Below are 57,671 nucleotides of genomic sequence, written 5' to 3' on the forward strand. Positions count from 1 at the left end.
GTTGCCTAAAGTGCTTCACCCCGTGGCGGGTGACTCGATGCTCGGCCATGTTATCCACAGTGCCCGTCAGCTCAGTCCTCAGGGGATTCATGTCGTCATTGGTCATGGTGCGGACATCGTGCGGGAACGGCTCGCCGCAGACGATTTGAATTTTGTCCTGCAAGACAAACAACTGGGCACTGGCCACGCCGTTGCTCAGGCGGTGTCTGCTTTGACCGCCGACACGGTATTGATTCTTTACGGCGATGTACCGCTGATTGAAGTCCAAACCTTGCAACGGCTGCTCAAACAGGTGAATGCTGAACAGCTTGGCTTGTTGACCGTGATCCTTGATGACCCCACCGGTTATGGCCGCATCGTTCGCGATGAGCAGGGCCGCGTCAGCGCCATCGTGGAACACAAAGACGCGACAGACGCCCAACGGGCGATCAAGGAAGGCAATACCGGCATTCTCGCTGTCCCTGGCAAGCGCCTTGCAGATTGGCTGGGTCGTCTTTCGAACAACAATGTTCAGGGCGAGTATTACCTGACCGACGTGATTGCCATGGCCGTTGGCGATGGTCTGGTCGTGGCCACCGAGCAGCCTTACGATGCGATGGAGGTGCAGGGTGCCAATGATCGCAAGCAATTGGCCGAGCTGGAGCGACATTATCAGGCGCGGGAGGCACGTCGACTGATGGCGCTGGGTGTGACCCTGCGTGATCCGGCACGGTTTGACGTTCGGGGTGAGGTCAGCGTGGGGCGTGATGTCATGATCGACATCAATGTCATCCTCGAAGGCCGGGTCGTCATCGAAGATGACGTGATCATCGGCCCCAACTGCGTAATCAAGGACAGCACTCTGCGCAAGGGGGCGGTGATCAAAGCTAATAGCCACCTGGAAGGCGCAATCGTGGGCGAGGGCGCTGATGCGGGTCCGTTCGCGCGACTGCGACCGGGTAGCGTGCTGGATGCCCGGGCGCATGTGGGTAACTTTGTCGAACTCAAGAACACGCACTTGGGTGAGGGTGCCAAGGCGGGCCACCTCACCTACCTGGGCGATGCTGTGATTGGCGCAAGGACTAACATCGGCGCAGGCACCATCACCTGTAACTACGACGGCGCCAATAAACACAAGACGGTCATGGGCGAGGATGTGTTCATCGGCTCCAACAACTCGTTGGTCGCGCCTGTGGATATCTCTTCCGGAGCAACCACTGCCGCAGGGTCAACGATTACCCAGGACGTTGAGCCTGAGCAATTGGCAGTTGCTCGCGCCCGTCAACGCAACATCGACGGTTGGAAACGCCCGGTCAAAATCAAGAAAGACTAAAGACGCCTGCGTTCTTGTCGGACGCTGAAGGCTGCGATCACGCGTGTATAGCAGGCGAATCGCATCGCAGCCTTGGCGGCTCGGCAACTCCATAATATCGGACCCCTGTGGATAACTTTTCCACACTCTCAACATTTTTCGGCTTGACTGAAATCTTTCAATAGGTTTTGATTGCCTTCGTTATCTTTCGAAACGAAACTTAAAGCCCTCATGTCGAAACGAAATACACCTCAACGCCGCCACAACATCCTCGCGTTGCTCAATGAGCAGGGCGAAGTCAGTGTGGATGAATTGGCCAAGCGTTTCGAAACCTCGGAAGTGACGGTTCGCAAGGATCTGGCTGCGTTGGAAAGCAACGGCCTGCTGCTGCGTCGATACGGTGGTGCGATTTCCATCCCCCAGGAATTGATCAGCGATGGCATCCAGCCGATTTCCCGATACAAACAGGCTATCGCTCGCGCTGCAGTCGGACGAATCCGCGAGCACGCGCGGATCATTATCGACAGCGGCAGCACGACCGCAGCGATGATTCCCGAGCTAGGCTTGCAGCCAGGTCTGGTGGTAATGACCAACTCGTTGCATGTGGCCAATGCTTTAGGTGAATTGGAACACGAGCCGGTGCTGCTCATGACCGGCGGCACATGGGACCCGCATTCTGAGTCCTTTCAGGGACAGGTCGCCGAACAGGTATTGCGCTCCTATGATTTCGATCAGTTGTTTATCGGCGCCGACGGCATCGATCTGACACGCGGAACCACCACCTTCAACGAACTGCTGGGCTTGAGCCGCGTCATGGCAGAAGTTGCCCGCGAAGTGATTGTGATGGTCGAAGCCGACAAGGTCGGTCGCAAGATTCCCAATCTGGAGCTGCCCTGGAGCAGCATCCATACCCTTATTACCGATGATCGTCTGCCCCAAGCGGCACGCGATCACATTCAGGCCCGCGGCATTACGCTGATATGCGCCGCTGTTTCCTAGGAGAAGACCATGTGTGGAATTGTTGGCGCAGTCGCTGAACGTAATGTCACTGCCATCCTGCTGGAGGGCCTCAAGCGTCTTGAATACCGCGGCTACGACAGCGCCGGTGTGGCGCTTTTCACCAGCGCTGGCGTGCTTGAGCGCTGCCGTCGCGTGGGCAAGGTCAGCGAACTGGAACAAGCGCTGGCGGGCAAGCCGCTGGTGGGCCGCCTCGGTATTGCTCACACCCGTTGGGCCACTCACGGCGCACCGACTGAACGCAATGCACACCCGCACTTCTCCAACGGTGAGGTGGCCGTGGTCCACAACGGCATCATCGAAAATCACGAAGTACTGCGCGAGCGTCTGAAAGGTTTGGGCTATGTGTTCACCTCGGACACAGACACCGAAGTCATTGTCCATTTGCTGCACCACAAACTGCAGGACATACCCGATCTGACCTTGGCCTTGAAGGCTACGGTCAAAGAACTGCACGGCGCTTATGGTTTGGCGGTGATCAGTGCTAAACAGCCCGATCGTTTGCTAGCAGCCCGCAGCGGCAGCCCGCTGGTAGTGGGCTTGGGGTTGGGCGAAAACTTCATCGCCTCCGACCAGTTGGCGCTGCGGCAGGTAACTGACCGCTTTATGTACCTGGAGGAAGGCGACATCGCCGAAATACGCCGTGACAGCGTGCAGATCTGGAACGCCGATGGCTTGTCGGTAGACCGCGAAATCGTGCAGTACCGCGAGGGCGCCGAGGCTGCCGACAAAGGTGAATTCCGTCACTTCATGCTCAAGGAAATCCACGAGCAACCGAAAGTCGTGCAACGCACCCTTGAAGGCCGTCTCGGCGAGCAGCAAGTGTTGGTCCAGGCATTCGGTCCGCAGGCCGCCGAGTTATTCGCCAAGGTGCGTAACGTTCAAATCGTGGCCTGCGGGACCAGCTATCACGCTGGTATGGTCGCGCGCTATTGGCTGGAAGGGCTGGCGGGCATCCCGTGCCAGGTTGAAGTCGCCAGCGAATTCCGCTATCGCAAAGTGGTGGTGCAACCGGACACCTTGTTCGTCTCCATCTCGCAATCGGGTGAAACCGCCGACACGCTTGCGGCGCTGCGCAATGCCAAAGAACTGGGTTTCCTCGCCAGTCTGGCGATTTGCAACGTCAGCATCAGTTCACTGGTGCGTGAATCCGATCTGACCCTGCTGACCCAGGCCGGGCCAGAAATCGGCGTGGCCTCGACCAAAGCGTTTACCACCCAACTGGTGGCCTTGCTGTTGCTGACCTTATCCCTAGGGCAGGTCAAGGGCACGTTGGAGCAAGGCGTTGAAGCGCAACTGGTGGAAGAACTGCGCCGTCTGCCCATCCGTTTGGGTGAGGCATTGGCGATGGACAGCACCATCGAGAAAGTTGCCGAACTGTTCGCCGAGAAAAAACACACGTTGTTCCTCGGCCGTGGTGCGCAATTCCCTGTTGCAATGGAAGGTGCGTTGAAGCTCAAGGAAATCTCCTATATCCACGCCGAAGCCTACCCGGCGGGTGAGTTGAAGCACGGTCCGCTGGCGCTGGTAGACAGTGACATGCCAGTGGTTACCGTTGCGCCGAACAACGAACTGCTGGAAAAACTCAAATCCAACCTGCAAGAAGTCCGCGCTCGTGGCGGGGAACTGATCGTCTTCGCCGATGAACAAGCTGGCCTGCACAATGGCGAAGGCACCCACGTTATTTCCATGCCGCACATCATCGATGCCTTGGCCCCGATCCTCTACACCATCCCGCTGCAATTGCTCTCGTATTACGTTGCAGTCTTGAAAGGCACCGATGTCGATCAACCGCGTAATTTGGCGAAGTCGGTGACTGTGGAATAAGGTATTCGTCGAACAACGGAGTTGGTGAATTTAGAGAATTAAAGCTGTCGCCGGGGAAATTGCTGGGACTGCGCCGATGGAGCGGGTGTTCCGGAGTTTGTAAACTGAATGGATACCGACCTTAGGCTATAGAGCTGCGCAGGAAGCACAGCGCGGCATCAGCCATTTTTTGATACATCGGTACAACTGGATCCGGCCGCATCAGTTTAGCTGTGGGCTGGTGCCAGTTTGGGCCGAGGAAAAACTTAACGTCGTGTCCGGAATTAGTTGACCACTACAATGAGATTACATGAAGGATCAATCTGGCCCTATCCCGCTTGTTATCCTTGACGTTCAAGATGCCATTGATCGCCCGAACTGGGATGGCAAAAATAATCCTGACTATTTGCCGGCCATCCTACGCCTTCTCAATCACTGGCGATCAATCGGTTGGCCGGTTCTTCACGTGAAGCACGATGAGCAAACTCCTACATCCAGCTACTACGTCCATGGCCCATGGAACGGCATTAAGAAAGAAGTTGCTCCGATAAAGGGAGAAACCGTCATCACCAAACAGGAAAACTGCGCGTTCATTGGCACCGAATTAGACTCCATTCTTAAACAGATGCAGGTAAAGCGATTGGTGCTGACGGGTGTTGTCATTCACAACAGCATGGATGCCACAGTCCGTGCGGGAAAAGCACTTGGATACAGCATCATCCTTCCCTCAGACGCCACGACAGCCGTACCCGTCATCGGGGCGCACGGAAAGTCATGGAACGCCACAACCGTCCATGAATTGACCTTGGCTATACTTGGTGGTGAGTATGCCGATGTCATGTCATCGGATGAAGTGGTCGCACAGTTCACCCTATGAAGTTATGTGGTACCCACCGATGCGGCAGCAGTTGATCAATCTCACTGGCACGCTGTGTTGGCAGGCGAGTCAGCACATCTTTGAGATAGGCATATGGATCATGCCCATTCATGCGCGCCGACTGGATCAAGCTCATGATCGCCGCTGCTCGTTTGCCGCTGCGCAGTGAACCGGCGAACAACCAGTTGGAGCGGCCGAGTGCCCACGGCCGTATCTGGTTTTCCACTGGATTATTATCTATGGGTACAGCACCGTCCTCGAGATATCGAGCCAGTGCCGTCCAGCGCCTGAGGCTGTAATCCAGCGCTTTGGCGATAGCCGATCCTTCGGGCACAAGATCGCGCTGGGCCATCATCCAGGTATGTAGTGCGTCGATAATGGGTGCCGCTTTTTCCTGACGTATTCGCCAGCGATCTTCGTCGGTCATTTCCCGCGCTTGCCGTTCGATTTCGTACAAGCCACCAATTGAGTGCAGCGCCTATTCGGCCAGTTGGCTTTTGTTCGTCGCGTGCAGATCGAAGAACTTGCGGCGGGCATGCGCTATGCAGCCGATTTCGGTGATGCCTTGCTGAAAGCTTGCTTTGTAGCCGACGAAATCATCGCACACCAGCTTGCCGTTCCATTGCCCAAGGAAGTTGCGGGCATGCTCACCCGCACGGCTCGGACTGAAGTCGTAAAGCACTGCCTTGAGCGCCGAAAACGGTGTAGTGCAGTAGGCCCAGACATAAGCACGATGGGTTTTCTTCTCACCCGGGGCGAGCATCTGTACCGGGGTTTCGTCTGCGTGGATCACTCCTTGGGCAAGCACGGATGTATTTACACACTCTGGGCCATAAGCAGCCTGTCAAACCACGACCTACAGAGCCGCGGATAGGTGAGGCGCTGCTTTTTACAGTGTCGCCGGTACAAAATCGACACCCTCAACTACATAGCCTCAACCAATATCATGTCGGAATCAGATGGACCCGAACTGAACGCGCCACAACCGGTGTGCTGCGCATCTGCGCATATCTCTCGTATACTTCGGCAAAGTTTTTGAGTGCTTGCCTGTGACACGACCTATTGCAAATCCCTCCGATAAGTTAGCCGAGCTCGCTTATCAAACGCTTCGCCGGATGATCCTGGAAAAGGTGCTTCGTACCGGCGGCCCCGTCGTAGAAGGTCGACTCGTCGAAGAGCTGAACATTTCACGCACGCCGCTTCGTGAAGCCCTGCTGCGCCTGGAAGGCGAAGGGCTGCTGGTGCGCGGGGGCGGGCGCTCATATTCGGTTCGGTACGTCAGCGCGCAGGAATACTTTCAAACCATGAAGGTTCGAGAGCTGCTGGAGATGGAAGCCATCGGGCTAGCGATGGGCAAGATCGACAAACGTCAGATCGAGCAGCTGATCAAAAAACTCAAATCCCTTGGCAAAGGGCAACAGGAACCGGCGCACTGGCAGATCGACGATCAAGTGCACACGATGTATGCACACGCGTCGGGCAATCCGGTACTGGCCCGGCTGATCGAACAGGTGCGCACCCACAGTCGCCTTTTCGAATTGGTCAGCCCGTTTAACCGAATCGAGGAAGATCGGGCTGAGCACCTGGCCATTCTCGAATCCTACCTTGCCGATGATGTCGAGGCGGCCCGCAACAGTGTCCGCAACCACCTGCAAAACCTGCGGTTGTTTGTACTTGACCGGATCAGCTAGGGCGGTTGGCGGAGCCGTGGCCCCGCCAGCGTTGTTTTTTCAGCCCGGCGTCAGCAGATCATTGAGCGTGATCGCGATGGTCTGGGTGGCGATTCGCAAATCTTCCAGCACGATTCGCTCGTCCGCGCGATGCCCATTGGCTTCCAGCAGACTGCGAGGCCCCGCGCCATAAATGACCGTCGGTACGCCCGCCTCGCAGTACAGACGCGCGTCGGTGTACAGCGGCACGCCCTCGGTGGGAATGTCCAGGCCCAGGGTCTGCTTCGCGGCGCGTTGCAACGCAAACGTCAGACGCTCGGCACCGTCGAGCATGTACAGCGGCGAAGTCACCAGTACCTCCCGCACCTCGGCGGTGATGCCCGGCAATCCTTCAACGGCAGACGCGATCAGCGTTTTGAGTTCAAGCAGCACGGTCTGTGCTTTCTCTTCAGGGATGACTCGTCGATCAAGACGCAGGGTCACGCGGTCGGGCACGACGTTGGTATTGATCCCTCCCTCAATCAAGCCCACGACCAGTGTCGGATGATCGATGCCCGGTGTCTGCGAACGGGTGTTCACCAGCGTGTCGCGATACCCGTATAACGCGGTCAGCAACTTGCTCGTGGCCTCCATGGCATCGTGGCCCGTGTCTGGCCGCGCGGCATGGGCCGACTTGCCACGGACAACAATTTCCAGGTGAATCGCGCCGTTGTGGGCCGTGGTGATCGCGTAAGTAAAACCGGCGCAGATGGCGTAGTCGGGTTTGACGATACCGTTCTTCAACAGCCACGCAGGGCCGATCAAACCGCCGGTCTCTTCATCGTAGGTCAGATGCAGTTCGACCGTGCCCGCCAGTGGCGCGCCCGTATCGATCAACGCCTTGAGCGCGAAGGCGTAGGTCGCGAAATCGGACTTGGACACGGCCGCCCCGCGCCCGTACATCATGCCGTCGCGAATCTGCGCGCCGTAGGGATCGGCAGTCCAGCCCTCTCCAGGGGGAACGACGTCACCGTGGGCATTCAGAGCAATGATCGGGCCGTCGCCAAAGCGATGCCGAACGACCAGATTAGTCGCGCTGAGCATCCCGGCGGCCGTCACTTCGTCCTGTGGCACGCGATGGCGTTCCACTGCAAACCCCAGCGCTTCCAGCGCAAGCGCGGTGGTTTCGGCGTGCTCGGCACAGTCGCCTGCCGGGTTGTCGGAAGGACGGCGCACGAGGTCAGCGAGAAATTCGATCTGCGTTGGAAACTGGTCGTCGACTGCGGTGCACAGCAACGTGGATGAAACCGTCTGGCTCATGAAAATGTCCTTGGAAAAATGTTAATGACGCAGGATCTTGCCGACGAATTCCCGGGTGCGTTGTTCGTTGGGCGCGTCGAAAATGAACTGAGGCGAGCCGACCTCGACGACGAGGCCGTCCGCCATGAAAACCACCTTGGAAGAGATTTCCCGCACGAAACTCATTTCATGGGACACGATGAACATGGTCATGCCCTCGCCCGCCAGCTCACGAATGGTGTCCAGCACCTCGTTGACCAGCTCCGGGTCCAGTGCCGCCGTTACTTCGTCTAGCAGCAATACCTTGGGCTTGACGGCCAGCGCACGGGCAATCGCTACGCGCTGCTGCTGACCGCCCGACAACTCATCGGGATAGGCCTTGAGTCGATGCCCCAATCCGACACGGGTCAACAGCCGAATCGCATCGGCCTGCACTTGCTCCCGGGGCCAGCCTTTGATTTTTGTGGGCGTGATCATGACGTTTTCCAGCACCGTCATGTTCTGGAACAGGTTGTACTGCTGAAACACGATGGCAATGTCTGCGCGCAGGGCACGGACGCTACTTTTATTAGCGTAGTCCACGGCCTGTCCATCCAGCCGAACGCTGCCCTGAACCGGGGGCAGCAACCCCATCAGCACCCGCAGCAGTGTGCTTTTGCCTGAGCCTGAAGGGCCGATCAGGCTGACAATCTCGCCCTTCTCGACAGACAAATTGATGTGTTCCAGCACGCTCTGTGCGCCGTATGACGCCTTGAGTTCAACAATTTCGAGTTGCGGCAAGGTTTCTCTCCAGACGCTTACCAAAGCGCGATAACGGGTAAGAGAGCGCGAAGTACAGGACCAATATCGTGCCGTACACGAGCGCCGCGGAAAAGCCTTTGCTGGTCAGCACATTGCTTGCGGACGTCATCTCCATCACGCCGATCTGCGAGGCCAGCGCGGTGTCCTTGATGAACATCACAAAGAAGCTGAACGTCGGTGGAACGATGATCCGCCAGCCCTGGGGCACGATGACGAAGTGCAGCGTTTCGAGGTAATTGAAGTTGAGGGTCTGCGCCGCTTCCCACTGATTGCGGTGCACCGATTCCAGCCCGCTGCGGATGATTTCCCCCAGATAGGCCGCCGCGATCAGGCACACACTGACCAGCGCTACCGAGAACGTCGACAGCCCGAGTTTTGAGGACTGGCTGGCGAAGAACACCAGCATCAAGGTAATCAGGAACGGGATCCGTCGGAACAGAAAACAGTACACGTACGCCAGCGCGCGCAACGGTGCCATGGCTGACGAGCGCGTCAGGCGCACGACAGCGATCACAAACCCGAAGATGAACCCGGCCAGGCATCCCACAACCGACAGCACGAACGTGGCGACCAGACCTTTGAGCAACAACAGCACGTTGTAATAGGAGAACAACTGCACGATTTCGGGGATATGAGCGTCGGACATCAGAAAGCCTTCAACTTGGCACGGAAGACGTAACGCCCCACCGCCGCCAGCAGTAATGTCGCGATCAAGGTAATGACGATGTACAGCACGGCGGCGACCGAGAAGGCTTCCACCGACAGGTACGTCTGCGAACTGAGGTTGAAACTGCGCCCAGTGAGTTCTTCCACGCCAAAGATCGAAGCCATCGACGTCCCGAGGGTCATGACGATGAATTGATTCGATAGCGGTGCAAACATCACTTTCAGGACATGGGGCAGGATGACGTAACGCACGATCTGCACACTGGAAAACCCCATGACTTCGGCCGCCTCGATCTCCATCCTGCGCACGGAATCAAAGCCTGCACGCTGGATCTCGCACAAGTAGGCACCGGCATTGAACGTCGCGCCGATCAGCACCGCCGTGAACGGCGACAGGGTGATGCCTACTTCGGGCAAGGCAAAAAACAGAAAGTAGATTTGCACCAACTGCGGTGTATTGGTGGCGAAAATCACATACCCGCTGACGATCTTGCGCAACCAGCGTGGCCCATAGCGCAGCACCGAGGCGCACACCAGCCCGACAATCATGCCTAACGCAAAAGCTGACACCGCTATTTGCAGGCTGATCCAGGCGCCGCCCAGCAAATAGGGCCACTGCTCAAGCAACGGTTCAAAATTCAAATTCATTCAGGGAGGGTTCCTGCCATGCACGAGGCGCGCTTGCTCCATCAAGCGTGCCCCATCATGGCTGTAATTGAATTACTGAGCCGTGGGTGAGCTGGTGGGGTCGTGCAACATGTTGCTGCCGAACCATTTCTTCCAGCTCGTGGCAATGAAACCCGATGAATGCAGTGAAGCCAGTTCGGTGTTCAGACGAGCCGCCAAGGCCGTGTTGCCCTTCTGAATACCGATGCAGTCATAGTCCACTTCGATGGGGGCGTCGACCACCTTCCACTTGGTGGAATAGTTCTTGGTGTAGCTGAGCATGAAGTCCAGCACATCGATCAGTGCATCAGCTCGGCCCTGGGAAATTGCACGCACGGCGTCTGGGTAGTTGTCGAGAATCAGCAATTGGGCCTTGGGCAGTTTTTCCTGGATCAGCTTGATGGGCGTGGTGCCGCGCACCTGCACCAACCGCACCGCCGGGTCGTTGAGCTGGGTCCAATCCGTGTAAGGCTTGCTTTCGGTGGTCAGGACACCTAGCACCTCGGTGTTCACCGGGTTGGTGAAATCCACCACTTTCAACCGGTCGGCGTTGCGCGTCATGCCGCCCATGACCGCATCGATCTTGTCGGCCATCAGAAACGGCACTCGATCATTGGACCCGATCGGCACGATTTCAAGTTTTACGCCCAGCGAGTCGGCGATCTTCCGGGCAACGGTGACATCGAAGCCGTCAATGTTGTTCTGGGCGTCATACACCCCGAGCGGGGGCAGGTTCGGGTTCACGCCGAAGATGATCTTCTTTGAAGCCATGATCTCATCAAGGGAGCGCGCGCTGGCGTCCATGGCGCCCAGAAGCGCACAAGCGACAATCCCTGCGGTGAACAAGCGGCTCAGGGTAGAGGGTGATCTCATATCTGTTGCTCCGGGAAGATACATCAGGTCAAGGGGCGAAACGGGCGAAAAGACAAGAAAATCTATCGTTCGAGTATTTTGCGTATACCGAACATATACGATAGCATGGCGAATCGCTTGTCAAGCAGGCCCTTGTTCAAGGCCTGGTCGAACCATAGGAAACGTCATGCAAGATGCACACCGCAGCGTTACAGTCGCTTTCCGCTTTGATGGCACCGCCTACACTGCGCTGTCCGGACAAAGCGTTGCTGCAGCCCTCTTCGCCAGCGGCGTGAAAGTGCTGCGTGCAAGCCCCAGGGCGCAACAGCCCAGGGGAATGTTTTGCCTGATGGGGTCGTGTCAGGAATGCCTGGTGATGGTCGATGGACGTCGAGTGCTGGCGTGCCAGACGCCCGTCGCAGCGGGGCTGAGCGTTTCAGTGGTGCCGCAGGCAGGTGCGCATGACTGACTTTGACGTCATCGTGCTGGGCGCAGGCCCTGCCGGCATAAACGCTGCGCTGGCCGCCGCCGCTACCGGATTGCGAGTTGCGATTGTCGACGAAAACAGTGCAGCGGGCGGACAGGTCTACCGGGCCCCGGCTGTTGTCGACAGTTCGGATGACAGCCCAGAGGCGGCCACCGGCAATGCACTGCGCGCAGCGCTGAGCAACAGTTCAGTCAAACCTTACTTCGGATATGCGGCCTGGGCGGTTACCGCTGACTTTCAGGTGGACGCCGCGGGCTCCTACGGCCCGATCAGTATTTCCTCGAAAGCCTTGATCGTTGCGGCAGGCACCACCGAGCGCGTCGTGCCCTTCGAAGGCTGGACCACGCCCGGCGTGATCGGTCTTGCGGCTGCAACTATCCTGCTCAAATCGCAGAAGATCCTTCCGGGCAAGACCACCCTTGTCGCGGGCTGCGGCCCGTTACTGGCAGCGGTCGCCGCTGGCACGCTCAAAGCAGGCGGCACTGTCGTGGCCATCGCCGACCTGGCGGGTCCGCTTGACTGGGGTCGTGCCATGCCTGCTTTGTTGTCGCGTCCGGACATCCTGCGCCAGGGCGTCAAGTGGGCGCTGGCGATTCGGCGTGCCGGAGTGCCGTTGCACGCCCGCCACACGTTGGTCAGCGTCAGCCCTGAAGGACAACAATTGCGCGCCGTCCTCGCCCCCTGCGACAGCGCGGGCCGGCCCGTTGCCGGCGAACGAATTAGCCTGCTTGCCGACTGCATAGCCGTCGGCCACGGCTTGACGCCCTCCACCGACATCACTCGCCTGCTACGTGCTGAGCATCACTACTACCGCGCAGCGGGCGGATGGGTCGCGAAAACAGATGCGAATGGGCTGACTTCCCGTGAACGGCTGTATGTTGTGGGTGATGGCGCAGGCATCGCGGGCGCAGCGGCGGCGGCCCATCATGGTGCAATGGCGGGCCTGGCCTGCGCGCTGTCGCTGGCTGCCGATCCTTCCGGACAATTAAGTAACACGCTCAAAATAACCCAACGCCAGCAAGCCCGGGCGGCGCGTTTTGGTCGGTCGATGGCGCGGCTGATGGCCTTGCGTCCCGGTCATGTCGACAGCATTACCCCAGACACCATTGTTTGCCGATGCGAAGACGTGACCCGCGCCGACATCGATGCCGCCTGCGCTGCAGGCGCCCGTGACGTCAATCAGTTGAAAGCCTGGACGCGTTGCGGAATGGGGCCCTGTCAGGGTCGCACCTGTGGCGACGTGGCGGCGGAACTGCTTGCCGCGCATCACCGGACAGCGCGTGATCAGGTGGGGATTTTTTCCGCCCGCACGCCCCTTCGCCCTCTGTCCATTGCCGCCCTTACGGGTACTTTCGTTTACGCCGACATCCCGATTCCCAAGGCGGCTCCGCTGTGAACAACACCCACTCGATCGCTCATAGATTCGATGTCTGCGTAGTCGGCGGCGGTGTCATGGGTTGCACGACCGCACTGTTTTTGGCGCGGGCGGGTATGCGCGTAGTGCTGGTTGAACGCGATGGGTTGTGTCGCGGTGCGTCCGGGGTCAATGCCGGCACGCTGACCTTGCACATGACCCGTGCGGCCCTGGTGCCCTATGCCATCAAAGCCTGGGAAATGTGGATGCAGACTGACGCATGGCTCGGACAGGGTGTGCTGGCCACGGCGGCACCCGGACTGTCACTGGCTTATACCGACGGCGAACGGGACATTCTCAAGGCCCGTGCCGCAGCCCGGCGCGAATACGGTGCCCAGATTGACCTGCTCAGCCCCGCTCAGGCGCGCGCCATCGAACCGGGCCTGAGCGATCAGGTACTGGAAGCGGCCTACTGCGCCACCGACGGTTTTGCCAGCGCCTACCTGACCGGGCGCGCCTATCACGCGGCGCTAACAGAGGCCGGCGTGCGCATTGTCGAGCAAACACCCGTCAGCCGCATTGAACGCATCGAGGGTCGCTATCGCGTTTACAGCTCCGCTACGGACAGCCAGTTCGAGGCCACCCGACTGGTGATGGCAGGTGGCGTCTGGCTTGAGCCGCTGCTGGAAATGCTCGGCCTGCACATCCCGGTGAAGACGTTGGTCAACCAGCTGATCGTCACCGAACGTATGCCCACGGTGATGCGTTCCGTGCTCAGCATCGCCAGTGGTTTGCTGTCGATGAAGCAGTTTGCCAACGGCAGCGTGCTGATTGGCGGCGGCTGGCAGGGCATCGGCGATCGCCAGCGCGGAGGGGTCGAGACGATCCCCAAAAACCTGATCGGCAACCTGCGATTGGCCCAACACGTCATTCCCGAGTTGGCCAATGCCCGGGTAGCGCGCATCTGGCTGGGGCTTGAGTCGGAAACCGCCGACGCCATGCCGATGCTTGGCGCCCTCCCGGGGCTCAACAACGCCTACGTCATCGGTTGCGTGCACTCCGGCTACACCAGCGGGCCTTACATGGGCAAGTTGCTCGCCCGACACATGCTGGGAGAAACCACCGAATTGCCCCTTTTCGATCCGGCTCGACTGCTCCAGACGCCTGCCGCCACTGCTCCGAACACGTGAGAGTATTGCCATGATCCCTGCGCATTCAAATCCGTTCAACGGCGTTTACGCCGCCACTCCATGCCCGCTGGACCACGACGGCCGCCATCTAGATGAAGCAAGTCTGGAACGGTATCTGCGCGAGATCGCTTCGGTAGATGGCATCTGCGGGCTGCTGATCAATGGACATGCCGGTGAAAATGTTGCCCTTTCGCGCAGCGACAAGCGTCGGGTCGTGGAGATTGCCAAGGCGGTCTGCGGCAACCGGCTGATCCTCGTCGCCGGGGTCAATTCCGAAGACAGCTTTGAGGCCCAGGCCCATACCGATGACGCGAAACAAGCCGGGGCGGATGTGGTGCTGTTGTTCCCGCCCTACTCCTGGTCGTTGTCCACCGACGTGGCGACGGTGATGACCCACCATCGCATCGCCAATGCCAACGCGCGGCTGCCGATGATGCTTTATCAGGCGGGCGTCGGCACCGGCGGCATGGCCTACACACCAGAAACGCTCGACGCGCTCGTCAGGCTGCCGGAAGTGATCGCGGTCAAGGAAGGCAGCTGGGAGACCGCCGCCTACGAAGCCAATCGCCGCCTGATCCACGAAGTCGCCCCTCATGTGGCGGTCATGGCATCGGGCGACGAACACCTGTTGACCTGTTTCATTCTCGGCACCGAAGGCAGCGTGGTCAGCCTCGCGGCTGTGGTCCCGGAACTGGTCGTCGCGCTTTACCGCGCCGTGGCCGACAAAAACCTGGCCGAAGCCCAACGCCTGCACGGTTATGTTTACCCGTTGGCCCAGGCCATTTATGGCAAGGCGCCGGGTATGCACGCCAACGCGCGGCTCAAAGCCTGCCTGTACATGCTCGGCCTTTTTCCTGAAGCCGCCGTGCGTCCGCCGGTGCCACTGCTGGATACCCGGCAGTACGCGCACCTTGAAAATGTGCTGAATCACGCCTGCGCGTTCAACACCGACACCCTTGCAGCCCGGAGTGCGCTATGAGCCTTACCTTGATACGTGGTGGCCGCATCATTACGGCCGTCGACGATTACGTCGCTGACATCCTGGTGGACGGCGAAGAGATCGTCAGTATCGGCCGTCAGCTGTCCGTGAGTTCAGACACGCAGGTGATCGATGCGACCGGAATGATGGTGTTTCCAGGCGGGGTCGATTGTCACACCCACATGGAAAACACCTTCGGTCCTTCGGTGACCGCTGACAACTTCGCCTCTGGCACCCGCTCTGCAGCGTACGGCGGCACCACCACCATCATCGATTTTGCCTTGCAGTTAACGGGAACCAGCCCGCTGCAAGCCATCGAACGGGCGCAAGCGAAAGCCGCCGGTGCGGCCAATATCGATTACGGTTTTCACGTCATCATTACCGAAGTCGACGCCCAGGTGCTGGCAGACATGCAGCATGCGATCCGCCATGAAGGGATCTCCAGCTTCAAGATGTTCATGGCGTATCCAGGCACCGTCATGTCAGACGATGCCTCGATTTTCCAAGCCATGCGCATGGTCGGGCAGCATGGCGGCATGATCGCGCTGCACGCGGAAAATGGCACGGTGGTCGACCTGCTCATTCGCGAAGCCATCGCCAAAGGCCATACCTCACCTCGCCACCACGCACTGACCCGACCGGCAATACTCGAAGCTGAAGCCACCCACCGTGGCATCAAGCTGGCCGAGTTGGCCGAAGCCCCGGTGTATTTCGTCCATTTGTCGGCCAAGGAAGCGCTCAAGCATGTGATCGAAGCACGCGACCTTGGCATTCCGGTCTTCGCTGAGACCTGCCCGCATTATTTGTTTTTCGATGAATCCTCTTACGCAGAGACCGACGAGCAGGACAGTTACGAACACGCACGCTTCGTCATGAGTCCGCCACTGCGCTCCAAGGATTCACAAAACGCGTTGTGGACAGCCTTGAAGACTGACGATCTGCAACTGGTGTCAACCGATCACTGTCCTTACTGCCTCAAGGAAGGGCACCTGGGCAAGGTCAATCAAAAGCCGCTCGGCCGTGACGACTTCTCGCAAATACCCAACGGTGTGCCGGGGGTCGAAACCCGCATGACAGTCGTCTATGACGGCGGCGTGCGTACTGGCCGCATCTCGCTCAACCGCTTCGTCGAATTGATGTCCACTGCCCCGGCCAAACTGTTCGGGCTGTTCCCACGCAAGGGCACGATCGCCGTCGGCAGCGATGCCGACCTGGTGATATTCGACCCGAATGAAGCGCACACCATCAGCGCCAAAACACAGCACAGCGATTGCGATTTCACCTTGTTCGAAGGCCACCGTGTCCACGGGCGGGTCAAGAAGGTGCTGCTGCGTGGCCAGTTATTGATCGATGGCGACACCTGGGTCGGCAGCACGGGCCAAGGTCAGTTTATGGCCCGAGGTGAGCTGGGCAAGTACTGGTAACCGACCTCCGGGGACAGCATCTACCATGGGCATCTATGAGTACCAATGTGAACAGTGCGGCGTGTTCGAAGAACGGCGCGCGGTGGAAGATCGCAATGAGCCTGCTCATTGCGGAAAATGTGGCGCCCTTTGCTTGAGGGTCCTCAATTTGCGGCCGACGTTGCTGACGCATCGCGTGGCGCGGTCTGATCCTGACAAGCCGCTCGCCACAGCGCTCCACTCCAAGGGTTGTCCGTGTTGTTGAGCGCGAAGGAGCTGAACTGGACGGAGGGCAACGTGTACCTTCGCCCCGTGCTCATTACTGAGCATCAATCAGGACATGAGAGGCTGGTATCGGCCGATTCTGTTGAAAAAGTCGGGATTTCAGACCGGAAGACTTCGAGGCTGATTGTCTCTTCAGAACCTGTTCGCCACGTTGAGTGGCTTTTCGGTTCTGCTTAGCTTACGGCACGGGTACTCAGCGACGGATCGCTCCAGTTGACCTCTTCGTTGCCGGGTACACCACGTTGCCGACTGGCCTGCGCCTTGATGACGCTGGCGTCCACAGCAAAGCCTTCGCCCTTGACCAGACCTGCGTCCATGCAGCGACGCAGGACTTCGTTGAAGAGCCAGCGAAACATTGAGCTGTCGCGAAAACGACCGTGGCGATTTTTGGAAAACGTAGACGACCAGTGAATCGAGTCTAGACGGACATGGAGATTACGCAGGGTTCCCGCCAAATAGGCGAGAGGCAATAACAGGTTTTATTCCTTACGATCACCGAGTGCTTGGACCCTGACGCAGAGCCCTATCAGCAGCGCCGCAAGCACGGCCTTGGCGGATTGATGCCTGGCCTGATGCTGATTCGACGCCAGGGGGCAGCGTTACCTGGGCTTATGCCGATTTTCGCCGCCATGGAGCGTGAGGTCAGCTGCGCGCGCGTCGGCTTTGCTGGCACCCTCGCCTTTACGCCACCTTCACCGGATTTTCAGCTTCCCGAACATGGCCATGCGCCGATTTACCGGCCTGTTGCACAGCCCATTTCATGAACGCATCAATCGCCCATTCTTCCCGGCGTTCTTTGGCGCAGTACACGAAGTAATCGAATTTCAGTTCCGACGTCGCATCCAATACCTGCACCAGTCGCTTGGACTTCAGGGCCTCGCAGGCGAACACGTTGTTCACCAGGGCAATGCCTTGACCGGCACACGCGGCGCTGATCAGCAGTGACTCGTCGCCATAACTCGAGCCCTGAATGATCTTGCGGTTACCCATGCCGAACGCGTTCATCCACACTTTCCAGTAATTGCGCTCGGTGTCCTGCAGCAACGGAAAGGTCAGGCAATCCTGCGGCGTTTCGATGCTGCGCTGTTTTTCCAGCAGTTTAGGGCTGCACACCGGGATCAGGTACGAAGACCACAGTCGCGTGGCGTGATTATCCGGGCTGCTGGCGACCTCGCGCTGGATGGCGATATCCACATGACCATGTTTGAGATCCGATAGACCGGAGCAGATCTGAATCGAGATCTCGATGTTCGGGCAGCGCTCCTTGAAGTCGCCCAGCGCCGGGATCAGCCAGGAACTGGCGATGGTCGAGGTGGTGCTGATCACCAGTCGCGTTTGTCTTGGGAGCTTGAGCGCTGCCCCGGACCAGGCTTTTTCGATCACGTCAAAAGTGTCAGACAGTTCGTCGAACAACGTGCGACCACTGGCAGTCAGTTGAATGCCTTTGGCATCGCGCTCAAACAGGCGTCGACCGATCTGATCTTCCAGCCCTTTGATCTGCTGACTGACCGCGGCGGGAGACACGCACAGATGGTCGGCGGCACGTTTCATACTGCCGACCTTGCACACTTCGACAAACGTGCGAAGGGCAATCAACGGAATCGCTCTGCTCATCTTGCATACCTCGCCCAGATGCAACAGCCCATGATCTGCGTGGCGAATGGGATAACTTTTGGTGCGGTGTTCATCTGTCCACGCGCTCTACTGCTTAATGCCCGACGAGGTTTTCAAGGCATGGCAAAGCCCCGTCTGGCCATCGCCGCCAGACACCTGTGTATAAAAATCAGCTGTGGATAAGTTGTCGGATCAGCTTGTTGCCACGTTCTGCCCGGCAGGTTCCGGTTTGGGTTTGCTCTTGCTGAGCACGAACCAAACGGCCAGGCAAATCAATCCGCCGCCATACAAGTGTGCGGTCGAGAAACTTTCATCGAGAAACATCACGCCCCATAACACACCGAAAGGTGGGATGAGGAAGGTCACGGTCAGCGAACGTACCGGCCCGATATCGGCAATCAGGCGGAAGTAAAGAATGTACGCACAGGCCGTGCAGATAAAACCCACGGCGGCCAGGGCGAGCCAGACGGTAGAGTCGCCCCAACTGGCCGGAGGATTAGCCGTGGCTGAAATCGCGAAGAACGGCGCGAGGAACAAGGTGGCCCCAATCTGACTGCCAAAGGCGACCAGTTTGGCGTCGAGTCCGCCTTTATCGGCCACCCATTGTTTGGTCAGGAAACCCGCAGCACCATAGCAACTGGTGGCGACCAGGCAAGCCATAGCGCCCATGACCACAGTGGTTGAAAGCGTGACTGGGCCGGTGGTGGTCAATAGGGTAATGCCCACCAGGCCAATTAACACGCCTGCAGCTTTTTTGCGCGTCAGTGAATCATTGAAGAACATCGAGCCGATCAGCACGCCCATTAACGGTGTCGTTGCATTGAGGATGGCTGAATAACCGGCTGGCAATAACAAAGCAGCTACGCTGTACATCAAAAAAGGAATACCAGAGTTAATGACGCCCAATACCATCGTGGCCTTTAATTTGCCTTTGAAATCAGCCTGAGTTTTGAGGATCAAGAGAATAACGGCCAGACCAATAGCCCCCAGTAACACGCGGAAGAATGCAGTGGGTAACGCACCTAACACTGGAGCCGCGACGCGCATGAAAAGAAAACTGGCACCCCATATCGCGGCCAGAAGAAGTAGTCGCACATAATCGGATAATTTCATGGGGCTACCTTTTACGCGGGCCGATTACAGAAAAAATGACTTGAGAGTGACGGCATTGACGCTTGTCGAGTCAGGGTGTGATGATTTGAACAGTGTCTGTAGCAGTGCTCAAGCGAGCTTTTCTTAAGCACATTAGTTTTTCTTAACTGAGGTCAGACATGAAATTCCCGCCCTTGCACGCCTTGCTCTGCTTCGAAGCAACGGGGCGTCACGCGAGCATGAAGAGCGCAGCGGGCGAGCTTTTCGTCACGCCTGCGGCAATCAGCCAGCAGATTGCCAAGCTGGAAAAAGCAGTCGGCGTGCAGTTGTTCATCCGCAATACCAAGCGCCTGGAATTGACCGCCGCAGGCAAGATTTACCTGCGGGCCATTCGTCCGGCATTGAGCCAGATCGCCGACGCAACCCAGCGGCTGATGAGCGATAACGGACCCAACACCATCACCATCAGTTGCACCAGCGGCTTTGCCATGCAGTGGTTAATGCCCCGCTTGCCGGATTTTCAGACAATCTGCCCGGATGTCGAAGTGCTGATCAGCACCACCAATCGGCTTGTCGACTTGTTAGGCGACGGTGTCGATTTTGCGGTTCGCCACGGACTGGGGCGTTATCCGGGGCTTGAAGTCCAGATGCTGATAAACGACCGACTGCAACCGGTGTGTAGCCCGGCGCTGCTCCCCGATTCGAAGTTTTTGTCTTCGCCCATCGACCTCAAAAGTTACACCCTGCTGCACGACGAACATCGAGAGGACTGGGGGCTTTGGTTGCGGGCTGTGGGGGTCGAGGACGCCGAGGCCGCCGTTCATCGCGGCTCGGTGTTTGTCGATTCCAACGGCGTGATCGAGGCAGCGCTGGCCGGGATGGGCATTGCTCTGGTGCGCCGTTCGTTGATTCATGACGAGCTTGCTTCGGGCCGTCTGGTGGTCCCGTTTCGGGCGACAATCGAAACGCCAATCGCGTATTACCTGGTCTATGACGAAACGGCGGTCCTGCCAAAGTCGAGCCGGCAGTTTCGCGATTGGCTGGTTTCGCAGGCCACCTCCAGCCAGCGGGAATTCACCAGGCGATAGTTCAATGACACGAATTTAAACACGGCGTTTATTTTCGATGTTTACTTAAGTCTTACTTCAGTGTCCGCTGATGAGACAGTTACTTCCTTAAAACGCGTTAACGTACTGATTATTAAATCAATTAGCCGATTGCCAGTTAAGTCAAACTTAACTGGCAATTGTTTATTCGTTGTTTGCTCAGTCCTACAAATTTCTTCAGCTTATCCACTCATTGACGGGCGTTATTGCTTACCTGCTGACGTCGAGAAAACAACGAGCAAGGACGCTCACGGCTGAAGGAAAACATCATGACGGACTTCCAAATTTTTCGTCCAATGGCGTGGGACAAACTGGTCCATGAATATGATCTGGACGGTGCCAGGCTGCTGCCCTGGGCCGGGTATCCGACACCGATTGGTGGCGGTTGGTGCGTCGTACGCCCTCATACCAAATCCTTGTCGCATACGCAGATCGATCAGGAATTCTTCATCGGCATCAAAGGCACCGCCAAGTTAGTGGTAGGTGAGCAGACGTATCCGTTTGCCATGGGTGATATTGCCGCCATTCCCAAGCACACCGACCATTACGTATTCAACGACACCGACGAAGATTTCCATTTTTACGTGGTGTGGTGGGATCGAGATTCGGCCAACCGTTTTCTCGATGAAGACGCTCAACATTCCTCTGACGTGCAGCACGTTTCGCTGCAGCACGCGACGATTCACGACGTCTCAGAACAGAGGGCGTCTTAATGGCTAAGTTGCTTGTCACCATTACCCCACCCACCCCCAATGGCGATTTGCACATCGGGCATATGGCCGGGCCGTTTCTGGCGGCTGATATCTATACCCGTGCGCAACGCCAGCGTGGGCATGAATGCACCCTGGTTTCATACTCCGATGACTATCAGTCCTACATGCTGCGCCGGGGCATTGAGCTGGATCGCTCGTCTCAGCAATTGGCCGTAGAGAACACCGACAAGATCAATGAAACGCTGAACAAGATGGGCATCGAGGTTGATTTCTGGATGCGCCCCTATCGCAATAATTATTTTAAAAAAGCTGTTGAAGAAATGTATGAGTTCGCCATCAAGGCGGGCGCTGTTTATAAAAAGGTCAGCCAGGAACCCTATTGCGAGCACTGTGATAAATGGGGCTACGAGGCTTTTGGCCGAGGCAATTGTGATCACTGTGGGGCGGATTCCGATGCCAGCCAGTGCGAAGAGTGCGCGCACACCCCTAACGCGTCGAAGATGACCAATTTTCGCTGCAAACTGTGTTCATCGAAGATGATCTGGCGCCCCATAGAGCGCGAGTTTCTGGCGTTATCGAACTTTCACGACTACCTGCAGAGCAGTTTTGAGCACGCACCCTTGCGGCCCTTCATTCGGCGCTTCCTTAACGAGGAATTGCAGCTGGGCCCGGCCGACTGGGGCATCACGCGACCTCACGATGGCGGGCTTGACCTCAAGCCCGATGGCACTCGGCGGATTCACACCTGGGTGATGGGCCTGGCGGGGTATCTGGCCGCTTTTCGCGAATACCTCAACGAGCACAAACACGCGCCTTGGGAATACGACGAGTACTGCCGCTCGGGCAAAGGCCGGCTGGTGCATTTCCTCGGTTACGACTGCGCATTCAGCCACATGGTGGTTTACCCGTCGCTGCTGCACACCATGCACGGCTACCGCATGCGTCAGACGTTCTACACCAACCAGTTCCTGACGCTGAACGGCAAGAACCTCTCCACCAGCCGCAACTACGCGATCTGGGCTCGCGACCTGGTCGCCGACGCCTGCACCGACAGCGCGCGTTTTTACCTGGCGCTGATTGCGCCCGAGCAGGACACCGATGATTTCGACGTCGAAAAATTTGCCGCCTGGCGCGATGAAACCTTTAACGAAGTGCTGGTCAAGCTGGCCGCCCAAGCAGAGCGCGAGCGTGTCGACGGCGACAGCCTGAAGGTCAATTCGGCCGACGCGGCAGCGATCAAGATTCTGGTCGCACGCTGGTTTGAGGTGACTTCGGTGGACCATTTCTCGATGAAGGGCCTGGCCGTGTTGTTGTCGGACGTGATCAATGCCGCGCGCGACCGGCAATCCATGGGCAAGCGCATCTTGCCGTACATGGCACTGATCGGTGCCATCGGTGCGCCGGTATTCCCTGATCTGGCCAAACAGATCCTGCGGTACTGCCGTTTCACCGAAAAGGAAGTGTTTCAGCAGCTGGTTTACGTCAGTGCTGTCGAGTACGAAATCTGACAGAGGAGTTCGCGACGATGAAAACCTCATTTGATGTGATCGTCATCGGCGCCGGCGTGATGGGGGCGTCGATTGCGGCGGCGCTGGTGGAAAATGGGCTGGATGTCGCGCTGTTGGAAAAGGGCATTGGCGCGGGGCAGGGTGCCACGCGCTACACCGGCGGTATCGTACGCGGCCTCGAACTTGATCCGGCGTTGCGGCCGTTGACGGCCAAAGGTGCGCACACCGCAGGAACAGGGATTGTTCATGCGCTATTTGAGCAATCGATGAAGCGTACCGGCGTTGCCTATATCGCAAGCGCCGACATCTGCGCTGCATACCTTGATGCCATGGGCAGCGAAGACGCGTTGAATGTGGAGTTGCACGCGTCGGTCGATGCGCTGGACAACGGACGTTTCACGCCTTTCTGCGCAGGCGAATGCATGGTCATTGAGCGTAACGGCGGCATTGTCGATGCGCGCATCAGTGTGCTCAACCTGTGCCGTTATGTCGGCGAAAAGGGCTTGATGCTAGATAACCTGGCGGTCGACCGCTGCGAGGAAGGCGACGGTCACGTCAAGGTTCACGCAGGTCTTTTGTGTCTTGAAGCGACGTGGGTGGTAGACGCCTGTGGCGCGAGCGGATCGCTGGCAAGGCCCGAGCATGCGCTGCATGCGCGGACCATTCCGTTCACCCGTTTCGGCTGTGATCAGGCGCCGAGCATGCCGATCATCGCGCACACTCTGAACACCTACGTGCTGCCGCTCGGCAGGCATCTGGCACAGGCTGGAGGCCAGCGTCGCAATCGCGCCGAACACGCCAGTGAGCTGAATCTGGCGGTCATGGATAACGAACACGATGTCATGGAGCGCATGGCCAGATTAGGTTATGGGCCCAGCAGCATGCCGCTGGTCACCAAGGTTGCCAGCGATGCTTATACCGAGGACGGACGTCCGCTGATTGGCCGCTCCAGCCCAAACAGCCACATCTACCTGGCAACCGGCTTTTGCGGTATTGGCTTCAAGATGGCGCCCCGCGTGGCCGAGTTGCTGGCGTATGAAGTCGGCGGGCAAATGGCCGGGCTGCAGATCGATGCGCCCCACCGTGCAGTGATGGAGGCGTATCGCCCTTCGCGATTTGCCTCGGTGGCGATGTCGTGATGCGCCTGGGAATTTGCGCGGCGCTCGAGGTGGGCACGACATTGCACGCCAGAAGTTTCCTGCGTGGCGTGTACCTGGCTTCGCACTTGTTCGAAAACGTGCGCCGCGCGCGGCACGTTTATTTCGACGACAACGCCAATGCGGACGGTGGCAGGGCAGCGGCGAAGCTGTTCATCGATGAGAAAGTCGATGCAGTCATCGGCCACTTCGCTTCTGAATCTGCCGCAGCGGTCGTGGAAAGTTATGCACAGGCTGGCATTGCGTTGATTCTTCCTGCCTCGACCTGCGCCGCGTTAACCGAAGACGGCAGCACGACGTTTCGCGTTTGTGCATCGGATCGCGTGCTTGCTCAACAACTGTTGGCGTTTTCTGAACGTCAGGGTTTGCGTCGGCTCGCTTTGTTTGCCGACGAGAGCTTGCACGGCCAGCAGCAACTGCATGAGATCAAGGCTGCGCCGAAGTTATCCACAGTGCTTGTCGACGACGCCGCTCATGCGGACGCGCTGGTGTTCTGTGGCCGCTTGAAGGCCAGCCATCAGTTTTTGCGGGGACAGCGTGCGGCGGGTTGCCAGTTGCCGTTGTTTTTTACCGATGACGCGGCGTCGCCCGCGTTGGTGGGCGGCGTAAGCCAGCTTGGGACGGTGTACGTGGTCAGCTTTCCCGTTGCCTGCGACCTGCCTGAAGCGCAATCGGTCGACCGTGCCTACCAGCGGATTTTCGGCGAGCAGGCTCCGGTGTATGCCATCGAGACGTTGGCGGCCTTTGCACTGGTCGATCAGGCGGTACAACAACCCGAGGGCCTGCTCGACGCACTCAGGTTTCAACACTTTTCCACACCTACCGGCCCCATCAGTTTTACCAATGGGGAAAACGATCGCGCCAGGGTTTCGCTGTGGGTCTACGCCGACAAGCGCGTCCACGAACGTCGACTGCTCTGTTGATAACGGCTGCTCTACAGGCTCGCCACGTCTTTAACCATTTCAGGAAGAACCGCTATGAATCAGTTTGAAATCGAGGGTTTTCGTCAGGATCTGGACGTCGCATCGGTCGGTTTCGGCCCAGCAGGCATCGCATTGGCGTGTGCGCTGGAAGACGAAGCCGAAGACAGCGGCAAGAAGCCCTATCAACGTGTGCGCTTCTTTGAAAAGGGCCGCGATTCGACCTGGCACGGTTCGTTTCTGCTGGCCGGAACCGACATCAATCACCACGTCTTTCGGGATTTGGTGACGCCGCGCAATCCACGCAGCCGATTCTCTTTTGCCATGTACCTGAAGGAAAAAGGCCGTCTGTATAAATTCGGCCTGCTGGGACGTCCCGCCAGCCGCGTTGAATGGTCTGACTACATCACCTGGGTGGCGGCGCAACTCAAGGATTACGTGTCCTACGATGAGGGCGTGATCGACATCCTGCCGGTCACCGAAAATGGCACGCTCCGAGCGGTGGACCTGGTCACGACGCAGGGCACCTATCGCACACGGCGGCTGGTGCTTTCCCACGGTAGTCTGCCCCGTATTCCCGAAGCCTTCAGCGCGCACCTCGGCGGTCGGGTATTCCACACCTCGCAATACCTGAAGAACATTCATCTGGGCGGCGGCCCGATTGCCCAGCGCTGGTTGGTGCTGGGCTCAGGCCAAAGCGCAGGGGAAGCGGTGGCGCATTTGCTTGGCGCCGCGCCCACCACTCAAGTGCATTGCGTGCATCGTGGCGTGGGTTTTCGCGTCGGGCAATTGGGGCAATTTCCCAACATGGCGTTCTTGCCGGAGCAGGTCGATTACTTTTATCAGCTGGAGCCTGCGCGCCGGACCAAAGTCTTCGACGAGATTCGTTCGACCAACTATGCCGGCGTCGACTCCGATGAGAGTCAGGCGTTGTACTCCTTCCTGTACGAAGGCGAAGTCACCGGTCACCAGCGTTTGAACCTGCATACCTGGTCCAACGTGGTCTCGGTGGAAAAGGTTGGCGACGCCTATTCAGTCTTGCTGCGCGACAGCAACACGGGCCTTGAAACCACGCTTTATGTGGATGGCATCGTGCTCGGCACAGGCTACGAACAACTGCCGGTGCCGCCGTTGTTGACCCTGCTCCAGCCTTGGCTGCTAAGGGACGAAGACGGCACCTTGGCGGTGGATCGTCATTACCGCGTAGGTTTGCACAACAGTGACGGTCTGCAGATCTTTGCCAACGGCACTTCCGAGAAAACCCACGGCATCAGTGACGCGCAGTCTTTTTCGATGGTCGCGCTCAGGGCCCAGCAATTGAGCGACGCGCTACTGGCCTCACAACCGAGGGTACTGACCAATGTCGTGACGCATCCGGCGCTGACCCCCAAGCTGGCCAAGCCTTCGCGGGTCGAGGCCCGGCCATGAACGTCATTTCTCATATCGTCGGGGATTCAAACTTTGTCCGGCTCAAGGGTCTGGGTTTCGAGAACCTTCATCTGAAGCTTGAATCCTGTAATCCGGCGGGCTCGATAAAGATGAAAACCGCCATTGGGCTGATTGATTCCTACGCCGAACGCAGACTTATCCACAAGGACACGGTGCTGATTGAATCGTCATCCGGCAACCTCGGCGTCGCATTGGCGATGATCTGCGCTGAGCGCGGTTACCGCTTTTGCTGCGTGGTCGATCCGAACACCAACCTGCACAACATCAAGATGATGGAAGCCTTCGGCGCGCAAATCGTGATCGTCACCGAGCGCGACGACAACGATGGTTATCTGGGCACGCGGATTCGCCATATACGCGACACGGTCGCTCGTGATCCGCGCTACCTGTGGCTCAACCAATACAGCAACCCGGCCAACGCGAAGACTCACGAAAACACCACGGCGCGCTCGATTCATATCGCGTTTCCGGCCCTGGATTACCTGGCCATTGGCGCTGGGACCACGGGAACGTTGATGGGATGCGTGCAGTATTTTCGCAAGCATTCGCCGCGCACCCGCATCATTGCGGTCGATAGCGTTGGCTCGGTGACCTTCGGCCAAACCCCTGGCAAACGGTTCATTCCGGGCCTGGGGTCGAGCCAGATGCCGCCGATCTTTCGTTCCAACCACTTGTTCAAGCAGCAAGTGGTGGACGAGCGTGCAACGGTTGCGATGTGCCGCTGGCTGGCGAAATCCAACGGCGTTTTGGCAGGCGGTTCGACCGGCAGTGTGATTGCCGGGCTCGCCGCGCCTTCGCTGAGCATTCCCCGTGATGCCGTGGTGGTCGCCATCTCGCCGGATGCAGGCGAACGCTATTTGGACACCATCTACAACGATGAATGGATCATGCAGAAGTTCGGGCGGGCCGAGCTGTCGGCGCTCAACTCCCAACCCATCGGCAAGTACCTCAAGTCCTACGTACATACGTTCGAAGGGGAAGAGCTAAATGTCTGATTTTCACGTAATCCCCGGCGCTGTCATCAAGGACATTCTGCACGCCCACTTGCACAGCATGGTTGCTCGCGTGGAGCAAGTGTATCTGCAGCATCACGATGGACAGACGATCAACCCCGACAGTTACTTCCTGCGTTTCCCACAGCAGCCTGCCAACCGAATCATCGCGCTGCCCGCAGCACTGGACGGTACAGACGCCGTGGCTGGGATCAAGTGGATTTCCAGCTTTCCCGGCAACGTCGCCCAGCAAAAACCACGCGCCTCGGCCGTGGTGATTCTGAACGACCGCGAGACGGGCTACCCCTACGCGTGCCTTGAAGGCGCGCAGATCAGCGCTGTAAGAACCGCAGCGTCGGCGGTGTCGGGTGCTTATTGGCTCAATCGTCAGTCGCGCAAGGCTGCGTCCGTGGGATTCATCGGCGCAGGCGTCATTGCCCGCACTGTCGCGCGGATGCTCGCCGTTGAAGGTTGGGAAATAGGCCACGCGGTTGTGCATGATTTCGACGCTGCATCAGCCAATGCGCTGACGCAATACATCGAGCACACCGACTTATGCACAGCCCGTCCCGGCACGCTGGATGAAGCCGTGGCGGCTGACCTGGTGATCTTCGCGACCACGGCGGGCGAGCCTTATGTCACGCCGCCCATGGCATTCCGCGCAGGCCAAGTGGTGCTGAACATCTCGCTGCGGGACATCGCGCCGCAGTTGTTGCTGGCCGCCGACAATATCTGTGACGACGTCGAGCACTGCATGAAGGCCAATACCTCGCCGCATCTGACCGAGCAACTATTGGGCAATCGTTCGTTCATGAAGGGGACCCTGGCGGGATTGATCAGAGGGGAGATCGCGCTGGATGACAGCAAGCCCGCGATCTTTTCGCCGTTCGGGCTGGGCGTGCTGGATCTGGCGCTGAGCAAGTTCATCGTCGACACCGCGTTGCGTGAGTCTCGCGCCGTGGCCATTGACTCGTTCTTTGGAGAGACATTGAGATGGAGCTGAACAGGGACGACTCAGGCGAAGAAACGGCGATCAAAATCGGTATCGTCGGCTGCGGATCTCGCGGCCTGACCGTGCTTGAACGGCTGTGTGCATTGGCGGCCATTGGTTCTCGGCCGGTCGAGATCACGGTCTACGATCCACATCGACCGGGGCCTGGCGTGCATTCGGTGGAACAGCCGGAATATTTGATGCTCAACACCGTGGCATCGCAGATTTCCATGTTTCCCGACCAGGCCGCCCTGGGTGGATTCGGCGGGCGCCAGGGCCCGGATTTTTATGAGTGGTGTGTGCGTTTCAAATCCACCGGCCGTGCCTTGCGCGCCAATGAGTTCTTGCCCCGGCAGTGGCTTGGCGAGTACCTGGCATGGACCTATGACGTGGTGATCGCTGGGCTTCCCAGCCATGTAACAGTCATTCATCAAGCCTTGGCTGTGGATAACGTGGAGCGTGATGACGCAGGCGGGTTTGTGCTGACCGCACAGGGAAGCAAATACAGCGTCGATTGGCTGGTGCTGACCGTCGGTCATGCGGCGGCAGCGCCCGTTGTGGATAACCGCGCGCAGGTGACGCGTCTGCATTGGGCTTATCCACAGCCGTTTTCGTTGGAGGGCATTGATGCCGGTATTGCTGTCGGCGTCGAAGGCTTGGGTTTGTCGGCCATGGATGTGGTCGCCGGGTTAACTGTCGGGCGAGGCGGACGCTTTGTCCACAATGCTGACCAATCGTTGCGTTATGAGCCTTCAGGCAACGAACCCAGAGTGTTCATGTTTTCCCGCAGTGGCCTGCCATTTCGCACTCGGCCCGACATTCACGCGTATCGGGTGGCAGCGCCAGCGTTGATCTTCACCCTCTCGGCGGTCGACGAGCTACGAGCAGCCCACCCGTTGGGCCTGGATTTCGAAGCCCACGTGTTGCCGCTGATCAAGGCCGAGATGCTGGCGCACTATTTCGGCATGATCGGCGCATTACGGGGCGAGTGCGCAACGTCAATCATGGAGGAAGTGGCAGCGGCGTTTTACTCGCAAAAGGTGCAATCGAAAGCCGCCGAGTTGGCACAACGTTTCGGCGTCCAGGGATTGGACCCGAGCGTTTTTGATCCGCAATACCTCACCGCGCCCGTCGAGCACTATCAGGATTGGGTCAAGGCGTTCATCTCAGCAGATGTTCAGGAAAGCCTCGCCGATCTGGATCACAGCCCGGTCAAAGCGGCTGTGGAAGTGTGGCGCAGTTGCCGTGAACAACTTCGGCGGGTTGTGGATAACCATGGGCTGACAGCTGATTCACACCGTGTGTTTTTCAGCCAATATGCACCGCTGGTCAACCGTATGGTCGCAGGGCCTCAGAAAGAACGTCATCAGGAGTTGTTGGCACTGGCAGAAGCAGGGATTGTGCAGTGGGTCCACAGCTCGCGAGTACTGCGTAACGAGGGTGATCGGTCGGTTTCGATCAGGGCGCAGGGTAGGGGAGAGGCTGTCACGCTCGATGCGCTGGTTTACGCCCATGTGCATGACAACAGAAACGCGGCCAACCAGCCGAAAGTAGTCAGCCATCTGCGTGAAATCGGGGTTATTCACAGCCTCACGCCAGACGGTTTCGGTCTGAACGTGGACGGGAACTGTAAGGCTTTGCCAAATCTGTGGATAACCGGGCCGATTGTCGAAGGCGCTACGTACTACAACCATTACGTGCCGTCGTCCGGAAGTTATTCGCGAGCGTTCGTGGATGCCGACCGGATTGCGCGAGAAATATTGGGCCTGTGAATAGGGCCGCGTGTGAATAAGTTATCCACAGCGTCGTTCTATAGGCGCCGCCGAAGTCTGCGCTACGGCATCACAGATGCCGCGAGGAGATGTCGCCAATGTGCCGCGGGTGGCTGACACTGCAAAATGGGTAAAAATAAATACAAAAAAGCCCGCGCTGACACGTCAGGCGGGCTGGGAAATGGCGGGATTACTCCCGTCGGTTATCGACTGTTGGAATTTTAAGGACGTGCGGTTATTGGCCTCAATACTGCCCAATGGCGGCGCTGATCTGATTACCCACACGGTGCGTGCCGACCAGCGCAGGGTTTTGTTTGCGTAATTCTGGCATCACGTAGTTTTTCACGATGTACAGCGATCCGGCCGAGCTCAAGTGGCCTGAGTCGATCTGCAGCAGTGAGTGCTCATCCTGCAGGCGTACCAGGCAAGAGTTGGCGACACACAGCCCATCGATCAACGAAACGAAATCCACCACTTGAGGGTTGATCATGCGTCGTGTTGCCTGGTCGGTGGCGATCAGCCCGGTGTCCATCGCAGCGTCGATGATGTGTGACTCATCAACTCCCCAATGACGGTTGGCGATGACGCTGGGCAATGACGGGCTCCATTGCGGCAGAGGCCCCATCAGCACCACCCGCTTGACGCCCAGCTCCTTGAGGCGTGCCGCCAGTTCATTCCATTGAGTCTTGTCGTGCTGGTCTTTCTGCGCAATCACCACCACTTCAGGTTGCAGTTTGGCAATCGATTGCAGGGCTGTGGCGTTGGAGTAATTGCAGGTCATTCTCGGTGGTGTGTTTCTTCCGGGGTCTTGGGTCAGGCTGGGTTTGCATCCCGCTGACGCCACTTGATAGAACGGCGTGCCTTTGGCTAGCAAGGTTCTCAGGCCCAGCGAAAGTGCTTGAGCGTGCGAGTCGCCCCAAAGGAACACACCACCTTCCCCTTGTTTTTGGGTACAGGACTCATCGATCCCGGACAGCCCGCGCTCGGTGAACGCTGAAAAGGCGTCGCACTTGAGCCAATAGCTTTCGTACAGGTTCTTCTGGCGGTTGGCGTAGTCCTGAACGAAGCGCGCCTTGTCCGAAATACTCACCATCCGCAGCGCCGACACTGCACCATCCGTGGCGTTGACGGCCGTTGCGCCAACGAAAACCAACGCAATCAGAGCGCTGACCGAGGCAAACTTCCAGGGGCGAACGGGGGCTTTTTTGGCTGGCGCTTTTTCGATCAGAGCGTACGAGAGCTGGGCCAGGGCAAACGCAGCGACAATCCCGAGCAACGCGTTGCGCGTGTCGCCCAGATAACCGGCATAGCTCATGAATACCACGACCGGCCAATGCCACAGGTACAACGAATAAGACAGCTTGCCGGTCCACTGTGAAAACCGGTTATTGGTTGTGACCGAGTCCTGACGAGCCGCCACGATCACCGCGAAGGTGCCCAGCACCGGCATCAGCGCCAGGTAGCCGGGCCACACCACGCGCTCAGAAAGCAATGCAAAACTGGAGGCCATCAAGCCCAGGCCGATGGCCTCCAGCACACGCTGTTCCGTGCGATTCAGTTTGACCGGGAACAGGCACGCGACGCCGCCCAATAGCAGTTCCCAGGCGCGGGCTGGCAACAGATAAAACGCAGGTTCGGGCCATTTGATCGAGGCCACCACGCAGAAGGCGAAACCCACGACGCAGGCAGCCAACACCATCCAGCGCAGGTGGCGCAGGGCAACGACTTTGCTCAAGCCCAGCAGAACGATGGGATAGAGCATGTAGAACTGCCATTCCACCGACAGAGACCACGTGTGCAGCAGCCATTTTTCGTGGGCGCCGGCGGTGAAATATCCCGCTTCCGACCAATAGGTGAAGTTGGAATAGAACCCCAGGCTGGCGGCAATGTGTTTGCCCAGCTCGTTGTATTCCAGGGGCAGCAGGTAAAACCAGCCGAGTACCAGCAGCACGCAGCACATAGCCGCGAGCGCCGGGATGATGCGGCGCGCGCGCGACTTATAGAAGTCGACCAGGCTCAGGCTGTGTTTTTCCAGGCTACGAAACAAAATCCCAGTGATCAGGTAACCCGAGATCACGAAGAAAATATCGACGCCCGAGAAACCGCCCGGCAACCAGCCTGGGTTGAAGTGGAACAGCACCACGGCGATCACCGCGATGGCCCTTAGTCCATTGATGTCTTTTCTGAAGTCCATGGCGATTCTTCGAATGACGTGGTGATGATTAGAAACTAGGCGTGCGCGAACACAGGATTCAGTTCGCAGTGCTCAAACGGATGATTTTTGGAAAGTCAGTCAGCGTTATCGCAACCGAGCATTGCTGCGCCTGGCAGGCCCAGGTCCGGTCGCCGTTAAACCAGCCCTTGTGTGGTTGCGCTGTGTCGATGAGTTGGACAACTCCGGTTTGCGGGCTTTTGCTTTCCAGCGTCCTGTCTCTTGGTTTACCACCGGACCACGCGACGACGACCTGCTCGTTGCCCTTCTTGAAATGCAGCATGTAAAGGTTGTCAGCCCAGGTGCTCAACTCCGGTTGGTAACTGAAATCCTTCACAAACGGGCTGATGACCTTCATCACGTTGTAGGCGGGCTTGGGCGACAGGTTTTCGTTGAGCAGCCCGAAGTTGTGCTCTTGATCTGTGCGATCGGCTCCGTCGTTGATCAGGTCGTACCACCACATGCCCTTGATGTTGGGAATGGTGCGGGCGAAGAAAAAGATGCGCGCCATGTAGGCTGCTTGAGTCGCCGGTGTGTTGCCGCAAGCGCCGGTATGGCTTGGCCAAGCCATTTCGGTGAGGTAGATCGGTACGTCGCGACCGGCCTTGGTACGGATATGGCGCTCGTACTGGCGCATCCAGTTGACCCAGCTTTCCGGGTTGTTCTGACCGCCGCCTGCACAATGTGCGTAGGGGTGAACAGACAAACCGTCCACCAGGTCAAGCATCCCGGCATCAATCAGGTGGTCGGCAAATCCGTAATCCATGCCTTGAGGGGTGATCGACCCGGCAAGGATCTTGGCCGGTGTGCCGTTCTGCCCAACCGTATTGTTGCGAATCAGCGGAACGGCATCGCGCACCAGAGCGGCGTAATCGGCGGCGAGTTTTGCATCCTTGGGGGCATCCAAATCCCATTCGTTCCAGATCTCGTAGTAGTTCACCTTGTTGCCGAGCTGCTGGGTGACGTAGTTCACGTAGTTCAGGTACGCCGCCTTGACTGCTCCCTGTCGCGGCTTGGCGTTGTCATGAAATGAGGTGCTGTAGTCGAGGATCGTCAGCCGGGTCAAATTCAGGGTCGTGGCCGCGTCGAGATAATTACGCCACTGCGGCACGATACGCAGTTGATTGGGGGCCGGTTCTGCGGTCGACCAGAACACATCGTCCTTGAGCGCCGTGATACCGGCATCCGCCGCCAACTCCAGGGGTTTGCGCGGCGAGGCTTCGAAATTCATCAGGTGGGTGCCGATACCCACGATGAACGGCTCCTCGGCGAATGCGGTGCTGCACATCAACCCACTTAGCAGGGGCAAAAACACAGCGAGCTTATGGCGCAACGTCATTTCCGAGGCTCTCAGTGCAGATTGGGCAGGGCAGGGAAGAAATGCTGCGCGCCACGGGCCGTGGATTTCACCTGACGCACGGTCAGCCTTCCGGCCATGACGTGTCCAATGGCTATGCCGAGAAACAGGTTTGCCGTCGCGACTTCGAGCATGTCCGTGGTCCAGCCAGTCAGCAGGCAGCAAAAGCAGATCGCCAGCAGTGCGCGCCCGGCACGGGTGATGTCGTTACCCAATGCGATGAACAACGGAATCTGCAGCGCAAACAGTACAAGACCGGTCACACCGAATGTGCCCCACAAGTACATGGCCGTGTTGTCCGAGGCCAATGCCGGGACGCCCGGAATCGGAAACAAGGCGATGGTGCTGCCATAGGCGCCAAAACCGGTGCCGGTCAGCCCCCAGCCTTGTTCCAATATGCCATTGGCCATGTTCGGCCAGGTGTTGATCAGGCGGTCATACATCGATGACAAAGCACCGCTGCTGGCAAGGCCGGCATTGAAGTCAACGAGAAAGCTGGTCAGCGGCAATAGCATCCCGCCAAGCACCGCGACGGTGAGCACCACCCGGGCTGTCCAGTGGAAACGCAAGATCATCAACAAGCCCAGAGTGCAGACGAAGCCTGCGGCCGGCGCTTTGCTTGTGGTCATTACAATCGCCACGGCAGTTATGCCGCAGAGGGCGATCATCAGCAGCTTTGAACGCATGAACATCAGTACGTACAGGGCGCCAATGGCCAGATTGATCGACAGCACGTTGGAAACCCGGGCGAAGCCTGCGATGCGGTCGGCTTCGTCCACGGCCCATGCCGTGTTGCCGCTCAACTCTGTTTCCCCAAGCGTGTAGCTGTAGCCTTTCCAGGGCACCGAGGTGAGCTTGTCCAGCGCAATCCCCCCCAGCGAGGCCAGCAGGCAAAAGGCAACAGCCCAGAGCAGCAGGCGTTTGCGGTGCAACAAGTGTTCGCTGCAAACGATGCCGAACAGAATCGGGCAGATGCCGAACAGACTGAAACCGATGTTCGAAAGACTGGCACCGTGCAGCATGGCGATGAGGCTGTAGATGACCAGCGCCAGCAGTCCCAGCCACACGCCTCGGCTGGTTTTGAGGCTGCGCAACTCGATCAGGAATAACAGGCAGCACAGCACCTTTGGGCCATACAGCATGGCCGACAGGCCAGCTTTGTCGAGATAGAAGCGCAGCGCCCCGGAAAATGTCTCAACCAGGAGCAGGCTAATGGCTGTCCAGACGATAACTGTCGATTTGTTGAAAGAAAGGATCGACGGCTTTTCAACGAAGGTGATGGAATTCGACATCATGGTGCAGCCCTCTGGAGCGCTCGAAGGGAAGTAATCGCCAAGTCGGGCTCAGTACACGTCCGAGCTGAAGGTTGTTTTGGCGCAAAGCTACCGCTCATCGAATCAGCGCCAAGCTGTCGATCAGGGTGATGAATGTCGGTATGTCGAAGTGCCGAAGTGCAAGAAGCGGCCTGAAAAAAGCCTCGTCCTAACGGCATGACAGGGGATATATCAGCGTCAGACGCGAGGGCTGTCAATCAAATAGTCAAAATTTCAGACATGTGTCGACATCGGTAAAATTCAATGTTCATAACGTATTGAATTTATTGAGAGATAGAATTTTGACGCTGGCAATCAGGGGGTGTAGCGAGAGGATTTAGAGGGCTGCTATGACTCATTTTTGTTACACAGAGGTGCCATCACACCTATTGTGTGTCGTTCCCACTGCATGCCTGCAGTGGGAACGAGCTCGATCAGGTGTACCGACGCTTCTCAGGCGCTGGCGGGAAGTACTGATACAACCAGGTTTCACTCAAGGTGCGGTCGCCGGTCTTGATGAACATGCGCATCTCGACCGGGTCCACGCCATCGCCGGTCGGGTACCAGTCAAAGGTCACGCGAAAGCCTTTGATGTCCGGCAGCACGAGCACGTTGAAGTCCTGCACCTTGCCATTGGAAACCGTCACCACCGGCTCGATGCTTGAACCTTCCGGCAGCCGGTCGATGCCGCCGCCTTTGAAATCCACGGCAAAACGACGAGCCCAGACATCCGGGTAATGCTCGCCCGGTGCCCAGCCTTCGATGAAACCACCCATGCCCGAGCGCGTGGCGGCGACTTGCGCCAACGACGTGCTGACGGGCGGCAGCGGGCTCCAATACAGTTTGTAGCCGTAGTTCAGCGACATGCCGGCCTTGACCGGCTGCTTTGGGTTCCAGAACGCGACGATGTTATCCAGTGTCTCGCCGGTTGTGGATAACTCCAACAGATCGATGGAGCCCTCGCCCCATGCGGTAGTGGGTTCTACCCACAGGCTTGGACGGCGGTGATACCAGTCGACGGTGTCCTGATAGGTTTTAAAATCATGGTCCGTCTGTACCAGGCCGAAGCCTTTGGGGTCCTTATCGCTGAAGGCGTTGAATTGCAGCTTGGCCGGGTTGTTCAGGGGGCGGCAGATCCATTCACCGTTGCCGCGCCACATCGCCAGGCGGTCGGAGTCGTGAATTTCCGGGTGGATCGTGTCGCACATGCGGCGCTCATGGGTGCCACAGCTGAACATACTGGTCATGGTGGCGATCCCCAGTTGTTCAATGTCGGCGCGGGCGTTGATGTGCGCATCGATGTCCATCACCACGCGATCGGCCTGGCAATCGATATCAAAACGGTACGCGCCGGTGGCGCTCGGCGAATCCAGCAGCGCATAGACCACAAAGCGCGTGGCATCTTTGGTCGGCTTCTCGAACCAGAACTGGGTGAAGTCGGGGAATTCCTCCTGGCGTTTGGCGTAGGTGTCGATCGCCAGACCGCGCGCCGACAGGCCGTATTGCTTGTTGCTGTCGATGGCGCGGAAGTAGCTGGCGCCCAGGAACGAGAGGATGTCATTAATGGCGATTTCAGGCGCCTTGAACAGCTTGAACCCGGCAAAACCCAAGTCGCCCTTGAGCTGAGCCTTATCGACGCCACTGGCTTCGTAGTTGAACAGCGCGGGGCGGAAATGCACCTCGCGGGCCTGTTTGGTCGCGGGATCGACACTGTACATGCGCACAGGCGTCTTGAAGCCTGCGCCGACGTGGAAAAAATGCACGTCCAGCTGGCCTTTGACGTCATTCCAGAGCGAGTGTCCGGCGTCGTACTTGATGGCATTGAACTGCTGAGGCGTCATGTTAGCCAAGGTCGGCGGTAGCGTTTGTTTGGTGCTGACGTACGGCTTGCCGGCCAATTGCTTGGCGTTGTCTTGTAAGGTTTTAAAATCGAAGTGCTCGATTTCGCCATCTGCCGCTGCGGCCAATGCACGTGCAGCGTAAAGCCCTGCGGCTGGCAAAGCGCTATAGGCGGCCAGTGCCACGGATGCTTTCAGGAGATTCCTGCGATTCATAAGGTGAAGCCTCTGAAGAAATGCTGTGCCTTCCTGCACGAAAAAGTGCGCTTTCCCAATCCTTGTCGAACGCAAATTACCAACAAACAGATAACAATCTCGGCATCTTGTTCGCAAATGGGAAAAATAAATCGTTTCAGGGGGCGACTTAGAGCCTTCAGAGTATCTACAGCAGGTCTACTGCTGTGCTGAAAGCATCCGCCAATGGCCCGCCGAGACGGACGGGGCGCAGTTCAATCTGTAGGAGCCAACTTGTTGGCGAGGCGTCCAACGTGGTGTGCCTGAGACACTGTCTCGCGAACAAGTTCACTCCTACAACGGGTCAACTGCTGTGTTGAAGATATCCGCCAATGGCCCGCCGAGACGGATGGGGCGCAGTTCATGGGGGTTCAGGGCCAGAACGCACTGTAGCCATCGCGAGTTTGCGGCGCGTCTTTACGCTTGCGTCGTATGCCCGCCCACCGCCATCGCCGCCTGACGCAAGGCCTCGGAGCGCGTCGGGTGTGGGTGGCAGGTCAATGCGATGTCTTGCGCCGAGGCGGCGAACTCCATCCCCACGCAATACTCGGCAATCATCTCGCTGACGCTTGGCCCAACAAGGTGGACGCCCAGGATCTCGTCAGTCGTCTCATCGGCCAGCACTTTGGCGAAGCCTTCGCTTTCGTGGTTGACCTTCGCCCGGCTGTTGGCGCTGAACGGGAATTTACCGACCTTATAGGCGCGACCTTCTGCCTTCAGTTGTTCCTCGGTCTTGCCAACGCTGGCCAACTCCGGTCGGGTATAGATCACGTTCGGAATCAGGTTGTAATTGAGCTCGCCCTTCTTGCCAACGATGTGCTCCACGCAGACCATCGCTTCGTCTTCGGCCTTGTGCGCCAGCATCGGACCCGAGGTCACGTCACCAATCACCCAAATACCGTCCACCGAGGTGCGATGCCCTTTGTTCTCCAGTATCCCGCGCGCGTTCACGTCCAGGCCGACGGTTTCCAGGCCCAGCCCTTTAGTCACAGGGCGGCGGCCGATAGACACCAGCACGTAATCGGCTTCGATGGTTTGGGCTTCACCGCCTGTGGCGGGCTCGACAGTCAGCTTGACGCCTGTCTCGCTGGCAATCGCTGAGGTGACCTTGGCGCTGAGTTTGAAGTCGATACCCTGGCGCGACAGCGAGCGATGCAGCGTTTTGCCTGCTTCCAGATCGCTGCCATGGGCGACATGATCGAGAAATTCCACCACTGTCACTTTGGCGCCGAGACGCCTCCAGACCGAACCCAACTCCAGGCCGATCACGCCGGCACCAATCACCACCAGATGCTTGGGCACTTCGCTCAACGACAGCGCGCCGGTCGAATCCAGAATACGTTTGTTGTCGATGGTCACACCCGGCAACGGGGTGGGTTCGGAGCCTGTGGCGATGATGATGTCTTTGGCGGTCAGCTCGGTTTCTACGCCTTGCGCGTCCTTGACGATCACCTTGCCGGGACCGGCAATGCGGCCCCAGCCCTTGATCCAGTCGGCTTTGTATTTGCGAAACAGAAATTCGATGCCCTTGGTGAGCGCTGTCACGCTCTCGCCTTTCTGCGCCATCATTTGCGCCAGGTTCAGCGTTGGCGTGACCTCGATGCCGAGCTTCTTGAACTCATCGCCAGTCGCAGCTTCGTAGAGCTCAGAGGCATGCAGCAAAGCCTTTGAAGGAATGCAGCCAACGTTCAGACACGTACCTCCAAGTGTTTCACGGCCCTCGACACAAGCGACTTTCAAACCCTGCTGCCCCGCGTGAATGGCCGCGTTATAGCCGCCTGGACCGCCACCGATGATTACAACGTCATAGCTACTCATTGAGCTGCTCCTATAGGAAAAATCGACAATGGAGGGAAGCGTAGACCGCTCTGGGGAAATGTTCTGAGAGATCAGTCAGCGATTAAAATTACGATCATAATTTCTACGCGAAAGCAGTTGCGGTCAAGCGACGAGCATTTAAAGGGCGCTTCAATCAAACCTGTCTACTGCCTGTCTGACTCAAAAATTCAGTTCAGTCGATATTGCTCACCACACGAAAATTTCACCATTTTTGTTATACCGTAACGTCTCTCATGCAACTATGTTTCGGCGTGTGGCTCATACAAGGCCGTAAACGTAGAGGACGGACGATGGATACAGCATTCAGCAGGTTCTGGGGTGTCGATGCGGGTTGATTTGGATGTTGAGGATTGCGCTCTGGAGGGGCTACCACGTTTTCAGCGCGCGTCGTTTCAAGCGCGACGTCTGGCACGGCTGACGTACCTGATTGGTGGCCTGGGCGTGTTTGGGCTGGTGGTGTCGCTGTTCGTCGATCTGTTCTCTCCCAATTCGTTGTGGACGGCGGTGCTGACCAACTCAGCCGCGAGCTTTCTGCTGCTCGCAGCGGGATTGCAGTCAGCGCAGGTGGTCGCGTCGTGGCGAGCCCAGGCAATCGCTGTCGTTGAATCAGTCGAGGGGCCGGTCGCTGACGCGCCGATAGACGATCAAGTCGAAACCGGCTGGTACGACCGTCTGCTGGCACGCATCGGTGGGCGTGGGGCGTCGATGGTTGCACTGATTGGCTTGCCGACATTCTGGCTCGCGGGCTGGGCACTGGCATCGCTGATCAGCATCGAGATGATTTGGAACACCTCGCTGCCTGGCACTGACCTGACCCAGGCAGGCAACCTCGTTGGCGGTCTGTTGTTGCTCATGGCATTCGGTTTGCTGGTGCTGGAGCGCCAATTAAGTAATGAGCCCGCGACTAACTGGCCCGAGGCCGATCAACTGGCGCAATTGACCCGCGTGGTCATTGGCGTCTTGTTGATCGGCGCGTTGTGCCTGTTTTTCTCGTCATCCGAGCGCATCTGGCCGGCGCGTGTTGCGGTCTTGATCGGCCTGTTGCCGGGCCTGGTCGCCCTGGAGTTGTTGATTCGCGCGGTGCTGTCGGTGTTCAGCCCCCGCAACGAGCGTGTCGAGCCGCGTCTGATGGCGAGCAGTTTCGTCGCCGGTTTGCTGCGCTGGCCGCCACAGCCGTTGGTGGCGCTGCAGCATGAATTGCACAACCGCTTCGGCATCGACCTGCGCCAGATCTGGGCGTTTACCTACATGCGCCGTGCATTCTTGCCGGTGCTGGCAGTGATCGTGGCACTGGGTTGGGCGCTGAGCGGCGTGCATGAAGTCCCGATGCAGGGGCGCGGTATCTACGAACGTTTCGGCAAGCCGGTCGAGGTGCTCGGTCCAGGCTTGCATGCGGGTTTGCCGTGGCCGTTTGGCCGAGTATTGGCAGTGGAGAACGGCGTAGTCCATGAATTGGCGACCAGCGTTTCCGAGGCCAGCGCTACCGAACAAGTGTTGGACCCGGCTGAAGGACCACCGCCCGCCATCGCCAACCGCTTGTGGGACGCCAGCCATGTCAACGACAAGTCTCAGGTGATCGCCAGCAGCACCGGCGACAAGCAGAGCTTTCAGATCGTCAACATGGACGTACGCTTCGTTTACCGCATCGGTTTGACCGACGAAGCCGCGATGGCCGCGACCTACAACAGCGCCAACGTCGTGAGCCTGATTCGCAGCACGGCCAGCCGCATATTGGTCCACGATTTTGCTTCGCGCACGCTGGATGAATTGCTCGGCGAGCAGCGCACCGATCTTGCCGCCGACATCGGCAATGCCGTGCAGCGCGACCTTAAAAAGCTCGACAGCGGCGTGGAAATTCTCGCCACCGTGGTGGAGTCGATTCACCCGCCAGCCGGTGCGGCCAATGCTTATCACGCCGTGCAAGCGGCGCAGATCAGCGCTCAAGCGTTGATCTCCCGCGAGCGTGGCGCCGCGGCTGATCAGGCCAACCTGGCGCAATTGCACGCCAGCGTGGCTCACGATCAAGCCGTCGCGGACTCGCGTGAGGTCATGGCTACCGCGCAGGCCGCAGACTTGCGTTTCAGCGCCGAGCGCCAGGCGTATGCCAAGGCCGGTCAGGCGTTTGTGCTGGAGCAATACCTGACGCAGCTCACCCAGGGTTTGCAGCATGCCAAATTGCTGGTTCTCGATCATCGGTTGGGCGGCACCAGCGCGCCGACCATCGATCTACGTACGTTCACGTTACCGGCCGACCCTGCGGCGCCGAGCAAAATAGCTGAGTAGCAAGCGGCTGAATAAGGAGTCGTCTCTTGAGTTTGTTTCATTCACACGATCACCACGACCACTCGGGTCACGACCACGGTCACGCAGGGCACCATCACGGCCATCAGCACGGCGAAGCGTCCGGCCCCGTCGGTTTCCCATGGCGCCGTTCGGCCCTCGCAGCCCTATTGATCGCTTTCGCGGTGGCCGCTGCGAGTCTGGTTCAGGTGCGTTCCGGCGAAGCCACGGTGGTCACGCGTTTCGGCAATCCGTCGCGGGTGCTGCTCGATCCGGGCTTGAGCTGGCGCTGGCCGGCGCCATTCGAGGCGACGATCCCGGTCGACTTGCGCCTGCGTACCACCTCCAGCGGCTTGCAGGATGTCGGCACCCGCGATGGCTTGCGCATCATCGTTCAGGCGTATGTGGCCTGGCAGGTGCAGGGCGACCCAGACAACGTGAAGCGCTTCATGCGCGCGGTGCAGAACCAGCCCGATGAAGCGGCGCGGCAGATTCGCACCTTTGTCGGCTCGGCGCTGGAAACCACGGCCGCCAGCTTCGATCTGTCGAGCCTGGTCAACACCGATGCCAGCCAGGTACGCATCGCTGACTTTGAAAACCAACTGCGCCAGCAGATCGATCAGCAATTGCTCGCGACCTATGGCGTGCGGGTGCTGCAAGTGGGGGTCGAGCGTCTGACATTGCCATCGGTGACACTCAACGCGACGGTGGATCGGATGCGTGCCGAGCGCGAAACCATCGCCACCGAGCGCACGGCGATTGGCAAGCGCGAAGCGGCGCAGATTCGCTCTGCCGCCGAACGTGATGCACGTATCGTCGAAGCCGACGCCACGGTGAAAGCTGCCGACATCGAAGCGCAATCGCGGGTCGAAGCGGCGCAGATTTACGGCCGTGCTTATGCCGGATCGCCGCAGCTGTACAACCTGCTGCGCTCGCTGGACACGCTCGGTACGGTCGTGGGCCCCACCACCAAGCTGATCCTGCGAACGGACGCCGCGCCATTTCGTGTGCTGGTCGATGGCCCGCCGACGCTGGACGGCAAGGTCGGAACCCAACCATGAGCGAGCATGATTCGCCAGCGATAAGCGATTTAACAGTGGCTGAGCGCCCGGTGGTCAATAGTCCGTGGTTGCAGGCCAGTCGCCTGGCCTTTCTCGGTTTGTACGCAGTCACGGTGCTGGCGGCCCTGGGCTGGGCGGCGTCCAACGTACGTCAGATCGATCCGCAGAACCGCGCCGTGGTGTTCCGCATGGGGGCTCTGGATCGTGTGCAAAACGCCGGTTTGCTGATGGCCTGGCCGCAGCCGTTTGAACAGGTGGTGCTGCTGCCCTCGGCGGATCGGGTGATCGAGCGTCACGTCGAAACCCTGCTGCGCTCATCGACTGCATTGGCGGCGGACAAGGTAGCCAGCTTTGCCACGCCGATGAGCGATGCGCTGGCGGGCTCGGGTTTCCTGCTGACGGGCGACGCGGGTGTCGTACAGCTGGATGTGACCGTGTACTACAAGGTCACCGACCCCAGGGCGTTCGTGCTGCAAGGTGAACATGTGCTGCCAGCGCTGGATCGTCTTGTTACTCGCAGCGCCGTGGCACTGACTGCGGCGCGGGATCTGGACACTATTCTGGTAGCGCGACCGGAGTTGGTCGGCGCCGACAGCCAGTCGGCTGAGCGGCGCGAACGCTTGCGCGGCGATTTGGTTCAAGGCATCAATCAGCGCCTGAGCGAGCTGACCGCCACCGGCGTCGGTATTGGCATCGAAGTCGCACGGGTCGACGTGCAATCGAGCCTGCCGACCGCAGCCGTTAACGCTTTCAACGCGGTGCTGACCGCCAGCCAGCAAGCCGATCAAGCGGTCGCCAACGCGCGCACCGACGCCGAAAAACTCAATCAAACCGCCAATCAACAGGCCGACCGCACACTACAGGTCGCGCACGCACAAGCCTCTGAGCGATTGGCGAAGGCACAAACCGACACCGCGACGGTGAGCGGTCTGGCGCAGTCGATTCAAGACAAGAGCGACCCTGGTTTGCTGCAGCGAATCTACCGCGAGCGCGTGCCAAAAATATTGAATCAGGCCGGTTCGGTGACGACGGTTAATCCCAAAGACGATTCCCGCCTGATCATTCAGGGAGCAGATAAATGAGTGGCGAAGCCGTTCACATCCACGCGCAAACCGCAGCGCCGGGCAACATGCTGAGTGGCGCCGAACAGCGCAGTGCTGCGCGGCAACTGACCCTGGCCATGCTCGCGCTCGGCCTCTTGGCGTTGGGGTTGGTCTGGCGTTTCTTTGCGCCCGAGCAGGTTGGTGTCAGCCAGTTGCTGCTGGGCGCAGCATCATTGCTGGTGGCGATTCCGGTGGTCAGCGCCGGTTGGCACAGCCTGCGTTACCCAAGCCTGCACGGGATCACCGATCAACTGATTGCCCTGGCGATGCTGGGCGCCTGGGCCACCGGCGATCTGATGACCGCAGCCTTGTTGCCGATCATCATGATTTTCGGCCACGTACTGGAAGAGCGCAGCGTCATCGGTTCGCAGGAGGCGATTCAGGCGCTGGGCAAGCTCACGCGCAGCCATGCCCGGTTGGTGACTGCCGACGGCAGCATCCGCGAGGTCGATAACGGCACGCTGGTGGCGGGCGATGTGGTTGAGGTCCGCGCCGGTGACCGAGTGCCGGCTGATGGCAGGGTGATTTCCGGGCAGGCCAGTCTCGACACCGCGCCGATCACCGGCGAGTCGGTGCCGCTGGAGGCGAGGGCCGGGATGGAGGTGTTCGGTGGTGCGATCAACCTCGATGGCCTGCTGAGGATTGAGGTCACGCGCATCGGCAATGAATCGACACTGGGCAAAGTCATCGCCCTGATGCAAAGCGCCGAGCGCTCGAAGCCGCCGATTACCCGTCTACTGGAACGCTACGCTGGCAGCTACATGGTGCTGGTATTGTTGATCGCAGCGGTGACCTGGTTCATCACCAACAATGCACAAGCGATGCTCGCCGTGTTGGTTGCCGCTTGCCCGTGTGCGTTGGTGTTGTCTGCGCCTGCCACCGCCATTGCCGGTATTGCAGTGGCGGCGCGGCACGGCATTCTGATCCGCAGTTCGGCGTTCCTGGAAGAGCTGGCCGACCTGACGTCGCTGGTTGTGGACAAAACCGGGACGCTCACGTTTGGTAGCTTGCGCCTGCAATCGGTCCAGGCAGTGAATGCTGAGTCGCAGGGTGTGCTGACATTAGCCGCCAGCCTTGGGGCAGCGAGCAGCCATCCGGTCAGCCGTGCCTTGGCATTGCTTGTGGATAAAGATCAATGGCTGCCACTGGAAGACATTCGCGAGCGTCAGGGGCTCGGAGTCGTCGCCCAGACGTCGCAGGGCGAGGCGGCGTTGGGGCGGCCTGAGTTGTTCGAGCAATTAGGCATCACCACGACGCCGGTACCCAACCATGACGGTCCCATTGCCGGTCTGGCCGTGGATGGTGTGTTCCTCGCTTGGTTGTTGTTGGCCGACAGCCTCAAGCCTGAAGCGCGTCAGGCGCTGGCCGAGTTGCGCGCGCTGGGGATGGGCCGTCAGTTGCTGCTGACCGGCGACCGACAAAGCGTGGCAGACAGCGTTGCTCATGAGGTAGGTATCAGCGACATCGAAGCCCAGGCCTTACCCGAAGACAAACTCAATCGGGTGATGGGCGAAATCAAAAGCGGGTTTCGGCCCATGGTCGTGGGCGACGGCATCAACGATTCGCTGGCGCTAAAGGCTGGCGTAGTGGGCGTTGCGATGGGTGCAGGCGGGGCGGATATCGCCTTGGCATCGGCGGACATCGTGTTGATCGGCAGCGACCTGCGCCGGCTCGGTACGTGTGTGCGTTTGAGTCGCCAGTGTCGGCACACGTTGCAAGTCAACGTGATCATCGGCCTGGGCTGGACCCTTGCGATTGTGGCGCTCGCAGCGTTTGGCGTTTTAGGCGCAGCCGGGGCAATGATTGCGGCGGTATTGCACAACCTCAGTACGTTGCTGGTGCTGGGCAATGCTGGTCGCTTGCTGCGCTTTCACGAACCGATCGCAAAATTTAATAATCCTCCCCACGCCTGATAATCCGGTGCTTTGTCTGAAAGCGCCGGGCTAGAGGCCGTCCCTAAGTATAAGAATTTGCTTGAGCTTTGAAGAACTCTGTTACAAATTATTGGTCAGTCATGAAGAGGGTGCTCCATCGCAGGCATCAAATTGGCTCGAATTCCGGGATACAGGCGTACCCGGAAAGCAGATTCATGCAGTTTTTCTAACCAGCCGATCGCCTGAAGGTTCCCTACGCCGGAACCGGTTTTGGACTACCCTTTTCTGAGTTCTGGACCAGGGGGGGCTTCTCAATGTTCGCGCAACTACCACCGGCTTTACAGAATCTTCACCTGCCGCTTCGGCTGAAACTCTGGGATGGCAATGAGCTGGACCTTGGGCCTGAGCCAAGCGTCACCATTGTCGTCAAAGATCCTCTGTTGGTTTCAGGATTCACCCGGCCCAGCCTTGATTTGCTGGGCAGTGCATTCGTTGAGGGGCGGCTTGAGCTTGAGGGCTCAATCAGCGAAGTGGTGAGAGTGTGCGATGAGCTGAGCAAAGCGCTGGTGGAGGAGGACGACAGTCTTCCTGTGCGCACCGAGCACGACAAGGCAACCGACGCTGCGTCCATTTCCTATCACTACGATCTTTCAAACGCGTTTTATCAGCTCTGGCTCGACAAGGAGATGGTTTATTCCTGCGCCTATTTCAAGACGGGCAACGAGACGCTGGAGCAGGCGCAGCAAGACAAACTCCATCACCTGTGCCGCAAGCTGCGGTTGCAGCCCGGTGAGTACTTGCTGGACGTTGGCTGCGGTTGGGGCGGGTTGTCGCGATTTGCCGCGCGCGAATACGGCGTAAAGGTGTTCGGCATCACCCTGAGCCGCGAGCAGTTGGCGTTGGCGCAGGAACGAGTAAAGGCCGAAGGGCTGGAAGATCAGGTCGAACTGCAATTGCTCGATTATCGTGATTTGCCGCAGGACGGTCGCTTTGACAAGATCGTCAGCGTCGGCATGTTCGAACACGTTGGTCATGCCAACCTCGAGCTGTACGCCAAATGCTTGTTCGGTGCGGTGAAGGAGGGCGGCCTGGTGATGAACCATGGCATCACCGCCAAGCACACCGATGGGCGTCCGGTGGGACGCGGCGCCGGGGATTTCATCGACCGCTATGTGTTTCCAAACGGTGAGTTGCCACACCTGTCGATGATCACCGCATACCTCAGCGAGGCAGGCCTTGAAGTGGTCGACGTGGAGAGCCTGCGTTTGCATTACGCCAAGACGCTGGATCACTGGAGCGCGCGACTTGAGGCGAAACTCGACGTAGCGGCTGCGATGGTGCCTGAACAGGCGCTACGTATCTGGCGTTTGTATCTGGCGGGCTGTGCTTATGCCTTCTCGCAAGGTTGGATCAATCTGCATCAGATCTTGGCGGTGAAACCGCTGGCCGATGGCAGTCATAACTTGCCGCTGACGCGAGAAGATATTTATCGCTGAGGTCTTCTGGCCCTGAACCCCCATGAAGGAGCTGGGCTTGCCCCGCGACCGGCGGGGAACCCGTCGTAAACTTGCGCACAGTGTGTGACAGGCAGACCGCGTACACCGGGTTTACTGTCGCTGCGCGCCAGGTCGCGGGACAAGCCGCACTCCTACAGTTCGTTCTGGCGCTGACCCGCCATGTAGAGGCTGGGCTTGCCCGCGAAGGCAGTGGACCTCGTTGAGAGCAGGCTGAATGCACTGACCTCATTCGCGGGCACGCCTCGCACCTCGCGAACACTTTGCGGCTCACAAAATCGGTGATATCAGTCGCGCAATCCGCATCCCCAAATGCTGCAAACGGTGGGTCTCGCGACTTTCCTCAATCGACAATTCGTGCGCCAGGGCAAAGTCCGCGTTGAGCATGTTCTCCACCTGACGGGCGAAATCCTCGTCCACTGTCAGTAGCATCAGTTCAAAGTTCAGGCGGAAGGATCTGTTGTCCATGTTGGCGCTGCCGATAGCAGTGATTTCGCTGTCGACCAGCACCACCTTCTGATGCAAGAAGCCCGGCTCATACCGAAAAATTCTCACTCCCGCCCTGACGGCCTCAAAAGCGAACAGGCTGGACGCGGCATACACCACGTAATGATCCGGCCGGGAGGGCAGCAGAATGCGCACGTCTACGCCGCGCAAGACCGCCAGAAGCAGCGCTGCGGACACGGCTTCATCGGGGATGAAATAGGGCGTGGTGATCCACACCCGCTGGGTCGCCGCGTGAATCGCTTCGACGAAGAACAATGAGCAGGTTTCCTGAGGGTCAGCCGGCCCGCTGGCGAGAAACTGACACAGCACGCCATCTTCCGGATAGGACTCAGGCAGGATCAGCGGCGGCAGTTCGCGTGTTGCCCAAAACCAGTCTTCGGCGAATGACTCCTGCAGGCACGTTACTACTGGCCCGACGATCGCCACATGGGTGTCGCGCCAGGGGGCGAGCGGCGGTTTAAGCCCGAGGTATTCATCACCAACGTTTAACCCGCCGACAAACCCTGTTTCGCCATCCACAACCACGATCTTGCGATGGTTGCGAAAGTTGATCTGGAAACGATTGAGCCAGCCGCTGCGTGTGGCGAAGGCTTTGATCTGCACACCGCCTGCGCGGAGTTTTTCGGTGTAACTGGCCGGCAAGGCATGGCTGCCGATGCGGTCATACAGCACGTGAATCGCCACGCCCTCGGCGGCCTTCTCCAGCAGTAAATCCTGTAAACGTCGGCCCAGGCCATCGTCGTGGATGATAAAAAATTGCACCAACACAGCCTGCTTCGCCTTACGGATCGCGTCGAAGATCGCGCTAAACGTCGCATCGCCGTTGACCAGTAGCTTGACTTCATTATTGGCCAGGCACGGCATGCGTCCCAACTTGGGCATGGCCCGTAGCGAATCGTAAGCTTCGGACCGCCGCGCCGCGACAGCCTCTTCGACCCATGGGCGCCAGTTCAAATCGACAATCGCGTCGCGCATTTCCCGGTTGGCCTGACGGCGCGCCTTGATGTACGCATCGAACGAGCTGCGACCAAAAACCAGGTAAGGAATCAGCGTGACATACGGGATGAAAATCAACGGCATGGCCCAGGCAATAGAACCCTGAGCGGTGCGCACCGTCAATAAAGCGTGGATTGCGGCTATGATGCCGAGCAGATGAGTGAAGCCGATGACATAGCCGAAGAAATACGGGCTGTGATAATCCATGCGCAACCTTGCTCCGAGCTTTTTAGTCACTAACAGACCACAGTGAGCAGGGATTGTCGCTATTTTATTCGCGGTGCAACTGGTAACCCGGTTCGTCGTCTAAGCGTCATTGTCTGGCGGCTGGTACAGGCCAGGTTCAAACTGCTTGGGCACACAAGGAAATACATAAAATGAAAAAGCGCTTCATGGCGTTGATGGTTTGTTTGGCAGCGCCTTTTGCACAGGCACAGGTGCTGCAGCCTGGATTATGGGAACTGACGTCGAGCAACATGCAGGTGGATGGTCAGCAGATGCCGGACATGCAAGTCATGCTCAACCAGTTGCAACTGATGGCGCCGCAGCAGCGCGCTGCAATGGAGCAAATGCTGGAGAAACAAGGGGTTACGCTGGGTGGGAAGGGTGTTCGCGTTTGTCTGACTCCAGAACAAGTGAAAAATGAACAGATTCCGCTGCAGGACCCCAAATCAGGTTGTACGCAACAGATCACCGAGCGCAATGGCCCTAATTGGAAGTTCAAGTTCAGTTGCGCTCGCGCCCAAGGCACTGGTATTGCACAGTTCCTCAGTGATCGTGAGTTCAACACCCATGTGATTGGCTCGTTCAATGCGACGAGACAACAGCAGAATGGCAGCATGGACACCCGCGCAGTGTGGCTCGGCCAGCAGTGCGGCACGGTTAAACCCAGGACCTGAAGCAACGCCCTCACAAAACAAAACGCCCCAACGATTGGGGCGTTTTGCTGTGTGGTGGGGGTACATGGATTCCTGTCGTTTCATGTTCCACGTGGAACATCTTGTTGTTTCACCTAGGTTTTTCCCTGCTAGGCCACACTTCAACGGTATCGAAAACTTCACAAAAACCCTCAAAAGCTTCATCTTTGGCTGTCGACTGGCATGTTATACAGTAACCATTAACACATCTGTCCACCTGAGACGGGATGCTCGATTTTTCGGGACATGCCATGCATCGACGTCAAATGCTGCTCAATATGCTGCTGGTCAGTGCCGCTTTAGCGCTGCCGTTCAACGTCAGTGCTACCCAGATCCGAAATGCCCGGCTATGGCGTTCAGATAACAAGTTGCGGCTGGTGTTTGATCTGAGCGGGCCGGTCCAATACAAGACCTTCACGTTGAGTGCGCCTGAACGAATCATCATCGACTTCAGCGGTGCGCGGCTTGAAGGTAACTTCAATCAGTTGGTACTTGAAAATACCCCGATCAAAGCGATCCGCTCCGGCCACTTCGGTCAGGGTGACACGCGTATCGTGTTGGAACTGGCGTCGGCAGTTGAACTCAATAGCTTTGTGCTCGGCCCGCAAGGTTCACAGGGCAATCGATTGGTGCTGGATTTAGACACTGTTGCCCATGCGCCGGTACAACAACTGGCCGCTGCGCCGCTGGTGAAGCCTGCTCCGGTGCCGGATAAAAACCATTCCAAGCGCGACATCATGGTGGTGGTCGATGCAGGGCATGGCGGCAAGGACCCCGGCGCAATCGGCTCCAAAGGCGAGCGTGAGAAAGATGTGGTGCTGTCGATTGCGCAATTGTTGGCCAAGCGCTTGAAGCGTGAAAAGGGCTTTGACGTGCGATTGGTGCGCAACGATGACTTCTTCGTACCACTGCGTAAACGCGTGGACATCGCCCATAAGTACAACGCTGATATGTTCATCTCGGTCCACGCCGATGCCGCGCCACGCCTGACAGCATCCGGTGCATCGGTGTTTGCGCTGTCAGAAGGTGGCGCGACATCGGCGACCGCTCGCTACATGGCGCAGCGTGAGAATGGGGTCGATCTGCTGGGCGCCACCAGCCTGCTCAACCTAAAGGATAAAGACCCGATGCTCGCTGGTGTGATTCTCGACATGTCGATGAGCGCGACAATCAATGCCAGCCTGCAACTGGGCAATACGATACTCGGCAGCCTGCAGGGCATCACCGATTTGCACCAGAAGCGCGTTGAACAAGCCGGATTTGCGGTGCTCAAGTCGCCGGACGTGCCGTCGATTCTTGTCGAAACCGGCTTCATTTCCAATGCCAGGGACAGCCAGCGCCTGGTCACTGCTCGCCATCAGCAGGCGGTGGCAGATGGGTTGTTCGAGGGCATGAAGCAGTACTTTGAGCGTAACCCGCCGGTAGGGTCTTATGTGGCGTGGCGGCAGGATGAAAAGCGCGGGCAAGCACAGGTTTGACGGACGACGCCTGATCTTCGTCGTTGCCGCTCGGCTAACTGGAGCTTGGGCTGTTGCAGACCAGAGCGCGATGTTGTTTGTGATACTGATCGCAGCCTTCGGCAGCTCCTACATCGGCGGGCCATGGTGGTCGAGACCGCAGAACGCAGTTCAATTGGGCAACCGCCACGTTGAAGACATCCGCCAATGGCGCGCAGCAGCGGGCTATCGTGGTCGAGGCCGCAGAACGCAGAACGCAGTTCAATCTGTAGGAGCCAACTTGTTGGCGAGGCGATCAACGCGGTGTGTCTGAAGCGCCGCCTCGCGACCAAGTTCGCTCCTACAGTTTTTGCGTCAGGGTGAAATTCACCGGCACCCCATCAACCTGTCGCAAGTGACTTTGCTGTGCGCACCATTCGAGCTGGACAAGCGAGTAACGCTCGTCCAACCCACCCGCCGTACCCATCCCACCCAGACCTCCCCGTCTGAAGCGACGCCGGTGAAGAACGTCAGTTGCCCATAACGGCTGTTGGTCTGTGCCCACCATCGATTACCTGGTGCTTCGTAGCCGCGCATGAACATTGTTGTGCCAGACATCGCCACGCTGTAGCTGTTGCCATAGGCATCCAGACACGCCAGCAGCAATGCGCTGCGTGTACACAGCGCTTGCTCCGCACGGATTGAAGGTGGCGCTGCGACCACCTGCGTGCTTGCCGCCATGAGCAACAGCAACACGCTGACAAAATCAAAAACATGACGCATGTAGGAACTCTTGAAAAAAAGTAGCAGTTTTGTGTTGTTATACTATAACGTAAAAAACACCTGAACCTGCTACCTGATGAGACCTCCATGAACCGCCTCCCTGTCACCGTCCTGTCCGGCTTTCTCGGCGCCGGCAAAAGTACGCTGCTCAATTATGTACTGCGCAATCGCGACAACTTACGCGTCGCCGTCATCGTCAATGACATGAGCGAAATTAACATCGACGGCGGCGAAGTGCAGCGCGACGTCAGCCTCAATCGCGCCGAAGAAAAGCTCGTGGAAATGAGCAACGGCTGCATTTGCTGCACGCTGCGTGAAGACCTGCTGGAAGAGGTCGGCCGTTTGGCCAAGGACGGGCGCTTCGATTATCTGTTGATTGAGTCCACCGGCATCTCCGAGCCGTTACCTGTGGCCGAGACCTTTACCTTTCGCGACGAAGACGGGCAAAGCCTGGCCGATGTCGCGCGCCTGGACACCATGGTCACGGTCGTCGATGGCATGAACTTTTTGCAGGATTACCAGGCTGCAGAAAGCCTGGCCAGCCGTGGCGAAACGCTGGGCGAGGAAGACGAGCGCTCTATCACCGACCTGCTGATCGAGCAGGTCGAATTCGCCGATGTGATCCTGATCAGCAAGATCGATTTGATCAGCTCCAGTGAGCGCATGGAATTGATGGCGATCCTACAGCGACTCAATGCCCAGGCCGAAATCATCCCAATGGTCATGGGCGAGGTGCCGCTGGCGAAAATCCTCGACACCGGGCGTTTCGATTTTGAGCGTGCCGCTCAGGCGCCGGGCTGGCTCAAGGAGTTACGCGGTGAACACACCCCGGAAACCGAGGCGTACGGTATCGCGTCCACGGCCTACCGAGCGCGTCGACCGTTTCACCCGCAGCGGTTCTTTAACTTCGTTAACGCTGAGTGGCAGAACGGCAAGCTGCTGCGCTCCAAAGGCTTTTTCTGGTTGGCCAGCAGGCATCAGGACGCAGGTAGTTGGTCGCAGGCGGGTGGGTTGATGCGCCATGGTTTTGCCGGTCGTTGGTGGCGCTTCGTGCCCAAGGCACATTGGCCGCAAGACGAGGAAGACACCCAGGCCATCATGAAAAACTGGACATCACAGACTGGCGATTGCCGTCAGGAACTGGTGTTCATCGGGCAGAACATGGACTTTGAGCGGCTGACCGCTGAACTCAATGACTGCCTGCTGACCGATGCGGAGATGGCGCTGGGGAGCGAAGGCTGGCGCCTGTTGCCCGACCCGTTCGGCGACTGGCACGAAGTTGCGGCATAAGCGCCGCTGGAGGTGATCATTAAGGTTTCCAGGTGCCCTTGCTCTGCTGTTCGCAAAACGGCTTGAGGAACGCCGCGTCACTGGCAACGCCGTAATAGTGAATATTCTGGCGATAGGGCATATTGGCGACTTGTGCGTTGCTGCATTGGCCAAACGAGCCTGAAGGGCATTGCTCGGAGAACGTGACGTCGACTTTCTGACCTTTGAGCTGCGGCTGGCAAAAGCCATCGTGGAACAGGTTCGGCGGTATGGTGAGATTTTCCTGGCAGACCTGCACGTCGACCCGATCCGACTGACTGTGTACCAGGCAGGCCTCGGCCAAGGCCTCACTCGACATGAACGCCAACAGCACTAACGCCAGCCGCGTGGGCAGCCAGATTGCTCGCATTGATTACCTCCGTCTGCGCTCATGTACGAGAGCGACCTCCAAGAATGGCCCGCCATGCTGCAGAACATTCCGACTCATGTCATTGCTGGCCCATTGGGGGCTGGCAAGACCAGTCTGATCAAACACCTGATGTCGCAGAAGCCGCCTGGCGAGCGCTGGGCGATTTTGATCAACGAGTTTGGCCAGATCGGTCTGGACGCGGCACTGCTGACCACGGCTGAGGATGGTATCGCACTTGGCGAGGTCGCTGGAGGGTGTCTGTGCTGTGTCAACGGCGCGCCTTTTCAGATCGGTTTGGGCCGTTTGCTGCGCAAGGCGCGGCCGGACAGGCTCTTCATCGAGCCCTCGGGGTTGGGTCATCCGGTGCAACTAATGGCGCAGTTGCAACAAGCGCCGTGGATTGGCGTGTTGTCATTGCAGCCAAGCGTCATGGTGCTCGACGCCGCTGCACTTGCGGCCGGTCAACCGTTGCCGCCGAGCCAGCAGGACGCGATCACCCATGCCGGTTTGCTGGTACTCAACAAATCCGCTGGTTTGCCAACCCAGGCGCGTGAAGCCGTGAGACGGCAGTTGTCCAACCGAGCGTTTTTCTGGACCGAGCAAGGTGTACTGGCACTCAACCAACTGCCGGGCATTGAAGCGCACGCCAGTGCATCTGTGGATAACTTCGTGCCGCCGAAGACATTAGCGCAGATGCCAGCAGTCTGGAGCGATCCGCGCGTGCCGATTTGCTTGAGCCACGCTCAGCCAGAAGGCTGGAGCATTGGCTGGCGCTGGCATCCCGGACAGCGTTTCGTTGCGACAAAAATTGAGGGTTGGCTGAAAAGCCTGAACTGGCGCCGCGCCAAGCTGGTTATCCACAGCGAAGCGGGATGGGTCTCAGGCAATGCGCTGGACGGTGGCGATATCGTCTGGTCGAGCAGCGAGTGGCGACGGGATTCGCGACTGGAACTGATTTTCGCAGCACCGCAGAACGCTCAGGCGTTGCAGGCAGGGCTGACTGCCTGCGTGCTTGAAGACGCCTAGCGGCCTACTGCTTCCACTTGTTGTGCGCTTGCCGCCATTGATCCATTTCGATGATTTCAGCGGTTTTGGGTGGCGTCTTGATCTCGAATGGATACGGCGCCAGCTCGATCTGTGCGGTGTGCGCACCGAACATCGTGATCGTGCCAGGGTGTCGCTGTTCGCCGGTCACGGTGAACTCAAAGTTGTACACCCGCGCCAGTCGCTTGCGGCCTTCGTTGTCGCGCTTGAAGGTGATGCGGCGCAACGCCACGTTGCCATCGAGTAGTTCGATGTCGAGTTTGGCGCAATGCTGTTTCACACGCTCCAGTGCGCGCTCACGCAAGCCATGGGAGTGCCATAGCCACGCGGCGCCGGTCAGTAGCAGCATCAGGACGAATATATTGCCCAGGGTCAGCATGAAAGGAGCGCTCCAGCAGAGGACATCCAGCTTAACTGCCACAGGTGACTGTCAGCCATAGTCCTCTCACAAATAAGGTCGGCATTTTGTGGCGTTTATTTGTGACGAGGCTATTTTAGGTCGCGCACGACGCGATCAAATCGACTCTTCCTTGATCTCCTGATAACGCTTTTCCAGCTCCTGACGAATCTGCCGACGATGCTGCGCCTGGATGAAGCGGCGTTTGTCTTCGCTGGTTGTCGGGGTCAATGGCGGAACACCAGCAGGTTTGCGCTGATCGTCCACGGCCACCATGGTGAAGAAACAGCTGTTGGTGTGGCGCACCGAACGCTCACGGATGTTCTCCGTCACCACCTTGATGCCGACTTCCATGGAGGTATTGCCGGTGTAGTTCACCGATGCGAGGAAGGTCACCAGCTCACCGACATGAATCGGCTCGCGAAAAATCACCTGATCCACGGACAGGGTCACCACATAGCGGCCTGCATAACGGCTCGCGCAGGCGTAGGCCACTTCGTCGAGGTACTTGAGAAGGGTGCCCCCATGCACGTTGCCAGAGAAGTTGGCCATGTCCGGGGTCATCAATACAGTCATCGATAGTTGGGCGTTTCCGGGTTCCATAGCGCTCTCACGGTCAAGTTGGGTCGAGTGATGCACCTCAGGTGGGTGCTTGATTCAGAGCTGGCAATAGAAACCAGCAATATCGGGACGCTGATGGACGATCTGCCGTCACGCCGGCGTCCTATCTGTTTCCATATATTGCACTGGCTTTATCAATGAATGTGCAGTGTTAACCTGCAAAAACCTACGGATCAGGTATTTCCGACAATTCAATCAGACAACTCCCTGCCGATTTAGAGAGGTTTCTCTCAATGTGCGTCGGCTAGCAGGTTGAGACGGACGCTTTCATCGACCCCAAGGAGCCACGCTATGCATGCCATCAGTTTCATCCAGGACTTGGCAGTCATCATGCTGGTGGCGGGTGTAGTGACGGTGCTGTTTCATCGCCTGAAACAACCTGTGGTGTTGGGCTACATCGTCGCCGGCTTCATCATTGGCCCGCACACGCCACCCGTGGGGCTGATTCACGATGAGGGCACGATCAAAACGCTGGCCGAGCTGGGTGTGATTTTCCTGATGTTCTGCCTGGGCCTGGAGTTCAGCCTGCGCAAACTGTTCAAGGTCGGTGCAACGGCCTTCATAGCGGCCTTTCTTGAAATCACCCTGATGATCTGGATCGGCTACAAAATCGGTCAGTTTTTCGGCTGGAAAACCATGGATTCGCTGTTTCTTGGCGCGATCCTGGCGATTTCCTCAACGACTATCATCGTCAAGGCGCTCAATGACTTGAAGATGAAAAACCAGCGCTTTGCGCAGCTGATATTTGGTGTGCTGATCGTCGAGGACATTCTCGGCATCGGCATCATCGCGCTGCTGTCGGGCATCGCAGTCAGCGGTACGGTTAGCTCTGGAGAGGTATTTTCCACCGTCGGCAAACTGTCGCTGTTCATGATCGTCGCGCTGGTGATCGGGATTCTGTTGGTGCCGCGTCTATTGGCTTACGTGGCCAAATTTGAAAGCAACGAGATGTTGTTGATCACCGTACTGGGCCTGTGTTTTGGCTTTTGTCTGTTGGTGGTCAAGCTTGAATACAGCATGGTGCTGGGCGCGTTTCTCATCGGTGCGATCATGGCCGAGTCAAAGCAGTTGGTAAAAATTGAGCGACTGATCGAACCCATTCGCGACATGTTCAGCGCTATCTTCTTCGTGGCTATCGGTTTGATGATCGACCCGGCCATTCTCCTTGATTACGCCTGGCCAATTGCCGTGATCACTGTCGCAGTGGTGCTGGGCAAGATGCTGTCCTGCGGGATTGGCGCGTTTATCGCGGGCAACGATGGCAAAACATCGCTTCGCGTGGGGATGGGGCTGTCTCAGATCGGCGAGTTTTCGTTCATTATCGCGGCACTGGGGATGACCCTGCAGGTGACCAGCGATTTTCTTTATCCGGTGGCAGTGGCGGTGTCGGCGATTACCACATTACTCACGCCGTACCTGATTCGCTCGGCCGACCCGTTATCCCACAAGCTGGGCCGCGTGATGCCGGCAAGGGTGGCACGGGTTTTCGGCATGTACGGCGAATGGTTGCGCAGCATCCAACCGCAAGGGCAAGGTGCGTTGTTGGCCGCGATGATCAGGAAAATTCTGCTGCAGGTTGGCGTCAATCTGGCGCTAGTGGTTGCGATCTTCTTTTGCGGTGCTTATTTCGCTGAACGCATTGGTGATTACCTCACCGAGTGGATCAGTGAGGCAGGTCAGCAAAAAGCCTGGATTTGGGGTGCCGCGTTGCTGTTGTCGCTGCCATTTTTAATCGCGGCGTATCGCAAGCTCAAGGCGTTGTCGATGCTGCTGGCGGAAATGGGCGTCAAGCCGGAAATGGCCGGACGCCACACCGAGCGCGTTCGGCGGGTGATCGCCGAAGTGATCCCGCTACTGTCGCTGTTGGTTATTTTCCTGCTGCTGGCGGCGCTGTCAGCGAGCATCCTGCCGACCAGTGAGTTGCTGATACTGATCGTGGTGGTCGCGTCCATAGTGGCCGCCGTGCTGTGGCGTTGGTTCATCCGCGTGCATACGCGCATGCAGGTTGCCTTGCTGGAAACGCTCGGCAATCATCAGGAGCCTTCAGAGCATTGACTCCTCGGGCCGCTGCAATGGCTTGCGGTGGCCTCAGCTTTCCAGCCAGACGTCTCGCGCCCAGTGCCATACCGATTCCCAGCTTTCTTCGGTGACCAGTTCTTCTTCGCCAGACCAGAGTACGACCGTGCCGTCTTCTTCAACGCAGTAGTAGTCTTCGCCGTCCTGACAGATCGGGATCAGCTCGCGCGGCACGCCGATGTCCCAGGCGCTTGCGGCCACTTCCGGCAAGTAGGTATGCGAGCCGGGGTCAGTGACGGTGACAGGCTCGAGGCTGCCGTAAACGACGTCGCTGACGGTCAACAAAAATTCCTTGAAGACGAAAGGAATGTTGATGAACAGCTGTTCTTCGATTTCGACCAGTTGGTCTTCATCCGGCAGTTCCAGGGGGACTGGAACCGGCTCGTTTGCTTCACGCAGTTGCTCGATGACTTCTTCCACGATGTGGATCCTCTAACGGGTTGGCGCGGGTTATACAGTAGCTCAAAGGGGTTCTCAAATTAACCGTTCATCTGGCAAAAAATAAAAAACCCCGGACATGTCCGGGGTTCGAGTGTTGCTAGTGTGACGCGGCTCAGCCGTTCTGGCGGATACCGGCTACCAGCCAAGGCTGGTTGTCGCCAGGTGCGCGCTCCATGTTCCAGCTTTCGCTGAAAGCTTCACCTTGATCGAAGCG

At 58.4% G+C, this 57,671-nt stretch carries 49 protein-coding genes and 4 pseudogenes (1 of these 53 running past the window's edge); 32 read left to right on the top strand and 21 right to left on the bottom strand.

Annotated elements, in window-relative coordinates; genetic code table 11:
• Position 1 precedes the first annotated feature (1 nt).
• From glmU to VGC62_RS25145, 5 genes and pseudogenes are all read left to right on the top strand, one after another.
• Complete coding sequence (glmU, locus tag VGC62_RS25125) at positions 2 to 1,312, top strand: bifunctional UDP-N-acetylglucosamine diphosphorylase/glucosamine-1-phosphate N-acetyltransferase GlmU (RefSeq protein WP_331189783.1); 1,311 nt, start codon at positions 2 to 4, stop codon at positions 1,310 to 1,312.
• A gap of 210 nt (positions 1,313 to 1,522) precedes the next feature.
• Positions 1,523 to 2,290: a DeoR/GlpR family DNA-binding transcription regulator gene (locus VGC62_RS25130; protein ID WP_331189784.1), complete on the top strand. Its 768-nt coding sequence runs from the start codon at positions 1,523 to 1,525 to the stop codon at positions 2,288 to 2,290.
• Positions 2,291 to 2,299: 9 nt separating this feature from the next.
• Positions 2,300 to 4,135: a glutamine--fructose-6-phosphate transaminase (isomerizing) gene (gene glmS / locus VGC62_RS25135; RefSeq protein ID WP_331189785.1), complete on the top strand. Its 1,836-nt coding sequence runs from the start codon at positions 2,300 to 2,302 to the stop codon at positions 4,133 to 4,135.
• Positions 4,136 to 4,183: 48 nt separating this feature from the next.
• Positions 4,184 to 4,406, top strand: a pseudogene (locus VGC62_RS25140) (IS3 family transposase); the annotation flags it as partial.
• Between the two features lie 18 nt (positions 4,407 to 4,424).
• A complete protein-coding gene (locus VGC62_RS25145) occupies positions 4,425 to 4,991 on the top strand; it encodes an isochorismatase family protein (RefSeq protein ID WP_331189786.1) in 567 nt (188 codons plus the stop codon).
• Here the strand turns inward: VGC62_RS25145 and tnpC are convergent.
• A pseudogene (tnpC, locus tag VGC62_RS25150) lies at positions 4,981 to 5,802 on the bottom strand (IS66 family transposase); the annotation flags it as partial. The gene VGC62_RS25145 and the pseudogene tnpC overlap by 11 nt on opposite strands.
• A 238-nt stretch (positions 5,803 to 6,040) precedes the next feature.
• Between tnpC and VGC62_RS25155 the strand changes: the two are divergent.
• Positions 6,041 to 6,682 (top strand): GntR family transcriptional regulator, encoded by a 642-nt coding sequence (locus tag VGC62_RS25155; protein ID WP_331189787.1) that lies wholly within the window; start codon positions 6,041 to 6,043, stop codon positions 6,680 to 6,682.
• 39 nt (positions 6,683 to 6,721) lie between these two features.
• Here the strand turns inward: VGC62_RS25155 and VGC62_RS25160 are convergent, their stop codons facing one another.
• From VGC62_RS25160 to VGC62_RS25180, 5 genes are all read right to left on the bottom strand, one after another.
• A complete protein-coding gene (locus VGC62_RS25160) occupies positions 6,722 to 7,960 on the bottom strand; it encodes an ArgE/DapE family deacylase (RefSeq protein WP_331189788.1) in 1,239 nt (412 codons plus the stop codon).
• Between the two features lie 21 nt (positions 7,961 to 7,981).
• Positions 7,982 to 8,719, bottom strand: coding sequence for an amino acid ABC transporter ATP-binding protein (locus VGC62_RS25165; protein ID WP_331189789.1), 738 nt, complete (start codon positions 8,717 to 8,719; stop codon positions 7,982 to 7,984).
• Entirely contained in the window at positions 8,697 to 9,386 is a 690-nt protein-coding gene (locus VGC62_RS25170; protein WP_331189790.1) for an amino acid ABC transporter permease, read from the bottom strand. The genes VGC62_RS25165 and VGC62_RS25170 overlap by 23 nt, the downstream gene beginning before the upstream one ends.
• Positions 9,386 to 10,054, bottom strand: coding sequence for an amino acid ABC transporter permease (locus tag VGC62_RS25175; protein ID WP_331189791.1), 669 nt, complete (start codon positions 10,052 to 10,054; stop codon positions 9,386 to 9,388). The genes VGC62_RS25170 and VGC62_RS25175 overlap by 1 nt, the downstream gene beginning before the upstream one ends.
• 72 nt (positions 10,055 to 10,126) lie before the next feature.
• Positions 10,127 to 10,945 carry a transporter substrate-binding domain-containing protein gene (locus VGC62_RS25180; protein WP_331189792.1) on the bottom strand — a complete coding sequence of 273 codons (819 nt, stop codon included), beginning with the start codon at positions 10,943 to 10,945 and terminating at the stop codon, positions 10,127 to 10,129.
• 166 nt (positions 10,946 to 11,111) lie between these two features.
• Between VGC62_RS25180 and VGC62_RS25185 the strand changes: the two genes are divergently transcribed.
• From VGC62_RS25185 to VGC62_RS27840, 6 genes are read left to right on the top strand one after another with little or no spacing between them, the layout of a single operon-like run.
• On the top strand, positions 11,112 to 11,393 hold the full coding sequence (locus tag VGC62_RS25185; RefSeq protein ID WP_331189793.1) for a (2Fe-2S)-binding protein: 282 nt from the start codon (positions 11,112 to 11,114) through the stop codon (positions 11,391 to 11,393).
• Entirely contained in the window at positions 11,386 to 12,807 is a 1,422-nt protein-coding gene (locus VGC62_RS25190; RefSeq protein ID WP_331189794.1) for an NAD(P)/FAD-dependent oxidoreductase, read from the top strand. Before VGC62_RS25185 ends, VGC62_RS25190 begins: the two co-directional genes overlap by 8 nt.
• Positions 12,804 to 13,955: an FAD-dependent oxidoreductase gene (locus VGC62_RS25195; RefSeq protein WP_331189795.1), complete on the top strand. Its 1,152-nt coding sequence runs from the start codon at positions 12,804 to 12,806 to the stop codon at positions 13,953 to 13,955. Before VGC62_RS25190 ends, VGC62_RS25195 begins: the two co-directional genes overlap by 4 nt.
• A 10-nt stretch (positions 13,956 to 13,965) precedes the next feature.
• The gene (locus VGC62_RS25200) at positions 13,966 to 14,934 is read left to right on the top strand and encodes a dihydrodipicolinate synthase family protein (protein ID WP_331189796.1); all 969 of its coding nucleotides are present in this window, start codon (positions 13,966 to 13,968) and stop codon (positions 14,932 to 14,934) included.
• Positions 14,931 to 16,358 carry a dihydropyrimidinase gene (hydA, locus tag VGC62_RS25205; RefSeq protein ID WP_331189797.1) on the top strand — a complete coding sequence of 476 codons (1,428 nt, stop codon included), beginning with the start codon at positions 14,931 to 14,933 and terminating at the stop codon, positions 16,356 to 16,358. The genes VGC62_RS25200 and hydA overlap by 4 nt, the downstream gene beginning before the upstream one ends.
• Before the next feature lie 25 nt (positions 16,359 to 16,383).
• Positions 16,384 to 16,602 carry an FmdB family zinc ribbon protein gene (locus tag VGC62_RS27840; RefSeq protein WP_414705844.1) on the top strand — a complete coding sequence of 73 codons (219 nt, stop codon included), beginning with the start codon at positions 16,384 to 16,386 and terminating at the stop codon, positions 16,600 to 16,602.
• A gap of 199 nt (positions 16,603 to 16,801) precedes the next feature.
• On the opposite strand, the pseudogene VGC62_RS25210 reads toward VGC62_RS27840, so the two are convergent.
• A pseudogene (locus VGC62_RS25210) lies at positions 16,802 to 17,026 on the bottom strand (IS5/IS1182 family transposase); the annotation flags it as partial.
• A 138-nt stretch (positions 17,027 to 17,164) separates the two neighbouring features.
• On the opposite strand from VGC62_RS25210, the pseudogene VGC62_RS25215 reads away from it, so the two are divergent.
• Positions 17,165 to 17,302, top strand: a pseudogene (locus tag VGC62_RS25215) (AraC family transcriptional regulator); the annotation flags it as partial.
• 1 nt (position 17,303) lies between these two features.
• Here VGC62_RS25215 and VGC62_RS25220 read toward each other — a convergent pair.
• Both VGC62_RS25220 and VGC62_RS25225 read right to left on the bottom strand, forming a co-directional pair.
• Positions 17,304 to 18,236: a LysR substrate-binding domain-containing protein gene (locus tag VGC62_RS25220; protein WP_331189798.1), complete on the bottom strand. Its 933-nt coding sequence runs from the start codon at positions 18,234 to 18,236 to the stop codon at positions 17,304 to 17,306.
• Positions 18,237 to 18,428: 192 nt separating this feature from the next.
• Positions 18,429 to 19,349 (bottom strand): DMT family transporter, encoded by a 921-nt coding sequence (locus VGC62_RS25225; protein ID WP_331189799.1) that lies wholly within the window; start codon positions 19,347 to 19,349, stop codon positions 18,429 to 18,431.
• 158 nt (positions 19,350 to 19,507) lie between these two features.
• On the opposite strand from VGC62_RS25225, the gene gcvA reads away from it, so the two are divergent.
• From gcvA to VGC62_RS25265, 9 genes are all read left to right on the top strand, one after another.
• On the top strand, positions 19,508 to 20,416 hold the full coding sequence (gcvA, locus tag VGC62_RS25230) for a transcriptional regulator GcvA (RefSeq protein ID WP_331189800.1): 909 nt from the start codon (positions 19,508 to 19,510) through the stop codon (positions 20,414 to 20,416).
• A 287-nt stretch (positions 20,417 to 20,703) separates the two neighbouring features.
• Positions 20,704 to 21,147: a cupin domain-containing protein gene (locus VGC62_RS25235; protein ID WP_331189801.1), complete on the top strand. Its 444-nt coding sequence runs from the start codon at positions 20,704 to 20,706 to the stop codon at positions 21,145 to 21,147.
• A complete protein-coding gene (locus VGC62_RS25240; RefSeq protein ID WP_331189802.1) occupies positions 21,147 to 22,655 on the top strand; it encodes a methionine--tRNA ligase in 1,509 nt (502 codons plus the stop codon). Before VGC62_RS25235 ends, VGC62_RS25240 begins: the two co-directional genes overlap by 1 nt.
• Positions 22,656 to 22,672: 17 nt before the next feature.
• Complete coding sequence (locus tag VGC62_RS25245) at positions 22,673 to 23,794, top strand: FAD-binding oxidoreductase (RefSeq protein ID WP_331189803.1); 1,122 nt, start codon at positions 22,673 to 22,675, stop codon at positions 23,792 to 23,794.
• On the top strand, positions 23,794 to 24,735 hold the full coding sequence (locus VGC62_RS25250; RefSeq protein WP_331189804.1) for an ABC transporter substrate-binding protein: 942 nt from the start codon (positions 23,794 to 23,796) through the stop codon (positions 24,733 to 24,735). The genes VGC62_RS25245 and VGC62_RS25250 overlap by 1 nt, the downstream gene beginning before the upstream one ends.
• A gap of 54 nt (positions 24,736 to 24,789) precedes the next feature.
• Complete coding sequence (locus VGC62_RS25255) at positions 24,790 to 26,160, top strand: SidA/IucD/PvdA family monooxygenase (protein ID WP_331189805.1); 1,371 nt, start codon at positions 24,790 to 24,792, stop codon at positions 26,158 to 26,160.
• On the top strand, positions 26,157 to 27,176 hold the full coding sequence (sbnA, locus tag VGC62_RS27845) for a 2,3-diaminopropionate biosynthesis protein SbnA (protein WP_414705845.1): 1,020 nt from the start codon (positions 26,157 to 26,159) through the stop codon (positions 27,174 to 27,176). The genes VGC62_RS25255 and sbnA overlap by 4 nt, the downstream gene beginning before the upstream one ends.
• Complete coding sequence (gene sbnB, locus VGC62_RS27850; protein ID WP_414705846.1) at positions 27,169 to 28,176, top strand: 2,3-diaminopropionate biosynthesis protein SbnB; 1,008 nt, start codon at positions 27,169 to 27,171, stop codon at positions 28,174 to 28,176. The genes sbnA and sbnB overlap by 8 nt, the downstream gene beginning before the upstream one ends.
• Positions 28,167 to 29,936: an FAD/NAD(P)-binding protein gene (locus tag VGC62_RS25265; protein WP_331189806.1), complete on the top strand. Its 1,770-nt coding sequence runs from the start codon at positions 28,167 to 28,169 to the stop codon at positions 29,934 to 29,936. The genes sbnB and VGC62_RS25265 overlap by 10 nt, the downstream gene beginning before the upstream one ends.
• Positions 29,937 to 30,180: 244 nt before the next feature.
• Here VGC62_RS25265 and VGC62_RS25270 read toward each other — a convergent pair whose 3' ends face one another.
• The 5 genes from VGC62_RS25270 to lpdA all read right to left on the bottom strand — a co-directional run bounded on the left by VGC62_RS25270 (position 30,181) and on the right by lpdA (position 38,708).
• Positions 30,181 to 32,130, bottom strand: coding sequence for an acyltransferase family protein (locus VGC62_RS25270; protein WP_331189807.1), 1,950 nt, complete (start codon positions 32,128 to 32,130; stop codon positions 30,181 to 30,183).
• 58 nt (positions 32,131 to 32,188) lie between these two features.
• Positions 32,189 to 33,487, bottom strand: a complete 1,299-nt coding sequence (locus tag VGC62_RS25275) for a hypothetical protein (RefSeq protein ID WP_414705847.1) — start codon at positions 33,485 to 33,487, stop codon at positions 32,189 to 32,191.
• A gap of 11 nt (positions 33,488 to 33,498) precedes the next feature.
• Positions 33,499 to 34,800 (bottom strand): hypothetical protein, encoded by a 1,302-nt coding sequence (locus VGC62_RS25280; protein WP_331189808.1) that lies wholly within the window; start codon positions 34,798 to 34,800, stop codon positions 33,499 to 33,501.
• A gap of 452 nt (positions 34,801 to 35,252) precedes the next feature.
• Positions 35,253 to 36,872, bottom strand: a complete 1,620-nt coding sequence (locus tag VGC62_RS25285; RefSeq protein WP_331189809.1) for a glucan biosynthesis protein D — start codon at positions 36,870 to 36,872, stop codon at positions 35,253 to 35,255.
• A 435-nt stretch (positions 36,873 to 37,307) separates the two neighbouring features.
• Positions 37,308 to 38,708, bottom strand: a complete 1,401-nt coding sequence (gene lpdA / locus VGC62_RS25290) for a dihydrolipoyl dehydrogenase (RefSeq protein ID WP_331189810.1) — start codon at positions 38,706 to 38,708, stop codon at positions 37,308 to 37,310.
• Between the two features lie 345 nt (positions 38,709 to 39,053).
• On the opposite strand from lpdA, the gene VGC62_RS25295 reads away from it, so the two are divergent.
• The 5 genes from VGC62_RS25295 (at position 39,054) to cfaB (ending at position 46,543) form a co-directional block, all read left to right on the top strand.
• Positions 39,054 to 41,012 (top strand): protease modulator HflK, encoded by a 1,959-nt coding sequence (locus VGC62_RS25295; protein ID WP_331189811.1) that lies wholly within the window; start codon positions 39,054 to 39,056, stop codon positions 41,010 to 41,012.
• A 26-nt stretch (positions 41,013 to 41,038) separates the two neighbouring features.
• The gene (locus VGC62_RS25300) at positions 41,039 to 42,070 is read left to right on the top strand and encodes a protease modulator HflC (RefSeq protein WP_331189812.1); all 1,032 of its coding nucleotides are present in this window, start codon (positions 41,039 to 41,041) and stop codon (positions 42,068 to 42,070) included.
• Positions 42,067 to 43,152, top strand: coding sequence for a protease modulator HflK (locus VGC62_RS25305; protein WP_331189813.1), 1,086 nt, complete (start codon positions 42,067 to 42,069; stop codon positions 43,150 to 43,152). The genes VGC62_RS25300 and VGC62_RS25305 overlap by 4 nt, the downstream gene beginning before the upstream one ends.
• On the top strand, positions 43,149 to 45,086 hold the full coding sequence (locus VGC62_RS25310; protein WP_331189814.1) for a cation-translocating P-type ATPase: 1,938 nt from the start codon (positions 43,149 to 43,151) through the stop codon (positions 45,084 to 45,086). The genes VGC62_RS25305 and VGC62_RS25310 overlap by 4 nt, the downstream gene beginning before the upstream one ends.
• A gap of 275 nt (positions 45,087 to 45,361) precedes the next feature.
• A complete protein-coding gene (cfaB, locus tag VGC62_RS25315) occupies positions 45,362 to 46,543 on the top strand; it encodes a C17 cyclopropane fatty acid synthase CfaB (protein WP_331189815.1) in 1,182 nt (393 codons plus the stop codon).
• Positions 46,544 to 46,831: 288 nt separating this feature from the next.
• On the opposite strand, the gene cls is transcribed toward cfaB, so the two are convergent.
• On the bottom strand, positions 46,832 to 48,271 hold the full coding sequence (gene cls / locus VGC62_RS25320) for a cardiolipin synthase (RefSeq protein ID WP_331189816.1): 1,440 nt from the start codon (positions 48,269 to 48,271) through the stop codon (positions 46,832 to 46,834).
• A 170-nt stretch (positions 48,272 to 48,441) separates the two neighbouring features.
• Here cls and VGC62_RS25325 point away from each other — a divergent pair, with 170 nt between their 5' ends.
• Together VGC62_RS25325 and VGC62_RS25330 are read left to right on the top strand one after the other, a co-directional pair.
• Positions 48,442 to 48,963, top strand: coding sequence for a DUF3617 domain-containing protein (locus VGC62_RS25325; protein ID WP_331189817.1), 522 nt, complete (start codon positions 48,442 to 48,444; stop codon positions 48,961 to 48,963).
• Between the two features lie 269 nt (positions 48,964 to 49,232).
• Positions 49,233 to 50,459 (top strand): N-acetylmuramoyl-L-alanine amidase, encoded by a 1,227-nt coding sequence (locus VGC62_RS25330; protein ID WP_331189818.1) that lies wholly within the window; start codon positions 49,233 to 49,235, stop codon positions 50,457 to 50,459.
• 345 nt (positions 50,460 to 50,804) lie between these two features.
• Here the strand turns inward: VGC62_RS25330 and VGC62_RS25335 are convergent, their stop codons facing one another.
• Entirely contained in the window at positions 50,805 to 51,200 is a 396-nt protein-coding gene (locus tag VGC62_RS25335; protein WP_331189819.1) for a glutamine synthetase, read from the bottom strand.
• Between the two features lie 87 nt (positions 51,201 to 51,287).
• On the opposite strand from VGC62_RS25335, the gene zigA reads away from it, so the two are divergent.
• Complete coding sequence (gene zigA, locus VGC62_RS25340) at positions 51,288 to 52,490, top strand: zinc metallochaperone GTPase ZigA (RefSeq protein WP_331189820.1); 1,203 nt, start codon at positions 51,288 to 51,290, stop codon at positions 52,488 to 52,490.
• Between the two features lie 19 nt (positions 52,491 to 52,509).
• Here the strand turns inward: zigA and VGC62_RS25345 are convergent, their stop codons facing one another.
• Positions 52,510 to 52,878 (bottom strand): NADH:ubiquinone oxidoreductase, encoded by a 369-nt coding sequence (locus VGC62_RS25345; protein WP_331189821.1) that lies wholly within the window; start codon positions 52,876 to 52,878, stop codon positions 52,510 to 52,512.
• 54 nt (positions 52,879 to 52,932) lie between these two features.
• On the opposite strand from VGC62_RS25345, the gene VGC62_RS25350 reads away from it, so the two are divergent.
• On the top strand, positions 52,933 to 53,904 hold the full coding sequence (locus tag VGC62_RS25350; protein ID WP_331189822.1) for a CobW-like GTP-binding protein: 972 nt from the start codon (positions 52,933 to 52,935) through the stop codon (positions 53,902 to 53,904).
• Between the two features lie 4 nt (positions 53,905 to 53,908).
• On the opposite strand, the gene VGC62_RS25355 is transcribed toward VGC62_RS25350, so the two are convergent.
• Together VGC62_RS25355 and VGC62_RS25360 are read right to left on the bottom strand one after the other, a co-directional pair.
• Positions 53,909 to 54,301: a DUF3301 domain-containing protein gene (locus VGC62_RS25355; RefSeq protein ID WP_331189823.1), complete on the bottom strand. Its 393-nt coding sequence runs from the start codon at positions 54,299 to 54,301 to the stop codon at positions 53,909 to 53,911.
• A gap of 135 nt (positions 54,302 to 54,436) precedes the next feature.
• On the bottom strand, positions 54,437 to 54,922 hold the full coding sequence (locus VGC62_RS25360; protein WP_331189824.1) for an acyl-CoA thioesterase: 486 nt from the start codon (positions 54,920 to 54,922) through the stop codon (positions 54,437 to 54,439).
• Positions 54,923 to 55,231: 309 nt separating this feature from the next.
• Between VGC62_RS25360 and VGC62_RS25365 the strand changes: the two genes are divergently transcribed.
• Positions 55,232 to 56,995: a cation:proton antiporter gene (locus VGC62_RS25365; protein WP_331189825.1), complete on the top strand. Its 1,764-nt coding sequence runs from the start codon at positions 55,232 to 55,234 to the stop codon at positions 56,993 to 56,995.
• Between the two features lie 33 nt (positions 56,996 to 57,028).
• On the opposite strand, the gene VGC62_RS25370 is transcribed toward VGC62_RS25365, so the two are convergent.
• Both VGC62_RS25370 and VGC62_RS25375 read right to left on the bottom strand, forming a co-directional pair.
• Entirely contained in the window at positions 57,029 to 57,436 is a 408-nt protein-coding gene (locus VGC62_RS25370) for an SMI1/KNR4 family protein (RefSeq protein ID WP_331189826.1), read from the bottom strand.
• A gap of 133 nt (positions 57,437 to 57,569) precedes the next feature.
• Positions 57,570 to 57,671 carry the final stretch of a Tim44 domain-containing protein gene (locus VGC62_RS25375; RefSeq protein ID WP_331189827.1) on the bottom strand. 747 nt of this gene lie beyond the right edge of the window, so the window shows 102 of its 849 coding nt (coding positions 748-849); the start codon falls outside the window, past its right edge; the stop codon is at positions 57,570 to 57,572.

The sequence above is a fragment of the Pseudomonas sp. genome (assembly GCF_036404235.1).
Classification (GTDB): domain Bacteria; phylum Pseudomonadota; class Gammaproteobacteria; order Pseudomonadales; family Pseudomonadaceae; genus Aquipseudomonas.

Coding starts and splice junctions, on each gene's coding strand:
- VGC62_RS25305 (WP_331189813.1), top strand. CDS start 42,067: ATGAGCGAGCATGATTCGCCAGCGATAAGCGATTTAACAGTGGCTGAG.
- sbnB (WP_414705846.1), top strand. CDS start 27,169: ATGTCTGATTTTCACGTAATCCCCGGCGCTGTCATCAAGGACATTCTG.
- VGC62_RS25180 (WP_331189792.1), bottom strand. CDS start 10,945: ATGAGATCACCCTCTACCCTGAGCCGCTTGTTCACCGCAGGGATTGTC.
- VGC62_RS25335 (WP_331189819.1), bottom strand. CDS start 51,200: ATGCGTCATGTTTTTGATTTTGTCAGCGTGTTGCTGTTGCTCATGGCG.
- VGC62_RS25280 (WP_331189808.1), bottom strand. CDS start 34,800: ATGATGTCGAATTCCATCACCTTCGTTGAAAAGCCGTCGATCCTTTCT.
- cls (WP_331189816.1), bottom strand. CDS start 48,271: ATGGATTATCACAGCCCGTATTTCTTCGGCTATGTCATCGGCTTCACT.
- VGC62_RS25240 (WP_331189802.1), top strand. CDS start 21,147: ATGGCTAAGTTGCTTGTCACCATTACCCCACCCACCCCCAATGGCGAT.
- VGC62_RS25185 (WP_331189793.1), top strand. CDS start 11,112: ATGCAAGATGCACACCGCAGCGTTACAGTCGCTTTCCGCTTTGATGGC.
- VGC62_RS25145 (WP_331189786.1), top strand. CDS start 4,425: ATGAAGGATCAATCTGGCCCTATCCCGCTTGTTATCCTTGACGTTCAA.
- VGC62_RS25220 (WP_331189798.1), bottom strand. CDS start 18,236: ATGAGCAGAGCGATTCCGTTGATTGCCCTTCGCACGTTTGTCGAAGTG.
- VGC62_RS25295 (WP_331189811.1), top strand. CDS start 39,054: ATGCGGGTTGATTTGGATGTTGAGGATTGCGCTCTGGAGGGGCTACCA.
- VGC62_RS25250 (WP_331189804.1), top strand. CDS start 23,794: ATGCGCCTGGGAATTTGCGCGGCGCTCGAGGTGGGCACGACATTGCAC.
- lpdA (WP_331189810.1), bottom strand. CDS start 38,708: ATGAGTAGCTATGACGTTGTAATCATCGGTGGCGGTCCAGGCGGCTAT.
- VGC62_RS25175 (WP_331189791.1), bottom strand. CDS start 10,054: ATGAATTTGAATTTTGAACCGTTGCTTGAGCAGTGGCCCTATTTGCTG.
- zigA (WP_331189820.1), top strand. CDS start 51,288: ATGAACCGCCTCCCTGTCACCGTCCTGTCCGGCTTTCTCGGCGCCGGC.
- VGC62_RS25330 (WP_331189818.1), top strand. CDS start 49,233: ATGCATCGACGTCAAATGCTGCTCAATATGCTGCTGGTCAGTGCCGCT.
- VGC62_RS25350 (WP_331189822.1), top strand. CDS start 52,933: ATGCTGCAGAACATTCCGACTCATGTCATTGCTGGCCCATTGGGGGCT.
- glmS (WP_331189785.1), top strand. CDS start 2,300: ATGTGTGGAATTGTTGGCGCAGTCGCTGAACGTAATGTCACTGCCATC.
- VGC62_RS27840 (WP_414705844.1), top strand. CDS start 16,384: ATGGGCATCTATGAGTACCAATGTGAACAGTGCGGCGTGTTCGAAGAA.
- VGC62_RS25255 (WP_331189805.1), top strand. CDS start 24,790: ATGAATCAGTTTGAAATCGAGGGTTTTCGTCAGGATCTGGACGTCGCA.
- hydA (WP_331189797.1), top strand. CDS start 14,931: ATGAGCCTTACCTTGATACGTGGTGGCCGCATCATTACGGCCGTCGAC.
- VGC62_RS25270 (WP_331189807.1), bottom strand. CDS start 32,130: ATGGACTTCAGAAAAGACATCAATGGACTAAGGGCCATCGCGGTGATC.
- VGC62_RS25130 (WP_331189784.1), top strand. CDS start 1,523: ATGTCGAAACGAAATACACCTCAACGCCGCCACAACATCCTCGCGTTG.
- VGC62_RS25160 (WP_331189788.1), bottom strand. CDS start 7,960: ATGAGCCAGACGGTTTCATCCACGTTGCTGTGCACCGCAGTCGACGAC.
- VGC62_RS25190 (WP_331189794.1), top strand. CDS start 11,386: ATGACTGACTTTGACGTCATCGTGCTGGGCGCAGGCCCTGCCGGCATA.
- VGC62_RS25170 (WP_331189790.1), bottom strand. CDS start 9,386: ATGTCCGACGCTCATATCCCCGAAATCGTGCAGTTGTTCTCCTATTAC.
- VGC62_RS25365 (WP_331189825.1), top strand. CDS start 55,232: ATGCATGCCATCAGTTTCATCCAGGACTTGGCAGTCATCATGCTGGTG.
- VGC62_RS25265 (WP_331189806.1), top strand. CDS start 28,167: ATGGAGCTGAACAGGGACGACTCAGGCGAAGAAACGGCGATCAAAATC.
- VGC62_RS25235 (WP_331189801.1), top strand. CDS start 20,704: ATGACGGACTTCCAAATTTTTCGTCCAATGGCGTGGGACAAACTGGTC.
- cfaB (WP_331189815.1), top strand. CDS start 45,362: ATGTTCGCGCAACTACCACCGGCTTTACAGAATCTTCACCTGCCGCTT.
- VGC62_RS25310 (WP_331189814.1), top strand. CDS start 43,149: ATGAGTGGCGAAGCCGTTCACATCCACGCGCAAACCGCAGCGCCGGGC.
- VGC62_RS25345 (WP_331189821.1), bottom strand. CDS start 52,878: ATGCGAGCAATCTGGCTGCCCACGCGGCTGGCGTTAGTGCTGTTGGCG.
- VGC62_RS25360 (WP_331189824.1), bottom strand. CDS start 54,922: ATGGAACCCGGAAACGCCCAACTATCGATGACTGTATTGATGACCCCG.
- VGC62_RS25245 (WP_331189803.1), top strand. CDS start 22,673: ATGAAAACCTCATTTGATGTGATCGTCATCGGCGCCGGCGTGATGGGG.
- VGC62_RS25355 (WP_331189823.1), bottom strand. CDS start 54,301: ATGCTGACCCTGGGCAATATATTCGTCCTGATGCTGCTACTGACCGGC.
- VGC62_RS25275 (WP_414705847.1), bottom strand. CDS start 33,487: ATGACGTTGCGCCATAAGCTCGCTGTGTTTTTGCCCCTGCTAAGTGGG.
- VGC62_RS25325 (WP_331189817.1), top strand. CDS start 48,442: ATGAAAAAGCGCTTCATGGCGTTGATGGTTTGTTTGGCAGCGCCTTTT.
- VGC62_RS25285 (WP_331189809.1), bottom strand. CDS start 36,872: ATGAATCGCAGGAATCTCCTGAAAGCATCCGTGGCACTGGCCGCCTAT.
- VGC62_RS25225 (WP_331189799.1), bottom strand. CDS start 19,349: ATGAAATTATCCGATTATGTGCGACTACTTCTTCTGGCCGCGATATGG.
- VGC62_RS25200 (WP_331189796.1), top strand. CDS start 13,966: ATGATCCCTGCGCATTCAAATCCGTTCAACGGCGTTTACGCCGCCACT.
- gcvA (WP_331189800.1), top strand. CDS start 19,508: ATGAAATTCCCGCCCTTGCACGCCTTGCTCTGCTTCGAAGCAACGGGG.
- sbnA (WP_414705845.1), top strand. CDS start 26,157: ATGAACGTCATTTCTCATATCGTCGGGGATTCAAACTTTGTCCGGCTC.